Raw genomic sequence first — 44,315 nt, 5'->3', positions numbered from 1 at the left:
GTAAAGAACGAGGGTGGCGGTCGGTTCCGCCGTGAATGTCTTCTGCTCGTACGTCTCGGTGCTGAACCAGCCGTCGATAATGCCGCCCGCTCGTTCCGCTTTGTAGTCGACCTGCCAGGGCCCATCGTGCGCCTGACAGTTTGCATGAGTACTCCTCTGATCTGTGGGTCTGAGGAGACTACTACTGCACAGTAGAGTTCGTTCGCGCCCGGACGGCGGCGCGCGTTGACGAGTTCCTAGTCGTTGTCGAGCAGGGAAGCCACACAGCGTTGCAGCTCCTCGAGCTGCTTCGTCACCGCGACGTCCTGATCGACGAACGCGTCATCGGCGAACTCGTCCAGGTGCCACTCATCGAAGGTCGCCTTGACCGACTTAGGCGCCACGCCACGGGCATACGTGATTTCGTGGCTCTCGATAGCCGCTTGCTCCTCATCCAAGAAGGACGTGCAACAAAGGTACATCCGGGCAGCGATCGCGATGCCCCGAACTTGAGTACTCGGGATTCTCCACGGCCGAAGACTCGCCAGCCGTTGGATCTCCTCGCTGCGCGCTTCCCGCCAGGACGCCTGCATCTCGGCCTTGGTCGTCTTCGGGTTCAGCGCCCAACGCGACCACTCGGGATCAGCATCCTTCTCCAGCCCCCACTTCTCGACCTCCTCTTCTATCCACGCGGCACGGCGTGCCTTGTAGGCCGTCATAAAGTTGGACAGGACTCGATCCGAAATGGGCGTCTTCGTCCAGAAGTCGATGTACCCCGAGACCCCGTCGTACTCGACGGGCGGGAATAGGAAGCTTCCTGTAGCAGACTCGGCCAACTGGCCCTCCGGTCGTGTCTCCGCCTGGGGCGCGAACTGTCCACCGGCGCCTCCTGGGCTGCCGCTGGGGAGGTGCTGTGGCTGAGTGATTGTCACTGTCGTACTCCCTTGATCGTAGTTGGCGTCGACGTTGAGACCGGAGCGGGTGAGCGGGGCGGCTCACTGTTCGATGAGACTCCAGCGGCCGCTTCCGCCACACGGTTCATCGCCTTCTGGTCAGCCTTGTCCCGCGCCCTCTGCTGCACCTGCTCACGCTTGGCCACTGCCGCCTGCTCCTGCGCCTGGTGAGCGCGGTACCGCTGGATCATCTGGGCGCGTTCGGTCTTTCGGGTGCCGACCGCCTTGTCGATTCGGTGGGCGACGTAGCTGGCCGCGGCGACCTGGCCGAACGGCATCGTGGCTGCTGCGACGGCGACCGCGGTGTAGCGGACTGGCCGGGAGGTCACGGCCGCCTTGATGTCGCGTCGAAGCGCGGGAGCTGCTGCGGCGGCCGACGCGGCGGTGTTCTTGATGTCGCGGCCGAGGCCGCCCCCGACGGCGGTGGCGTGCGCGCCGAGGGTGGCGCTCGCGTTGCTGGCGAGCGCTCGCGTGCGGGATGCGGTGGCGACAATCGACCATTTGGCGACAGGTGTCTGGCCGTCCCGCGCCGGGACGTTGCTCGTCGCGAGCGCGACACGGTCGAGGTTGCGCTCCCGGGTCGCGTCGATGCGCTCGCGCTGCTGCGTCGTGAGCCCGTACCTCTCGCGCTGTTTCGCCCACGCGTCGGACCGTGCCGCCTTCGCCTGTGTGAGGAACGTGGTCGCGCCGGCGGCGGCGCGCGTTCTGGCCTCGCCCATCATTCGCGTGCGGGTCTCCTTGTCGGAGGATGCGTACGCCAGCGCCTGCTGGGCTCCCCCGTAGATGGTCTTAGCCCCGCTGAGCACGCGGCCGCCGGCGTTCCGCGCGAGCGTGCCGGCTCCGCGTACCGCTCCAACCGTGTTGCTGGCCGCGAGGGCGACCCGTTCGCCCGCGCCAAGCGCACTCGCGGTTCCCGGGTTGTTGGCTCGGTCGAGCCCGCGAGCGGCGGCGAGGTCTGTTTTCGCCTCGGCCTTCCGCTCACGGGTGGACATGTTCACCTTGGCGGCGGCGGCCTGAAGGTCCTTCTGCCCTTCCTTCGCCGACGCGTTGGCGGCGTTGCGCACGCCGCCGTCCATGCCGCCCCGGTTGCCGATGCGGTTACCGATCCTGCCTCCGGTGGCGCGACTGACCATGTCGGATCCGACGCTGCGAGCAGCATCAACCGCCCGCGACTTGGCCCGCTTCGCGATGGAACTCATCACCGCGGACCCGGTTGCGCCGCCGGCTGCACCCCAGGCGAACGCGCCCTTGGGTGTCATTGGTGACGGAAGCTTGAACAGCTTCACGAAGAGGTAATGGATCATCACGACCGCGATGACGGGGGCGAGACCGGACCAGAGAAGGCCCATCGGTGTGCCTGCGCCCCAGAGGGTCTGCCCGAATGTGACCATGATCTTCGTGAACATGGCGATGAGGCCGAAGAGGAGCACCGCCCCGGCGGAGAACACCGTGACGCCGAGAAGGTGCTGCGCCATCTGCACGATCTTCTCGGTCGCGCCGTTGCGGTTGAACAGGGCGAGCAGGGTCACCGCGAACAGCGCGAGCACGAAACCGATGAGGAAGATCTTCGCGCCGATGACGAGCAACCCGATCGCGCCGAACACCAGCATCATCAGAACGGCCGAGATCACGTAGGTGATGGACGCGACGTTACCGACGGACGTGTCGGTGCCGTGCAGCGCCTTCACGAAATTCAGCACCCGCGGGTCGGAGGATTTCTTCTCGAGGTCGCCGGACGCGGTGTCGCCGATGTCGAAAGCGTCCGGGAACTGACCAGCCCCGCCGGTCCACCAGCTCTTGTCCGGGAACTCACCCGACCCACCGGTCCACCAGTTCCGGCAGTCGTCCCCGGTGACGAGGGGCCTGCCGTTGTCGGGGCGTGCGGCGCCCCAACCCTCAGCGACGGTGAAGCTCGTGCCGTCGCTGCTCACACGGCACGCCGCCCAGGCGATGAGGAAACGATCCTCCTCATCCTTGTTCCTCGCGGTGAACACGGGCCCAGCTTTGCCGGATGTGCCGGCCAGGGCAGTCTCGTTGTCGATCACCTGGTGGTTTCCGCGCTTGGAGATGTTCTGGGTCTCCTCGGCCGTGATCGTCGGAGAGTTGACCTCGAGGCCGCGACACCACATGTACGCGCCGTACGGGTTGTCCGACCCGTATTGAGCGGTCTTCCACGCTTCGATGCCGGTGGCGCGCCAGAGGCTGTTGATGACCTTCGTGATCCCACTGCTGCTGGTCGCGGAGACGTTCGCCGCGTCGTACTCTTGCAACCTGTTGTCGAGGCCGCTCTCGAATGCGTCGCAGGAGAACGACTCCCCGGCGCCACCCGGCGTGTCCTGCGCGTTGACAACCTGGTCCTGCACGGAAATGAAGCCCTGAGCGGCCTCGTTGCCGCCGAAGGACACGGCGTCGTTGACCTTCGAGACGACCCAGCCCGGTGAGCCTGGACCGGGGACGTACTTGCCGTTTGACGTGGTGCTCTGGCTGGCTCCGGCGGCCATGATCGTCAGCACAGCGACGACTACAGCGAGGCTGAGGACCCGTTTGAGGACAGCCGCTCCCCCGCGGGCCCGGCTGCGGTAGTACATCGTACCCACGGTGATCACGAGCCCGGTGGCCAGGATTCCCACCAGGGTGAGATTCGGGGTCGTCGTCGCTGTCGGGAACAGCTGCGTCCCCATCTGCCCGACGGCTTTGTCGACGGATTCACCGGCGACGTCCATGATGTTGAACTCGATGGCCGTGCGGGAGATCTCACCGTTCACATACCAGATCGTGTTCCCGGCGGTCATCGACGTGATCTGGTTCGTGTTCCGCGACACCTTCTCCGCGAACTCGCTCATGATGCTCGGGGAGAACTTGTCGTGGAACGACATGCTGGAGAGGAACCAGCGGTTGATGGCGAGGTACGGGTTCCTGATGAAAGTCTCGCTGGAATTATTCCCGTTCTTGTCAGCGGCGACAAAGACGGTCGGCGCGGAGCCGGCCGCGTCCGCGGCCGGCCCCTCAGCAAGGACAGCGGCAGCTGCGGGTGCGGCGCTGCCGACCACGACGGCGACCGCTACGAGGAGCAGGAAGGCGATGCGCTTGAATCTCACTCGATGTACGTCACTTTCAGACTGTCGTCGGCGTGCGGGTTCGCGCGGCCGATGCCGGGCGCCACCGCTCGGTGACCGTGGTCGGCGCTGGCGAAGAGATCATCGGCGTCGTCGAGGTCGGTGGGGTCGTAGGCCTCGTTCCGGATCACGGAGGGCACGAGGATGTGAAGCTGGGTGGCGAGAACGGGTTCTGAGCAGACGAACACCGTGGAGTTGACGGCCTTGCCGCGGTGCCTGTCCCACATGGACGCGTATCGACGAAGCCCGAGGCCGCGCCGGCTGCGCTGGTCGACGAGGAACAGCCCGGCTGCCACACCGATGACCGGGACGATCAGCGATGCGGCCGAGAGGCTGAAGGCGCTGAGAAGGGCGGCGACGACGAGTGCGGCGGGGACGGAAGCGGCGAGGGAGAGCACGACGACAATGAAGGTGAACCGGTTGAGTTCGACCGTCACGACGATCACCTCACGGTCGAGGTTTCGCCGTTTGCCGGTTAGGTACGTCAACCCGTAGGCGTAGCCGTAGCTCACGGTCTCCGTCATTCTGTACGCCTACTTGATGACGCCGATGAGGAAACTGAAGACGCTGATGCTGACGTTGATGATGACGCTGACCAGATTCAGGATCAGCGGGATCACGACGACGGGGCCGGCGAAGACCGCGGCAATGATGACGCTCCACCAGGGGAAGCCCGACAGCGCGCCACCTCCGCCTCCGCCCTTGCGCTTCTGCCACGCCCACGGGATCACTCCGACGAGGAGCACGACGACACCGATCACTGTGAGCGCTTCGTTCAAGCCCGTGGTGTTGCTGGTGATCGTGCGCCAGAGCGCCTCCCAGCCTGCGGCGAGGTTGATCTTCTCCATGGTGCTTCCTTCGTTTCGTGTCGGCGTCTATCGCCATGCAGCGGCAACTCGGCCCGGCGGGGCGCCTCGTTCAGTACCCTGCGGCGGGCGATCCGGCGGGGGTCAGGCCGCTGTCTTGGCTCGGCTGGACGCGATGCTCAGCGCGGATCCGTAGAGGTCCTCGGCGTAGCTGGGCTGGCGGAGCAGCTGGCCGACCGCGCGCTCCCGGTCGCTCATGCTGAGGTCGCCGAACGGGGCGAACAGGGCGGCGTCCTGCGCCTCCGTGGTCTCTCCCCGCTCCCAGTCGCGGGCGAGCTGCTCGACGCCGCCCGGGTGGCTTACGACTGCCGCAGCCGCAGCCTTCGCCCGGACGGCGTCGAGGGTGCCGCGCTGCACCTTGGGCGCGTCGGAGACGTCAGCGAAGTGGTTCCAGGCCTCAGCCTTCACAGACGAGCGCGTGTGCTTGGGGAGGGCGGTCCCGTCGCCGAGGACGAGGTCCCCGTGCGTGTTCTTACGCTCGAGGCTGTCGACAATGTCGGCGAGCGGCGAGGTGTCGTTCGCAAACGGGGCGTCGGTCTCCTCCGCGACGAGAGTGTCCCCGAAGGTGAACTCCTCGCCGAGCGGCGTGCTCAGGGACGTCTCCCTGTTTTCGAGGTAGTAGTGCGCGCCGGGGCGACGGCCGGGCTTGAACTCGGTCAGACGGATGTGGTCGGCGAGCCGCTTGTACTCGGCGCTGGTCATCGACCGGCCGAGTTCCTTCTCCTGCTCGGCGCGGGTCTTCTTCAGCAGGGCCCGGCCGGTGAGGTCCTCGTGGCGTACATTCGGGTCGAGGTACCGGGACGCGACGGCCCGCGCGGCCGCGTTCAGCAGCGCCGGATTGTCACGGAGGGCGGAGAGACCGTTCGTCCGCTGCTGGGCGAGCAGGTCGACGATCGTGTCCTGTGCGATGTCATCGCGAGTGTCCGGGCTCATCTGGTATCGGAATGCGAACCGGCGGGCGGCCCGCTGAATGGCTGCAACTCCGACTGCGTCGTCGATGAGACGCGCGGCGCGCTCGCTGGTCTGCGTGAGGGTGCCTTCGAGTAGCGAGCCGGCGCCCTGCGGCGTCAGCGAGCCGGCCCCGTAGTTGAGGCTCGCCTCGGGATCGGTGTTCTGCTTAGTCGTGAAGCTGCCCGCGTTGTTCGGGTGGCCGCGCGGGTGCATGTCGGCGTTCCAGTCGGTCATGGTGGGCATGTACGCGGCGCGCGGCCGAAGTTGCACGCCGGTCTTCGGATCAGCCCGGAGACACGCTCGGCCTGCGGTAGTCGAGCCCGTTCGCACGCGCGAACGTCTGAATCGCCTCGATCGTCAGCTCGACGACGATGTCGGTCGGCCCGACGAGACTGTCCGTCTCGCTCATCACGTTCAGCTCGCCCGTGCTGTCGCCCATCGCCGCGGTGAGGATCTCGCCCTTGCGCTCGAGGACGCGCTGCACGTGCTCGTCGATCGTTCCGAGCGCGATGAGGAAGTCCGCCGTGATCGCATTCTGCTGACCGATGCGGTGCTGACGGTCGATGGCCTGGCCGATGAGGGCGGGAGTCCATGCGAGCTCGGCGAAGCAACTGTTGGCTCCTCTGGTGAGGGTGATGCCCACACCGGCCGCAGTAATCCCGCACACGAGCACGGGTAGCTGCCCCGCCTGGTACCGGTCCAACGCGAGGTTCTTGTCCTTGTCGCTCGTGGCTCCGACGATGACTCCGTGCGGCACTTTCGCCTCCGTCAGCGCCGTGGTGATCGCGTCCAGCACGTTCTTGTGGTGGATCCAGACGACCAGCGGTTCCAAGTAGACCGGGTTTCCGTTGGGGCCGGACACGGTTGCTACGGCGACGTGCTCGAGGATGCGCTCGACCGCGGTCGGGACCTTCAGGAGCCCAGCGGCTTGCAGGAGGAGGGAGACGAAGCGCAGGCTCTCCTGGGCGTACTCGACGATCTCGTCGACCGGCTCGTCCTGCCCCGGGCGAACAGCAACATGGGACGGCAGCCGCTTGTAGGTGCTATGGAACTCCTCGACCCATTTGGTGATGGTCTCGATGATCTCGGCGTGCGCGGCCCGGTAGGGCTTGAGGTCGACGTCAAGCAGGATCGCGCGGCGACTAACAGGGGGCAGGTCCGGTAGCACGCGCTCCTTCGTGCGTCGCACCCACACGTGCTTGCGGAGCAGGTCTAGCAGTTCGGGAAGGTGCTGCTTGCGCGCGTGCCACGTGCCGTATCGGTCCTGCCTGCAGTAACGGTTGAGGAACGCGGACGGCCCGCCGAAGACGCTGGTGAGGTGACCGGTGAACTCGAGGATGGGGACGAGGTCCTGGGGGCCGGCGAGCATGGGGGTGCCCGTGATCGCGACGCGGCGCAGGCCCGGGACGCTGGTGACGAGGTCGAGGACAGCCTCGGATCGTTTGCCGCCGATGGTCTTCGCGCGATGTGCCTCGTCGTAGCCGGCGATCGTCGGCGCCCACGCGCGGATACGGTCGACGACGGTGGGACGATTGGCCAGGAGCGAGTCGGCGACGACGACGACCTTCTTGCCGTCCAGGGTCGGCTCTTTCCGACCAGCGCGGAACGTCGCGATCTCCTCGCTCGTAGCCAACCCGGTCATCTCGATCTCGCGGCCCCAGTTGGTCAGCACGACGGGAGGACAGATGACCAGGGTCCGCTCCGACCTGAGGACAGCGGCAGCGGCGATGAAGCTATAGGTCTTGCCTACGCCGGGTGAGTCGCACAATGCAGTGTGGCCCGCCGCGACCGCGAGCGTTCCGGGCACCTGGTGACCCATCAGCGTCACTCCGAACCAGGCCGGCAGGTGGCCGACGATGGACGCCGCGTCGCGGATTTCCTGGGGCACGTCCGCCTGCGTAACAGCCGACCCGAGCGTGGCAGCGAGCCGCTCGGCGCCGGGCACCGCCGGCGAGTCGTTGTGCACCTCGATGGCTCGCTGGATGACATTTTCCGGGAAACTGACGCCGCGGCGGACGGTACCGCGGTCGAGGACGTCAGCGACGGGCATGTTCAGCCGGCCGGACTTCTTGTCATAGGTGGCGGCGACGCCGACACGCTCCCGGGTGAGGTCGAAGCCGAGGAACCGGTGACGCACCCAGACGGTCCGCCGGTTCGGCGCGAGCATCGCAACCGGTGTGACGAGCTGGTTGATGGAGGTGACTATCGCGAGCGGGTGGTCCCCGGTCGGATAGATGACCTGCACGCCGGCGTCGACGAGGATCTGCTCAGGGTTCTCGCCGAGCCCGGTGACCGTCCAGCTCTTCGTCTTCACGTCGAAGGCGCGACCGGGGAGACCGCGGACCCAGTCGAGCATGGTGACCCGGGTCTGGGTGTGGTGGCGCATGAAGCCGGTGAAGGTCATCCGCAGGCGCGGGTACGCGATCGTCCCATCGAGCTCGGCGTAGCCGGTGGGTTGATTCTCAACGGCCGCTGGCGTGAGTGCGAAAAGAGTCATGCGGTCGCATGTGGCGCGATTGGCGGAAGCCGGATGAGCGCGACATGGGCGGTGTGCAGGGGTTCGGCGCCGCTGCAAGGCTCCTCGCCGTCGGCGCTGGCAGCGGCGTCCGTGAGGGTCCGCTCCTCGCGGAGGCGCTGCACGATGGTCCGGTTCCTGGAGCCGTCGAGGATGCGCCAGCCGAAGACGATCAGCCAGACGGCCGCTCCGACGAATGCGGCCGCTCCCATGTGGTCGCCCGTGGCGGCCTCGACGATCAGGTTCAGCAGGTCGGCGCAGACAACCATCATCAGTGCCCCGCGTTGGACGGTCGCAGCCCGGTACCGTTGGGCGCTTCCGGGCACGGCCAGTACCCGGCAAATCGAGGCGGCGCAGTAGACGATGGTCAGCGCGATCGTCGGGATTGTCATGAGCGTGTCGAGCGCTTCGAGATTCAGGAGGGACGTCACCCCGGCCTCTATGCGCGGCGGCGTCAGCAGCCGGCAAGGACCTCCTGGATCTTCGCCTTGTCGGCTGTGGAGACCGTGAGCTGGTACTTGGTGAGCACCGTCACCGTCGATTCGACGTAGTGGCAGGCATCGGCGGCGTTGGAGGGCATCCACTCGGACGGGCCCTTGCCGCCCTTGGCGCCGTTGGCGGGGCCGTCTGCAGCGAGGAGGACCACCGGGTCGTTCGCGTAGGTGAGGCGCTGCTCGTTGGTCCAGTTCCAGGCTCCCGACTGCCACGCTTTGAGCAGAGGCACAATGTGGTCAATCTGCACTGCCGAGCTCGTCTTCACGCCGCGGACGAACTCGATCGTCTTCCCGGTGTAGGGGTCGGCGAGCGTGCCGGTGGCGACCTTGCAGTCATTGCCGGCGGTGAAGACGATGTTGGTGAGGTCACGGTGGAGGATGTCGTTTCGGCTATCGCAACCGTTCTTGTCCGTGTCCGCCCATGGGGTGCCGAACTTCGCCCGGTCGTAGATGGGGATCCGGATCTGTGGCGTGATCGTCAGCGTCTCGAGGGCGGCGAGGTACGCCGCAGCGTCTTGGCTGGCGGTGGTGACGTCACCTCCGCCCTCGCCTCTGCTACCTGAGGCGAGGCCGTCCGCGATGTCGTCACCGAAGTCGGTGACTGAGTCGGTGGCGTGTTGTGACGCGCGCCCGAATCCGTCGACGTTGTCCGCGGTGTCGTCGCCGAGCGCCACTCGGATTGGGGTGACGATCGCGGAATCCCAATTGCCCTGCTGGATGATGAAGCCACAGAAGAGTCCGAGCACGACGATGACGACGGCGAGACGTCTGAAGAAGGTACGCATGTCCGGGATGTAAGCGGCGGCACTCAGAAGGTGCGCTCGGGCGGGACGTGGTGGTGGGCCGTTAATCGATCCGGAATTACGTCCACGCGGTCGAGGTCAGGGAAGGACTCATCGACAGGCGGCGGCTGGATCGGGGTGACGTATGCAAGCTCGCCGCTCAGCGCGGGCGGTGGGGCGGTGACGGGCTCGGCGGACCGTTCGATCGGATCTGACGGCGCCGGTGCCCGCAGGACAGGCGGCAGGACCTTCTGCACAGTCGTCGCTCTCGGCCCGACGGCGGACGCCTTCACAACCGGCCCTCCGCAGCCCAGTGTGATCGTGCAGCGTGCGGGTGGTGGTGCCACGTCAGCAAAGGCGAACCGGCCGCAGACCCGGCAGGCGAAGATCGTCCTCATCGGCTTGATGCTGAGGTACGGGAGCACGTCCATGTGCTCGTCGAGGAGAGTCTGCTGCGCGTCGGTGAGGATGATGTGCTCATGGGCGTCTGGACGCCGGGCGAGGTCCCGCCAGGTGTTGGTGCCGGAATTCTTCAGGATTTGCAGCGCGAGGTTGACCGCCTGCACGGCTGAGGGGGCGTCCCGGATGTGAACGATGCGACGGTCAGCTTTCCGCTTCGGTGCTGCCATCAGAGGTGACGTCCCGCGCGCAGAAGAGCGGCGACACCGGCGACGGTCGATACGACAGCCATGCCGAGGAGGCTGTTGAGGCTGGTGTCGTTGAGCACAGTGCGCAATACCTCGAGGGCGGCACCGACAGCCACGAGGAGCCAGCCGAGGCGGGCGAGCCGAGTCTCACGGAGCGTAGGTTCGTCAGGGTTCATGGACCGTCTATGCGCGGCCTGCGCACGCGTTGCGGACGGTCAGGACAGGGGGTAGTCCGGCTCGCCGATGCGGATGACCTGACCGAGGGTCGGGGTGTTCGGATCACCTGACCATTCGATGGTGACGTTCCAAATGCCGCGTTGCTGCTGGCTGTAGCGTTCCGGTTCTCCGTAGCTGCCCCAGTAGTCGGCGATGACGTCGAAGGTGACCGTCGTCGGCTCCTGGGACACGAACGCTGCGTACGGTTCCCCGTGCGTGGCGCCCTTCGCGACCCAGTCGACTTCGCCGTCGTGCCGCTCGAGCGCGAGCCCGGTGAGCTCGTCGGCGACGTCTGCGCTCGCTCCGGCGGCGAGCAGTCGCGCTTCCCGGTCGGCGGCTGTCTCTGCCGAGTCGAACATCGCGTACGCCTGGACGACGGCGATCGCTTCGGCGCGAAACGCGGACAGGTCGACGGCAGGGTGGAGGAGATCATGTTCGCCGTGCGTGAGGTTCTCCTGCATGTCAACGTTCGCCTCAGCGTCCTCCGGTGGTTCCACGTCGTCGTTGACGGGGCTGCTCTGCGCCGTGAACGTCGGCGTCGGCGTCGGGGTGGGCGCTACGGGGCCCGGTCGCAAGGCCCCCACGACAGCGATGAGGGCGACGGCGACGAGTGTGACGGTGCCTGCGGCGAGCAGGATGAGTCTGGTGCGTGGTGACATCGGGTCCTCAGAACGTTGGGGTGGTGGACAGGTCGCTGCCGACAGGGATGACGCGAAGGTCTATTCCCTTGGCGAGGAGGAAGTAAATCGGGTCCTGACCGAAAGCGTCGCCGACGGCGCCAGCGAAGGTGCGGAAGTCGAGGTGCGGACCGTAGGCGAGACCGGTCATCCCGGAGTTCCCGATGTGCTGCCCGGCGGTGACGGTGTCGCCGACGTTGACGAGGACCCCGCCGACGTTCAGGTGGTTGTACTGCGAGTGGGAGCCGTCGCCGTGCTCGATGGTGATCGTGTTGCCGAGGCCACCCGAGCCGGAGTGCTGGGCTTCGACGACAGTCCCGCCCGCGACAGCGACGATCGGCGTGTTCATCGGGACGGCGAGGTCGATTCCGTAATGGAAAGGTCGAGCGCCGGGCACCCCGAAGCGGGGCCCGTAGAAGTCCACGTAGCTCAGGCCTGCAGTGCCGATGGCGATGGGGCTCGTCCATCCGCCGACGATGCCGGGACCGGAACCGCCGCCGCCGCAGCTACCGGTCGTGCCGGGGGCGGTGCTGGGGGTCGTGCCGGGTGTGCCTGGCACTCCGCCGTTGCCGACTCCGGTGATTAGGGTCGACTCGGCGGGGATGGGGACGACTTGGGCTGTGGCGAAGTTCGCGTTGACGAACGCGGTCGCGGCCTGCTCGTGCTTGTCGTAGTGCGGCCGCAGCCCGTCCTGGTAGATCTGCACGTTGATGGCCGCTTCGGAGAGGACCATTGTCTGCCAGCCGGCGACGCCGGCGAGTCGTCCGAGGAACGTTGCCGCGGCACCGTCCGCGCTCATCCGCAGGGCCAGCGAGCCCCAGCCCGCTTTGCGCTGCTGGAACAATCCGCGGCTGTCCGGACCGGCCGTGTCGCCGTAGTCGATGCGGCGCATCCCGGATTCCTGGTACGCGGTCGCGACGGCGATGATCGCCGCTCGTCTCTGGTCCGATTCGGACGCGAACGTGGACTTGGCGACGCCGACGATGGTGATGGTGTTGGTCATCTGCTCGGTGTCGAACGCCCACTCGCCGACATTGGTCCCACCAGGAGCTCCCGAGCCCCCCAGAGTCGACGTGCCACCGCCCGGGGTACAGGTGAGCGTCCCCTGGCCGAGGAACCACTTCAGCGCCTGGTCGAACACCTGCCCGGCTTCCGCTGAGCTGAGCCCGTACGCGGTCAGCGCCGCGACGTACATGTCTTTCACGCCTTTCGCCGCTGCCTTGTGTGCGTCGCTCGTTCCAACAGTGCGGTTGCTGTCACTGACGTTGAAGACAGTTCCGATTCCGAGGTCGCGGAATTCCCGGTTGGGGTCGGTTTTGCGAACCTCGGCGACGAGCTTGTCGGTGTCCAACGGCACGTTCTTCTTCTGGCTGACTGCGAGAGTTACCTGCCAGGGCACCTCACCGCGGCTCGTGCCGGTGATGAAGTCGTAGACGGTCTCCCGATCGACGCCGGACTCTTCCACGGCGGTGGCGGAGATCTCGTTGTTCGAGTCGACGAGCATCCCGATGCTGGAGATGACCGTCGTGGCGATGAACAGCGGGATAGCGACGAGTGTCACGACGAGGAAGACGACGGCGCCGATGATCCAGCGGCGGGCAGTCCTGTTCTTGACAAGCGCCGTGACCGCGCCTTTCACCGACCCTGCCACGAGCGCCGTGCCGCCGCTGGCGGCACCGGCAACGGCCGACTGGGCGGCGCCCTTCCCCGCACCTTTGACGATGTCGCCGACGACGCCTTTCACCGCGGCGACTTTCGTCTCGGGTTCCGGCGTCGACCGCTGCTGCGCGATACCGCGAGCGATGCCGGTGAGAGAGGGCTGCCCAGTCGGCTTCGGGCTGTCCACACGCAGTTTCGGACGCGCCTGGATCTTCGGGGAGCTCTCGGGGAGCTTCGGGGTCTCGGCCATCAGCGTCCGTACCATTCCCCGACGAGGCGGTTCATGCGCACGGTGAAGTACTTCCGCCGACGACGTTCGATGCGTTTGCGGTAGAAGGCGCTGAGCATCTTCGGACCTTTAGAGAGATTGCATGCGGCGCAGGCGGCGACGAGGTTCTGCATCGACGTGGCACCGCCCTTCGACCACGGGTAGAAGTGGTCCGCGTGGTGGGCGTTGCGGGAGCAACGGAGGAAGAACAGTGCGCCGTCGAACTCGCACCTGCCGTCAGCACGAGCGAACCCGGTCGTTCGCTGCGGACCGGTGAAGGCGCGTTGCGGGTCGGTGGACGCGCTGCCTCGCGAAGCTCGAGCGACGATCGCGAGCAGCACGACGACGCCTGGCAGAAGCAGAGCGGGTACCGGGTTCCGGCTGACCCAGGTCAGCAGGGTGTCGACAACGTCTAGCAGGGTGTGATCTCCGCGAACATCTCGGCAAAGTCCTCCGGGGTCATCTGACCGAACCAGGTGGGCGCGTACTCCTCGGCGAGTTCGTCCTCGGGAACGTTGACGGTGGCGAGAAGCCGCTGTGCGGTCGGGTCTACGGTGCCGGCTGCTACTGCGTGCATTGCCCACTCCAACTCGCGCTAATACTGACGGCGCTTCCGCTGGTCGCGGAGGCGTAGTAGGTTCCGGCCTTGCCGGACACGGTGACAGAGCCGCTGCCGGACCCGGAGCCAGCACCTGACACGGAGATCGCCCCGGACGAGGCGAACGTGACGGTCGCGGAACTGGAGCAGCTGACGGTAAGAGACGCGGTGAAATCCTGTGCCGCCGGCGCCTCCGGCTCGGGTGCCGGCACGGGTGCGGCGGGCGGCGACCCGCTGTTCGCTGCCTCTTGCTTGGCGGCAATGCGGGCGGCTTCCGCTGCTGCGGCCTGCTCGGCGGCGACGCGAGCGGCCTCCGCTGCTGCCACCTGCTCCGCGGCGACGCGAGCCGCGTCGTCGGCGGCGGCTTTCACCGCCTGGGCGTTCTGGGTGTTCGCGGTGACGGTGGCTGTCGCGGTCCCGAGCTTGGATGCGCACTCGGCCATGTCGGTGACGCTCTTCTCATCAGCGAGGACGCCAAAGCATTTGGATATCTGCTCGGCGAACACGGCTCGTTCTGGTTCGGGGATCCAGGTCACGGACGCGTCGTAGACGGTCTTCGACCCCTCAAGCTGGTCTTTCAGCTCCGCCTGCGTGCGCAGGATGTTTTTAACGTTGGGGCCAGGCGTCGGGGCGAGGGTCACGATCGGGGCTGGGCCGACAACGCCTTCGGCGAGCGTGGTGACGAGGGAGTTGATGACCGGCCATTGCCAGACGGCCCCGGCGCCGAGCGCGACGACTACGAGGACGGCACCGGTCGCGCGTGCCGCCCGGGTGGTCAGATACCAGCGAAGGGTCGCTCGGCGGGTACGCAGCAGGGAGATAGGGCGGTCACGGCCCATGAGGATCTCCCTTCGGGTTGAGGCAGAGGGATGGTGGGGTCGCACGGCGTGCGCGACCCCACCAGAGGTGTCCTAGAAGCTAGAACTGCACGTCGGCGCCGGGCGCGCCCGCGACGGGCACGAGCACCGGAGTCGTGACGGGGGCGACCGCGGGAGCCGCCACGGGAGCCACGGGAGCGGCCACGGGAGCCGCAGGCGCGGCGACCTGCGGGACGACCGGCGGCGCCGTGGTTACCCCGTAATCGGGTGCGCCTTGCGGGCGGGCTGACGCCTTCGTGTAGACGGCGGTGCCGTACTTCAGTGAGATCGCGACCTCATCGGCCTGGACCTCAACGGAGACGCGATTCTCCTGGGTCTTCGTATCGACGTAACCCCGCTGCTTCCAGGTGCCCTGGACCACGACCCTCTGGCCCTTGCGCGCGCTCGCAGCGAGGTGCTCCGCGTCGTAGCGCCAGATGGAGCAGCGAGCGAAGAACGCATCGCCGTCCTTCCACTCGTTGGTCGCTCGATCGAATACGCGCTCGGTCTGCGCGACCGAGAAGTTCACCACGGCGACGCCGCTTTCGGTGTACTTGAGCTCAGGGTCCTCGGTCAGGTTGCCGACGATGATCGCTGGGATGCTGTTTGCCATTTGGTTTCGTCCCTTACTGTCGCCCACCGCAGGCGTCACCTCGGTGGGGGTGCAGGCCTGTTGGGCGGAAGTGCCCGTCGGTGCCTGCTTGTTTCCTCTATGCGCGGTCCGTTGGCGAGCTGTCAGTGGCGCTGGCGAGAGAGTCGATGACGGTGCCGCGCAGACGCGCGATCACCGTAGATTCGCGATGGCCTGTTACGTCGGCGACCTGGCTGAGGAGCGTGGCCGCGACGTCGACGAGACCGAAGATGATGCTCTGGTGGCTCGTCGTCCGCAGGAGCGCGTGCATGTCCTCGGCCGTCTCGGGCGTGAACACCTGCGCTCGGCCTTGGATGAACACGTCGTGGGAGCTGAACGCCTCGAGGACGGCGAGGCCGGTCAAAGCGCGTTCCAGCGCGTTCTCGTCGGCAGGAACGGCCGTGGCGAGGTACACCTCCCGGAACGCGCGAGCGTGGCGGAGGTGGTCACGGATGTCGGGCATGGCCCGGTGCGGTTTCGCGGGAAGTGGCGGGAGGATGTCTAGCTTCGTCGCCCGCTTGTACGCACGGACCTGCACGCCGACGTCGTCGGACCAGTAGGTGAGGCGCGCGGCAAATCGCGGCATCTGAGCGGCGACGACCCGGCGGTCGAAGTGGCCGACGCCGCTTCCGGCGAGGGCGATGTCGTGGGCGCCTTCGAAACGCGCGATCATCTCGAGGATACGGTCCTCGGCGTCACGGACGGTGTGCTTGGGTAGGGACGGGTTTCGGACGTCGTCGAGCAGACCGGACGCTGTGTGCATGGCAAGTACCGTCGGGTTCGCTTCGACCACACGGATGCCGTCCAGGCTGGGGTCGAATAGCATCTCGAACGCGTCGAGCTCGGTGTACTCCTCATCGGTGGCGATGACGCCGACCTCCCAGAGCTCGGAGTCGGAGTCGAGGCTGACTCCTTCGAAGTCCAGGTGAATGAGCGCGAGCGGCTTCTGCAAGGTCACGATGTCTCTCGATAGGGGTGCTCGGTGATGCCGGAGCGTGGTGCCCCGACATCGCTTCTATGCGCGGTGACCTCAGGCGGTGCGCGTGAGTGCCAGCGCGGGCGAGGCCGTCCGCCCGATGACCTCCTTGCGGACGCGGACGTTGTGCAGCTTCACCGTCGTCGTCGGCTTCTTGTGCGCCGATGGGCACCGGTGGCCATTTGCCTCGTCGTAGTAGCGACCGCAGACGTCGTGCCGGCCGAGGGCGACCCGGTCACGTTTGTACTTGATGAGGCGGTTGTACACGGCGCCCGGCGACGTTGAGAAGCGCACCTGTTCGTACTCCTCCCGGCCGACGGTGTAGCCGTAGACCCGACCGTTCAGGCTGATCACTATCTGCTGGGCGGCGTCGTTGTAGCCGACACCGCGGATCCAGTCGGACTGAGGGGTCTCCACGAGCTTCACGCCACCGGCCGCGAACCGCTGACGCCGGCGCTCGAGCAGGTCCTCCACTTGGCCGAGCGCTCGGGACGGGCGACGGTCCTCGAGCGTGGCGGACACCGCCTCCGACACGTACGAGGCCGCCGCGGGCGGCATCTCGAGGCCGGACACTGACCACTCACCGCCGACGCCCTTCGTGACACGGACGTAACCGGAGACCGTTCCGCCGGGGTACTCGGCCTCGACAGGCACGTCGAACGTCTGCCCATTGATTTCCTCCGCGTACCGCTTGATGGACGTGACCGACGGCATGCGCACGGCGACGCCGGCGCCCCTGTACAGCATCCGGTGCGTGCGGCGATGCTCGGTGAGCGCGCGGCCGTTCGTCATCGCCGGGGTGTAGTCGTCCGGCATCTGGTGGTAGCTGGCCTTCGGCGCGAACTCCGCGCGGTTGAAGTGCGACTGCCACCACCGGTTGATTCCGTCTGTGCGGCGGGGCGTGCCGTCGGCGGGTCCGCTGCCGGCGCGGACGTAGCCCGCCTCTCGTAACGCCCGACGACGAGCGCGGAGCTGAACGGCGACGTCGCCGGGGTTGGAGACCGCGGTCAGGCTCACCTCGGGCTCGGAGCGCAGGTGAGTGAGGAACTGGCCGCCGCCACCGGCCGGGGACTCGGCGGGACGGCGGACGACGTCCTGCTCACGCCAGGAAGATTTGTTGACCATGCTCCGCATGTACGTGGCGCGCGAGCAAAGCTGCTCACCCAGTTTCCGCGGCCACCTCGATGACGGCCAACGTCGTGATGAGGTCCGTGTCGACGACGGCGAACGAGGTGCCGTGCTCCGACGGCCAGGTGTTCAAGGTCGGCTGAGTGCCGGTGAACGCGAGCACCCGCTGCGCGAGCTTCGACGTCGGCATCAGCCCGTTGCGCCGGACGATGTCGGTACTCCCGTCGTAAGGGCGGGCGACGAGCACGCGCAGGCTCGAGTCGACGACAGGCAATGGGGAGGGCTCCGGCGCAGGCTGCGCCTGCGCCGGAACGGGTGCGGGCGCCTTCGCCGCCGTCGTGCGCGATGCCTGCGGCCGGGGCACGGTGGCGAACGCAATCCTCGGGATGTCGGTCGGCGGGAGGTGACCCTGCACCGGGTCATGCACCGGGACGGGATACACCTGGTTCACCTGCAGCTGATGCTCGGTCGTTTCGACGACGTTGTCTTCGTCGTCCTCCGACTCGAATACCCGGATCTTCACTCGCGCGCTGACGGCGAGGACGCCGCCGATGTTAGGCATCGTGCCGGCCATCTTGGTCGCCTCGACCGTGTCGTTCCACATGACCGCTTCGACGCTCGCTCGCGGGCCCTCGATGGTGAGGCCGGCCATCTGACCGCCGCGGTACGGCTTTTCCGCGTACCGTCCGAGGAGCCCGAGCACGGTGACAGACGCGCCGTCCTCGTTCGGGACCTCTTCGACGGCGGACGCGCGCATGTGGAACGATCGACCGCCCGCCTCACGGTGGTGGCGCCACGCGGACACCTCGTCGTGCAGCTGGATGAGGGGGTGCGTGCCGAGGCTGACGAGCAGGCGCTGACGCTGTCTCGCGGAGCGTTCGAGGTAGCCCCATTCGATGGGCGGTGGCACGATGTCGTTGCCAGTCTTTGCGATGCGCGCGGTCGCGTGCTGACCCATGCGAGGTCCGAATTCGTCTAGCGCGCCCGCTTCGACGAGACCTTCGAGGTGGTTCGTCGGCAGGTACTTCAGGCTGTCGCTCCCGTCGGCGGCGCTCCCGCCCTGGCGGACACGGTTGGCGACGTCGGCGAGGGAGGTGAACGGCTTGCCGGACTCCTCGCGCACGCGCGCGATGCGCTCTCCGCTGTCGCCGACGCCCTTGATCTCTTTCAGCCCCAGCCGCACACTCGTCGGGCCTTCTGGGCGGGAATGCGCGCCGGAGCGGTTGACGTCCGGGGCGAGAACCTCGATGCCTTCCTCGGGCAGGGACCGAAGCGCCTGCTGACGCTTTTCCGGCTTCTCGGTCACGGCGAGGATCGCGGCTCCGTACGCGGCTGGCCAGTTCGCCTTCAGGTAGGCGGTGATGTACGCGAGTTGCGCGTACGCGGCCGAGTGGGAGGCGTTGAAGAGGTACTCGCCGGAACCCTTCATCGCCTCCCACATGACGAGGGCGGTGCGCTCACTCATCGCAGGTGACGTGATCTTTCCGGTGATCGGGTCGCGGAAGTCCTGCACACAGCCGGCGATGAACATCTGGCCGACCTTGGCCATTTTCACCTTGTCCTTCTTGCCGACGGCGCGGCGCAGGAGCCCGCGGGCATCGACGTCGAAACCGGCCATCACGCGCCCCAGAGACATGAGCTGCTCCTGAAAAACGAGAGAACCCAACGTTTCCCCGAGCACGGAGGCGATCACCGCCTGCTCGTTGGGGTCACTCGTGAAGATGCTGTAGTCGACGGCTTCACGGCCGTTCTTCCGGCGTGCGTAGTGCTGATCCATGCCTGCGGACAGGGGCCCGGGGCGAAAGAGCGCGACGAGAGCGGAGAGGTCACGGAGGTTGGTCGGGCCGACGTCCTGAGCGAGCTCGGTCATCTTCGGGCTCTCCAGCTGGAACAGGCCTGAGGTTCGTCCTTCCCGGATCGTCCTGAACGCCGCGTCGACACGAGGGTCGCCCTGCGTGTTCGGGTGCGGCATCCGGTCGAAGTCGAGCTGCTCCCCGGTCTGCTCGTAGATGAAGGTGATCGCCTGGTGGGCGATGTCGAGGTTCCGCAGCGACAGGATGTCGAGCTTCAGGAGCCCAAACGCTTCCGCGTCTTTCGAGTCCCACTGGGAGACCCACCGGCCGGTCTTGCTGTCGATGCGCAGCGGGATGAGGTCGGTGAGGTCGAGGTCGGAGACGATGACGCCGCACGCGTGGATGCTGACCCCGGACACGGTGCCGGCGAATTGGCGGGCGAGAGCAACGACCTCCTCACCTTTCTCCCCCAGCTTGGCCAGTTGGTCCCGGAACGGGTCGGCCTCGCCGAGGGTGAGGTCCTCGAGCTGGGCGAAGGTGAACGGGTTGCCGCCAGCGATAGGTACCACCTTCGCGAGCTTGTCGCCGACACTGCCTGCTTCGAGTACTCGAGCGGCCGACTTCAACGCCTGCTTCGTCTTCGCCGATCCGAAAGCTCCGATGAGAGCCACGCAGTGCGATCCCCACTTGCGCTGCAGGTAGTCCAGGATGTCCGCGCGGCGGAGCGCCTCGAAGTCGACGTCGAAGTCCGGGAAGTCCGGCCGCCCGGGCTCGAGGAACCGCTCGAAAAGAAGGCTGTTCTCCAGCGGGCACAGTCCCGTGATGCCGAGGCAGTACGCGGTGATGGAGCCGGCGCCGGAACCGCGGCCGGGACCTACGAGGATGCTGTTCGCGCGAGCCCACGCGACGATGTCATGGACGATGAGGAAGTAGTCGATGAACCCGGCGTCGCGGATGATCGCGAGCTCCTCGTTCAAGCGCGCGCGCACGTCCGGCCGGAGAGTCAAGTCGCCGTACCGGGAGATCGCGCCCTGCGTGACGAGGTGATGGTAGTAGTGGAGGTTGTCCGAGAAGCCGTCCGGTGTCGGGAACGCTGGCAGCTTCGGCGCGGGGCGCGGGAGGACCCGGTCGTCGACTCGGTCGGCGACCAGCATGGTGTTCGTGACAGCCTCAGCCCACCATGCCTCGGGACGGAGATCGAGCATCTCCTCCTCGCTGCGGTGGTGGTAGCCGGTGCCGGAGAAGCGGTAGCGCTTCTGGTCGGAGACGAGCGCCTTCGTCGACACGGCCAGCCAGGCGTCGTGGGCGTCGGCATCGTGGGCGTGCGTGTGGTGGGAGTCGTTCGTGGCGACGAGTGGGATGTCGTGCTCCTGCGCGAGCTGCACGGCAAGGTGGAGAAGGGCCGACTCCGACTCGATGCCGTGCTCCATCACCTCGACGTACACGTTCTCGCGACCAACGGTGGCAATCATCTTGAGCAGATTCGCCTCCGCCTGCGAGTAGTCACCGCGGGACAGCGGTCCGAGGATCGGCCCCCCGAGACAGCCGGAAAGGATGACGACACCTTCGGCGTGCTGCTTCACGAGGGCGTAGTCGATGCGGGCGTATTTGCCCCATTTCGTCTTCTGTGCCGCGTTGTTGATGCGGACGAGGTTCCGCCAGCCGGTCTCGGAGACGGCGAGGAGCGTCAGGTGCTCGTACTTCTTGGTCTTGGTCCTGGACTTGGCCGGTTTCGGCTCCCCGTTCTCGTCGAGGCCCCCCGCCTCGTCATCAGCGTCGGCGCTGTCATCGCTGTCGTCCGCGAGTTCGCCGTCGGCGAGTTCGACCTGGTTGTGCTGGAAACGGTCGCCGATAGCGAGGTACGCCTCGATGCCGGGAATGAGCTTCACGCCGTGCAGGTCCGCCGCGTTCTGCGCTTTCCACAGACCGCCGAGCGTGCCGTGGTCGGTGATCGCGAGCGCCGGCTGGCCGAGCGCGGCCGTCCGCGCGAACAGGTCCGAGATCTTCGCGAGGGAGTCGAGTTCGCTGTGCTCCGAGTGGGTGTGCAACGACACGTAGCGTGACGGGGAGGCAGCGTCGGTCATGAACGGTCTATGCGCCCACTGCCCGGCAGATGCGCGAACGCCCCAACCAGAAGGGTTGGGGCGTTCACGTCGAGCACCTACGTGACGGTGCCGGCCTCCGCCGCGGTCGGCTGCTCGTCGAGCAGGGCGGACAGGAGGACAGGAACGCCGCGTAGGTACTGCGCCCGCCCGCTCTTCGGGTTCGTCAACCCCACGCGAACGGTCGAGATCTGCTCCGTCCGTGCGTACTCCGCGCACAGTCCCTCCGACCACACCGACGACCATGCGGCCGTCGGGTTCGCGCCGTGCAGGATGCGTCCCGGGTAGAACTTCTGCGCCTCGTTGAACGCGGTGGTGTGCTCGAAAACGACGACGGGCGTCCTACCGCTCGCGGTCATGCCGAAGTGGCCGATCTTCAAGCCTTTCGGCACCCACGCGTCCTGGGAGTCCTTCGTCCACCCCAACGCACTATTCACCGACGCAGCTATCGCGGCAGCGTCATCGCCGTCAACCGGGTTCACCGGGTACGGAGGTTGGCCGACCGCATGAGTGTTGCCGATGTGGGCGCGACCGGAGGCCATCAGCTTCGTCAGCGTCTGAACGAGCATGGCACCCGGGGTCGATTCGCGCTGACGCTCGATGGTCTTCGCCGCCTGAGCGAACAGCTCCTGCATGTACGAGCCGGGCCCGCGTCCGAGCTTGTCGATGAGCGGGTCCTCGGGGTCGAATCCTGCCCAGAGCGCCAGCTCGCGCAAGACCTCAAACGTGATCGCGAGGTCGGCGGCGATCGCCGCATGACGGGCGGCCTCCCCGGCCGACATCCCGTGCTCTTCCAAGAGGACCGTCTGCCCGAACGCGGCGAGGGAGCGGACACTGTCCTTGAGTGCCCGGAGTCTCTCCGGCCAGGCGGTGCCGTAAATGTTGTCCTCGTCGTTCAACCAGAATCGGATAAGCGCGGCGGTGAGGCGGGCGGGGGCGCCGTCGGTCGCGTTCAAGGCGTCGACTTTCGCGACCGCGTCTCCGTTGGAGAACATGTCCTTGGGTGTGCTGATCGCGACGATGCGCTCACGGATGGACGCGACCTGCGGTTCGTTCTCCGCCGTCATCACGAGCAGCGCGGTCGGCATGCTCTGCTCGCGTTGGGTGTTCGTGCGACCGTCCATCTTGCGTCGACCGGAGCCGTTGTGGACGGCGCGGATGATGTTGCCGACGGCGGCCTCCTGCTGCTCCGCCTGGCGTTTGTCGACGGTGGGGGCGAGGTCGTCAGCGACCCAGATGGGGCTACGCGCGATGGAGTATTCCATCGCGGCGGCGGTGTCACCGGCGGCGCCCGGGAGATTTCCGATGGTCCACGTGCCCACGGAGGACTGCCAGGCGCCCATCATGTGCACGGCGGTGAACGTCTTGCCGGCGCGCGGCGGTCCGTAGATGTAGATGGTCACGGACGGGCGGACCGGGAGCGTCGGTCGGTACATGCCTGCCACGGCGGTGACCGCGGCCGAGCGTTCCTTCCACGCGCCGGATTCGATGTACGTCTCCAGCACCGTCCGCATGTCTTTGCAGATCTCCGATTTCCACGCTTCGACGTCGTCGAGCTCGTGATAGCGGTCAATGACCCCGAAAGAGCTGGCGCCGCCGAGGACCCTGTCGGTGACACCGGGGATGGTGTTCGCCTCCTCATCCCGAGTTCGAGCAAGCACCTGGTTGCCGACGATGAAAGCGGCGTTGCCGTGCTCGCCGGGAACCCACCCCATCACCGCCCAGGAGTTCAGCTGAGCGACGTCCTCAGCGTGGTTCGCCTTGATCGCGCTGAGCCACTCGATGCCCTTCTTCGGCGGCCATTCCGGCAGCGCAAGCAGCGGGTTTGGCATGATTGCCCCGTGTCGGGGCCAGTCGGCCACGTTGTGCGCAAGGAGGTTCGCGGGCCCGGACACGACACCGGTCTGCGTGGCACCGTTCGCGTCTTTCCAGCTGAGGTCGATGGTGCAGGTGGAGTCGCCGAGCTCGGCGTCGAAGGTGTGGTCGATAACGCCGGAGTCGATCTCCGAGGGGTGCGGGCGACGACGTGATTCCATGCTGCGCAGGCGTCCACCGATACCGACTCGACGCACCCAGCTCGGAGGCATCTTTGTCCCGTCGCCGGCCGTCTCCTGGGTGAACTCCTCGACGATGGTTGGTTCCGTCGGCCTCACGCGCATGTCACCGATCGCGTAGAGAACCTCGTCAGGACGCTCCGGCTGCTGCGGCAGGTCCGGCTGGGCGTAGGACAGCACCTCGGCCCAGTCGCCGACGCGGGCGAGGTAGTCGTCGATGCCAAGCTTCGCGTCGGCCATGCCGGGCACGTGGATCTTCGCCAGTTCCGCTTCCGGGCTGCCGAGGTTGAGCAGGTACGGGGTGCCGTGCTTGTACTCGATGAACTCGAACAGCGCTCGCGCCTGACGCCACACCTGCCAGTTCGTAGTCGTATCGCCGTCGAATGCGACGAGCGCGCGGCGATCCTGCAGTTTGATGGACCGCCAGTCCGGCTGGTCGCGCCAGTTGGCGACCCCGGCGAACGACAGGATCGTCACCCGCTGGTCCTGCGGCACCGCGGTCATCAGTGTTGAGAGGATCGCGCGCGCCTGCGCGGCGGACGGCGGCACCTGGGACAGCTGCTCGTCGGTGATGCCTGCGGCGCGAAGCTGCCCGGTCAGCGCGGAGTCACCCTTGATCGCCCCCTCCGTCATCAGGATCGTGAAGGAACCGTTGATCCACTCCCCTGGCGTGGCGGGGTTGAGGTCCAGGGTGGTGCCCTCACCGCTGAGGAACTCATACTTCGCGGTCTTCCCGCTCTTGTTCCGGAGAGGACGAGACGGTCGCATCTGCAGGGTGCGGGACTTCGCGTCCGGGCCGCGCTCGGTGACGTCGGTCGCGCGGAACCAGGGGATGACGAGGGCGTCCTCGTCCTCGACGACCATCTGGTTGAGGCGGCGGATGATGCTCGTGCCCGTCGTGTCGGAGCTGCGCTGCGCGATGGTCCGGGCGCCGTCCTTGTCGTCCATTGAGGAATAGCCGCGCGCGATCGCGACCAGGGGCGCGACCCCGGAATCGGCGAGTTTGATGGCGCCTGAACCGGTGACCACGGGCGAGTAGTCCGCCGAGTTCCAGGGCGTGCGAGTGGGGCGTGAAGTCATGTCCCCCGCTATGCGCAGAAGCCGGACGAGATGTCGCAGTCCGCCGTTCTGCACACCTCCTCTGTGCTGGGCGCATAGACGCGCCGTGGCAGATATAACTCACCCAACCATCGGCGTCATCAATGCCCCCGAGGTCGCCGACGCGTTCCGGCAGCTGGGCTTCCGGGTCCTCACCGGGGACACCTTCCGTGACGCGGCAACCGCGGTCAGCAACGCCCTCAACGACGGGGTGTTCCCCGTCGTGCTCGCGGAGTCGTCCGGGCCGGGCGTGAGTCCGTGGGCGTCCAGCACGGCGGCGAAGACACTGCTCGTCGTGATCGGCACACGGCCTGACCTACAGCTGCTCATCACAGGTGGCAAACGTCTCGAACTCCCCGCGACCGTGGACGACCTGCTGCCGCTCGTTGGCTACATGGCCTCGGGTTCCGTGCACGGCGCCGTTCAGATCATCGACCAGACCTCGGCACCTCTTCCTACCGCCGCGCAGCCGCTTCCGCGGCCCCTCCCCCTGCCTCGAGTGGAGCCCGCGCCCGTACCGACCCCGACCCCGGCGCCCGCGACCGTTCCTGCCGCGGCAGCCCCAGCGACGCTCGCCGAGGGCAAATACCTCGCTCAGCTGTTCACCACCGCGCAGCCCACACCGCCCACACCGGTCCCGCAGGCGGCGCCGACACCCGAGCCCGTACCGAGCCCGCAAGTAGTACCGACACCCCAGCCTGCGCCCACCCCGGAACCGGTCGCCCCGGCCTGGCAGCCGGAACTCGCACGCCAGTACGAGCCGACACCTCCGTACGAGCCCGCGCCGCAGACGGCGCCCGCCACAATCGCCACCGCGGACGACGAGGACGAGAACGAGGACGATATTTTCGCCGCGCCCGTCACCCCGAGCGGCAACCTGCGCGTGCAGCGCACCTCGGACGGGACAGCCGGCGGCGAGGTCATCTTCGTCTTCGCGGGCAAAGGCGGGGTCGGCAAATCGACCACGACGCTCATGCTCGCCACGACAGCCGCGGAGGCCGGCAAGCGGGTCATCGTCATCGACGCCAACCCGGGCCAGGCGGACGTGCAGATCAACATGCGCCTGAAGGTCGGCGCGGTCCCGACCATCTGGGACGCCGTGCGCTCCCGCGATCCGGCAACCGCAATCGTCACGCCCGGCATCTACAACGCCCACCGGCCCCGACTCGCCCCTCTCAGTTTCGCCGTCGTGCTGGGCCCACCGGCCGAGCACGCTTCCCCCGAACATGTGTCGGCCGAGGCGTATGCCGCCGTCCTCGACTACGCGCGGACACAGGCCGACCTCGTCATCGTGGATACACAGACGGACGAGGCGCACAAGACCGCACTCTTCGAACGGTTCGTGATCCCCACGATGGTGTCCGGCGCGTGGACGGTCGCGATCGTCAACGATTCCCGCGCCGGCGTCGACAACCTGCTGAGCCGGCTGGGTGAGCTCGCTCGACGGGGAGTGACGAACGCCCGAACCCTCGTGCTCGCGTCAATGTACGAGACCTTCGACGAGCGCACCCAGCAGGGCATCACCCGCAAGTACGGCCAGTTCGGCACCTTCGTAGGCTCGGCCGGGCTCGACTCCGCCGTCCGGGCGCAGATGAACGTCGGCGTCCTGCTGCACGACTCGCCGTCGATCGCTCCCGCCATCAATGCGATCCTCAGCCGCGTCACCGGCGACCCCGTGTTCGACGTCCGTCCGGTCGAGATCGCGAAGCGGCCGTGGAACCCGTTCAGGCGGGTGCACCGATGAGGGCCAGCGCCGCTCGGAAGCTACCGAGCTACCCGCAGATGCGCGCATTCGCGGCGACGATCGCCTGGGCCACCGGCGAACACGTGCTCGCCGACCTCGACGGCGCTGGCGGCCACATCGTCATCCTCCTGCCGACCCAGGGGAAGCTGCACACCGAGACCCGCAAGGGCCCGCGGCAACTGCCGGTGTTCATCAACTGGTCCACCGGGCCGGTACTGACGATCCCTCGCGGACATGATCCCGTCGAGGCGACCTGGCGCGTCGTCGAACGGGGCATCACCCGCTCGGGCACCGTCATCTTCGGCGTCGACCAGGGCCACGACGTCGTGCGCAGCGGGCCGTACCCAGCGGATGCCGCAGAACCGGAAGTTCACCGGGTCACGTCCGGCTCGGCGCTCGCTCGCCTGCGCCGGAACCTCCAGCGCGCCGGTGAGAACGCCGAGTGGACGTTCGTGCAGACGCTGGAGGCGTTCGTCGCGCACATGCTCGACCTCGCCAACCGGCGAGTCGCCCGAGAGATTGAGGGCCTCGACGAGGACGACGACTGGACAGGCGGGGAACGCCTCGGCGTCCTCGACGACATCACCCTCGAGAAGCTCACCGGCGAGCTGCTCTGGGGCGGGCCGTCGAACCGGTCAGGGGTGTCGGCGGTGCGCACGATGGTCCGCCGCATCGCGACAACGCCCATCAACCAGCAGCCGATCGTCAGCTACCTCGACCGGAACATCTCCGCGCGCGCTGAGTCAGCCATCCGCGCCGAAATACGTGACCCGCACATCGGCCCGAAGATCCGCCGCTTCGCAGCCACGCACCGAGCAACCGACCTGGCGTCATTCATCGCCGCGTACCGCAGCCGCCACCCGGAGGACGAACTCGGCCCCCGCCGCGCGACACGTGCACTCACCGCGGGCCGCACCGTCAACGCAGTCACGCACCCGCTGTTCGAGGAGGACCACTCGTTCGCTCGAGCGACACGACACGACCACGACGAGGAAGAACCGCTCGAGCTGAACGAGGTCGGCCCCGACAAGGAGGCCGCCGCGTGAGCGCCGACGTCATGCGGCTCCCGAACGCCGCAAAGAAAGCCGCGAATCAGATGCGCGCGGAATGGCTGTACTCGATCGCGGCCGGCTACGTCACCACCACGGACGTGCTCACCGTCGCGAGCACACCCGAGGGCGCTCCCCTCCGTCGGCTAACGCTGCATCAGATCCTCAGCCACCAGCCCAGCTGGGGCGACGCCCGCAGCGGCCGAGTGATCACGCACCTGCGCCGCGTGCTCGGTGAATTGACCATCGCCCCGAAGCGGATGACGGTCGCCTGGCTCCTCGACGCGCGCGCCGGCGGACGGCGTCTGCAGGTGTTTGAGGACGCCCTCGCCCCGCGCGTCATCCCCTTCGACGGTTTCCCGTTCACCCCCGCACCAGAAGGGGGCGCTGATGACTAGCAACCTCGACAACAACCGCTTCAACGACCTCGTCGCCGCGGTCGCAGGCCGCGGCGTCGGCGCCGACCGGCTCCCCTCGATCACCGCTGCGTTTGAGGAGCTCAGCCGCACGCAGACGCTACACAAGTGGGCGATGGAGCTCGCGAGCCACCGAGGCATCCGGGACCCGCACACCCGGGAGGACATCGAGTCGATTGTCACGGAGAAGGTTTTCAGGGCGCTGCTGCACATCACCTCCACAGACGTGGACCGGGTGCGGGACTGGTCCAGGCACCTGCACGGCCAGTCGAAGAACGCCGTCCGTGACTACGTCGCCTCTCGAGCTCTGACTGCAGCGTCCGGGATGAGCGGCGTTCAGCGACGGGCGACGACGGTGAACATCGCCCATCGGGATCTGCTGGCCAGCTTGCAGCGTGAGCCCAGCCAGGCGGAGATCATCGCGCACGCGAACACCTACCTGTACGAGAGCCGGAAGAACCCGCAGCGGCAGGGAGCGCTCATCACCGAGGCCGATTTCGGCGCCGCGTCCACCGGCGCGCTGTCGTTGGACATGTACTCCGAGTGGGGCTTGGACCTCGCCGACGAGACGAACCAGATGGAGGTGCAGGTGGAGGCAGCCTTCGCCGCGCAGAACCTGATCCGTGAGTGCCGGCGGCTGTTCCCGCGCGACGCGCGCCTGCCGGAGGTCGCCCGGTTCTGGATGCATCTGCACCTGACCGGGGAGCGCGTCAGCGCCATCCGGGTGGCGAACGCGACCGGCGCGTCCCGGAAGGCCGCGCGCGATCTGTTGCAGCGGTTGGAGAGTGTCCTGGACGTGATGCGCAGCCAGGACGCCGCCTAGATCGGTTCCGTCCGATCGAGCGCATGCGCGTCGACCGGGGCGCTCGTCTCGAACCAGTACAGTCCGTCGACCACGGTGATCGTGCCCCGGTCGACGGATTCGGCGAGCTGAGCGGCCGCGGCCGGCCAGTTGATGTGGTTGAACGGCCAGCTGTCCCAGTCGATGCACGCGAATGCCTCCGCGTGGCTGGACTCCGGTGGCGGGTATGCGTCGGCTGCGTACCCCTTCGCCGCGGCGACCGGATCCTCGAACGCGCCGATGAAAGCCTGGCAGGCGTGCTCAATGATGGCGACGTCCACGGTCGGGTAACGGCCGACGATGAACTCGACGAGGTGCTCCGCCGGGAGCGGCAGCGGCGCGTGGGTGCGCTCGCCGCGGTCCATGATGGCGCGGACGACGTCCGCTCGGGTGGGCTTCATCGTGTTCCTGTTCTGAGAGATCATGAGTAGGAGTGCAGGCCGTAGAACACGTCAGCGTCCTCCTGCGTGGGTCGAAGGGACGAGGGTTGCACGTCCGTGGGCGTCTCTGTCACCGGGGCGTCGAGCCCCTCGGCCGAGACCATCTGCTCGCGGACGGTGCCTGCGTCGGGGGCGACCTGGTCGATCAGGCTAGGCGGCCAACCATCGTCACCGTCGATCCCGGCGCATGTGGCGGTGGCGTTTGGTACGACGACAGGCTCGAGGGTCGGCTCGAGCGCTGAGACGGCGGAGCTGTCCTGCACGGACGGGCGGGCGTCGGTCTCGGGCGCTGACTCCGACGCCAGGATGACGGCCGGGCCCGCCTTCGAAAGCGGCCGCTGGAAGGCGAGGCGGACGACCTCCTCGCTGGCCAGGAGTGCTGCGACAGGCGCGGCGACCGCGATGAGCACGCCGAACTGAGCCTGCGGCTCTGCGAAGTCCCAGTCCCAGAACGACGCCGAGTGAGCGGCGTTCACAGCTACGGAGACCGCGGTGAACAGGTAGAGGAAGAACAGTGATCGTCGAGCGTGCTCGCCGCGGGAACGGAACACGGCGTAGGTGATCGTGTAGGTGACGATCGCGCCGTCGATGAAGACCGCGGCGAGCCAGTGGGTCGGCGCGGGGTTGCCGGTCCACACAGCCGCTTCGGTGATGGCGGTGAAGCTGAAGACGTAGGACGCTGCCATGATCAATCCGACGAGGACAATCGCGGAGACGCCGACGTACCACCGGTCCGGGCTGATCGTTGCGGTGCGGCGAGACTCAGCCATCGACTGCGTCGCTCGCCTCGAGGGTGATCGCGGCAACGGCGGCGAGCACCGCGGGGAGCGCACGGTCCCGGGCGGCTCGCCCCCGAAGCTGCTCCGGCCAGCGGACGAACGTCGCCCCGGTGCCGGTGGCTCGCGCGTAGGCTACGGTCCTGCCGGTGCCGTCCAACGCCTGCCCGTCCGTCACTGTCACCGTTGCCGGGTCGGTCAACTGGGCGGCGTACCAGTCGGGAACCCGCTCGACCGTCTCGACGAACTCAGGGGCGTTCTCACGGACCCAATCGAGCAGCGCCGCGTCGTCGATGCTCAGCGGCGGCGGGCCGGTGACGACCGCAGCCGCGCCGGCCGGGGTGTCCACTGTCGTCGCCCCGCTGGCGGTGACGGTGCGGACGAGCTGTCGCTGCGCGACCTTCAGCTCCGCCGCGACGGCGTCACGCAGCGCGAGCAAGGCGAGAACTCGCTCGGTGGCGTCCAAGGATGTGGGGCTGGATTCCATCGGGTCTCCGATCGTCTGTGGCGCGCGGGCGCGCGTCGGCCTCGTCTCTATGCGCGGCGGTCGCTGCTGCCGTGGCTGTCCCGGCTCCGGCAGGCACCGCGCATAGACGCTGCATGGGCCGACCGAGCGTCCGACAGATTCGAGGAGACACCGTGGTATTCACCGCGACCGACGAGCAGATGGCTGCTCTGCACGCCTATAAGACTGGTGAGAACATCATCATCAAGGCCGGCGCCGGAACTGGGAAGACGAGCACGCTACAGCTGCTCGCTCACGACCAGCCGCAGCGGAGGGGCCTCTACCTCGCCTTCAACAAGGCAATCGCCACCGAGGCGGCTAAGAAGTTCCAGGGCACGGGTGTCGTATCGCGCACCGTGCACAGCCTCGCGTACCGCGACTTCGGGCGCCCCTTTCAGGAGCGCCTGGACGGCCGGTACCAGTTCTGGACGGTCAAGTCCGAGATCCTCGGCATCCGCGAGCGCTTCGACCTCGGCGAGGGCGTCAAGCCCCGCTTTATGTCCAGGCAGACCATCGTGCGCCTCGTGATGGAGACCGTCGACGCGTTCTGCAAGTCGGCCGCCCTCGAGATCACCGCCACCCTCGTCCCCGTCCCCGAGGGCCTGGCGTTCACCGACGGCCCGGCCGGAGCCGCGCTGCACATGCAGGAGTTCATCGCCGGCTACGCCCGGAAGGCGTGGGAGGACCTGTCCACCCCGGCCGGTCAGATCTCGTACAAGCACGACTACTACCTGAAGCGGTGGCAGATGTCCGGGCCCGACCTGCAAACCGACTTCGTCCTGTTCGACGAGGCTCAGGACGCCGACGAGATCATGACGGACGTCGTACGGAAGCAGACCAACACTCAGGTCGTGGCGGTTGGCGACGAAAATCAAGGGATCTACGGCTGGCGCGGAGCCGTCGACTCCATGAATGCCTTCGGCGGGGTGAGGACGCACCTGACCCAGTCCTTCCGCTTCGGTCAGGCGATCGCCGACGAGGCCAACTTCTGGCTCGACATGCTCGGCTCCGACATGCGCCTGCGCGGGATGGCGGGCGCCGCGTCCAGCGTCTGGAAGTCGGAACGGCAGCCGGAAGCGATCCTCACGCGCACGAATATGGGCGCCATCCGGGCGGTCATCGACTCGCAGGAGCGTGACGTCAAAGTCGGCATCGCAGGGACCACGAAGGCCAAGGAACTTCTCTTCCTCGGCAAGGCCGCGATGGAGCTCCGAGAAAAGGGCCACACGAACCACCGCGACCTTGACTTCTTCAACTCCTGGCAGGAGGTCGTCGACTTCGCCAACGAGGACGACGTCGGCGACATCGCCGCGCTCGTCAAGGTCATCGACGACTACGGCCCCGAGCGCATCGTCGAAGCGGTCGAAGCGACCGTCCCGGTCGAGCAGGCGCGCACCGTCGTCTCGACGATGCACGTCGCGAAGGGTCTCGAGTTCTTCCACGTGAAAATCGGCCCGGACTTCTACGAGCCCGGCAAGGACGACGACGGGCAGCAGAAGCCGCTCACCCGCGCGGAAGCCCGCCTGCTCTACGTCGGCGTCACCCGTGCGCAGCGCCACCTCGACCCCCACCACATCGACTGGGCGAAGACGTTCGAGGGCGGCATCACCGACTGACAAACTCACGCCCGCACCCCACCTCCCCCAATCCCACGACACCACAGGGCCCCAGGACCACCCTCAACCCGGGCCGGACAGACATGAAGTACTTCCTGGTCTCCTCTCTCATCTTCGTCGCGTCCGTACTGGGCCCTCTCAGCTGACCGGCGCGCAGAGTTCAAAGGATGTCTCTCAACTTTGTATCCCTGGACTTCGAGACCGCGAACGCGAAACGCGGCTCGGTGATTCAGATCGGGGTCGTCCGCGTCATCGACGGTCGAGTGCTCACCCCGTTCGCTTCGTTCGTGACCCCGCCGCCCGGTATGGGCCAGTTCGCGCCCCGGAACTCCGCCGTGCACGGGATGCTCCCCGAGCAGCTCATCGGCGCGCCGGACTGGCCGAGCATCCTGGAACGGCTCGTCCGGTTCGCCGATGGCCTGCCGATCGTCGCCCACAACGCGCAGATGGAACGCTCAGTCGTCGAGCAAGCGTCCGAGGCGCACGGGCTCGTTCCGCCAGCGTTCGACTACTTCTGCTCCCTGAAACTCGCTCGCGGCGCCTACCGGGAGGAGAAGAGCCACAGCCTCGCCATCCTCAGCGCCCGAATCGGGCTGCCGTCATTCGCGCACCACAACGCGGCCGCGGACGCCGTCGCCTGCGCGAACCTCGTGCTGAACATCGCCCGCGGGTGGGGAGTCGACGACGTGCGCGCGATGCCTGTCAACTGGCTGATGCCGCGCACGTAGACCGAGACCGCGAGGTTCTCAGAGCAGTTTCGAGACAGATCCGGTATCCTGCTCGCATGGCTCCCATTCCCACCCTCCAGCGCCCGTCCGTGACGCGTGCCGCTGAGGTGGGCAATGACGGCCTCACCAACTCGGAACGAAGCGCCCTGGCGCGCAAGTACCGATTCGAAGCAGGTTCGCGCCGCATCTCACCGTCTGAGCGCGCCGCCATCGAATCAGCGCGCGCTCAGCGCGCCAGCAGCGCATAGCGTACGAGTGGGTTTCAGCGGGCGTCGAGCATGTGACTCACCTCCAACGATTCATCTGCACTGACCCACCGAGGAGAGTCTACGAACCGGGCTTCGGCAGGCGTCACCCCCGACCATGGGAGTTGGACGTTCAAGCGCACCTGCGCGATCTTCGCCTCCCGCTGAGCCAGTCCGAGAATCTGCTGCTGTGCATTGCCGACAACGACGACGTCGTTGCGGCATGCCACTACGGCTTCGACGACGAGGGGAAGGATTTCATCATCTTCGCTCTCGCCGTCGCACCCGACCACACACATCGAGGCCTGGGGCAGCGCATCCTCAGCCTGGCGCTTGAAACGATCCGGCAGACCGCGGAGCAACAACCGGAACGCGCCTGGTCCACGATCGCACGAATTGATCATCGAAATGGACCGAGCCGCGCGCTCTTCCAGCGGATGAGGTTCGAGAGGATTCGCGATGCAGTGGATGACCTCGAGCTCTGGGAATTCGTCATCGAGCGGCCGGGCGCGATGTGAACAGCTTCGGCCCCTCAGGCTCCGCCACGACGTGGTCGTCGGGGACCTTCGATGTTTGTGGGTCCGAGAGGCAAGGCGAACGCCCCGGCCTCGGCTCAAGGCGCTAGGCAGGGTTCCGGGCTGCTAGCGATCGAGCAGCAGCTTGGGTTGGCCCACGCAGACAGGAATCCCGCGATGCGCCAGGGCCGCTGCGGCAGGCTCACTCACGCCTGCGGACCCGCGACGGGACACCGGTCATCACCGATTCACCGTCGCGAGGCTCGTGCCGCTCGCGAGGCTCACGTCCACGGTCGACGCGAATCGTGCCTGAACCCCTTCGATGTGGGAGACGGTGATGACCTTCGTGGTCCTGCTCAGCGTGTCGAGAACGCTCGCGGTCGAGGCGATGCCCTTCGCGTCGAGCGACCCCCAGCCCTCGTCGAAAACGAACGTCTCCACCGGGGTGCCGGTTCCGCGGGCAATGATGTCGGCAAGGCCGATGCGGATGGCGACGTCCACGCGAAAAGCTTGACCTCCGGAGAGGGTCTCGTAAGAGCGGAGATCGTCACGGGTCTGAACGTACACGTGGATCTTGTTGTCGCCGGCGGACCCGGTGTCGCGAGAGGTGCGCAACTGCACGGTGAGTTCGCCGCGGGACAGGCGGCTGAGCGCATGATTGATCGCGTCGTTGAGGTCAGCGAGCACACCGCCGAGGATCATGGCTGGGATGCCCGTTGGTGAGTACGCCTTGAACAGCGTCGAGAACTCGACGTGCTGCTGCTTCGCTGTCGCGAGCTCGGCCTTCGCGGTAACGAGTCGGACCTCCTGGCGCGCGCGAGCGGCCGCGCGGGCGGCCCGGGCGAACAGCTCCTGGGTAACAGTCGCGGAGACCTGCCGCTGCGTCTCCCGTTGGGCGGTCAGCTCAGCGCGTCGCGCGACTGTCGCAGCGGCGTCGGCGCTGGCCCGCGCCTGGACGGCCGCGAGCTCCGTGGTGAGGCGAACCTCCTCGGCGTCGGGGTTTTGGTGCCGCAGGATCGCCTGCTCCGCGTCGGCGCTATCTGCGAGGGCTTGCGCGGTGGCGGCGGTTTCTTCCGCGGTGATGCGCCCGTGCGCCGTGGTGCGATCCGCCTGCGCCTCAGCAACCCCGGCGGCGCGCGCGGCCCAGGCGGCTTGCTCCGTGCTCGCCGCGTCGAGGATCGCCCGCTCGTGGGTGGGCTTCGCGTTCACGTGCGCATCGGCGCGTGCGCGCTCAGCGATGTGGTCGGCGATGGCGCGGCGGTATTCCTGCTCCTCGACGGTCGCGTCGGCCTGCTCGGCTCGGGCGAGGTCAGCGAAAGCGTTCCCCGCCTTCCCCTCGGCGTTGATCGCGTTCTGACGCTGCCGGTGCGTGGCAGTCTGCGCGGTGAGCGTATGCATGAGCAGCCGCGCGTCCTCGGGGTTCAGGTGCTGACCGCAGGCATAGCAGCTCGGGTCGACGGTTGCCGACTCGATGGACGCGGTCAGGGCTTGCACCCGGGCGGTGTTGTCGGTGATCAGGACGGCGAGGTTCTGGAACTCACCCAGGAGTTGGCCGCGCTTGCCTGCGAGGTCAGCGAGGACGCCGCGCTGCTCTTCCGCGCGGTTCGCTGCAGCGGTGGCGGACGTCTCGCGCTCTTCGATCAGCTCGGTCAGTTCAACGATGCGCGCCTGCGCGGCGGTGATGGTGTCCAGCGCGGTGCGGGCGGCGGCAGCGGACCCCTGAGCGGCGACGATGTCAGCGTTCGCGCGAGCGGTGAGGGCAGCGGACGCGCGCTCCCAGCGCCCGTCCGTGTCCGCTCGCGCCGAGGCCGCCCGAGCGGTCGCCGAGGAGAGGGCGGCGTTCGCTCGGGCCACCGTCGCGGTAGCGGCGGCGAGAGCGGTCGTGCGGGCGGTGCTTGCGTGGCTGAGAGCAGCCTGCAGGGTGGTGACCTGCTGCTGCGGATCGGCGGCGTTCAGCTCGGCGAGTTGCTCGGTGAGCGCGTCGATGGTCGTCTGCGCGATTGTCTGCTGCGCGGTGAGGTCCGCGTCGGTCACGGTTCCGGTGCCGTCGCTGTCGTCAGTGAGGTGCGCATCGGTGAGCTCGGTGACGCGCCCGTCGATGGTGGCCACACGGTTTGCAGCGGCCTCCGCCTTCGCCTTCGCCTTCTTGGCGAGGGAGGCGTATATGTCAAGGCCGAAGACGCCGGAGAGGAGCTCGAACCGCTGGGACGGCTGCGACGCGGAGAACTTGCCGTACTGGCCTTGCTCGGCGATCCAGGTCATCGCCGCGGTGCTGTAGTCCATGCCGATGAGAGTCGTCATGGTCTCGGTGACCTGACGGGCGCCCTTCTCGGTGATCGCGCGCCACCCGAGCGGCTGGGAGGAGTCCTGCACATGCACGGCGGCGGTGGAGGAGCCGGCTCGCATGTAGGTGCGCTGCACCCGGTAGCGGTCGCCGTGGAGGGTGAACTCGACGCTGACGCTGCCGAATTTCGCCCCGGTGGTGATGGACTCGGCGATGGTGGCGCTCTGGAACTTGCCGTAGAAGGCTATGAGCACCGCCTGCACGAGGAGCGTGGACTTGCCGGCGCCGTTCTCACCGACGCCGATGACGAGGTCGAGCCCGTCGAGGTCGACCCGCTGGTGGTCCCGGAACGAGCCGAAACCTTGGATGTCGATGGACATGATCTTCATGGGTTCAGCCCTCCAGCTTCTCGGCAGCGCTGATGAGCGCGGCAGTAGTGATATGCGCGGTCGGGTGGGCCTCGGCCCACGCGCGCAGTGCGGTCACGGGGTCGACCTTCTCGGGGAGTGTGGGGCGGTCGGGGGCGGGACGTTCCACGGCGCGGGCGATGACGTTCGCGAGTGTCGCACCCGCCTTCGTGATCGCCTGGCGCAGCTCGCGCGGCAGTTCCGGCTCCCCGGTGACGAGCCGCACCTGCACGAGGGTTCCGGGTGCCAGCGCGGCGACACGGTCGGCGGTGTCCGGCCGCTCGAGGTCGAGTTCGGTCATGATGCGCGCGGGAGTGAGGATGCGTTCGACGGTGAATGTGCCGCCGGCGGCGAGGGTGACGAGGTTGCCGCCCTTCGCGTCGCGCCTGTCAGTGAAGGTGAGACGGTTTGGGGATCCGGCGTAGTAATACCTATCCCCCATTTTCTGCGGGGTGTGGATGTGGCCGAGCGCTCCGTATCGGAACGGCAGCTGCTCGAGCTCGCGGATGGGCAGGACCGGCTCGGAGAAGAACGAGGACAGGTCAAGCTCAGAACCGCGGCTGAAACCGTCGGCGACAGCGTCGATGCGCAGCCGGTCGACGGTCACGTGCGATGCCATGATCAGCGGCACGGTCGGATCGGCAGCGCTGGCGAGGGCGGTGAGCTGGTCGATGCCGAAGCGGGTGACAAGCTGGTCTCCGGCAGTCGGGGTCAGGTCGGTCTCCCCGAGCTGGTGGAGGACCCGGTTCTTCGACAGCCATGGGAGCGCCGCGACCTGTAAGCCGGTGTCGAGGCGGATAAGTTTTGGGCCGGAGGCGACGTGGACGGTGCCGCCCATGCCGCGCAGGAGCCCGGCAACGACGTGGATGACGGTCGCGTGGTCCGTGGGGACGCCGGTGAGGTGGTGGTTGCCGTCGAGGAGGACGATCGGGATGCCCGCTTCGGCGACGGGACGGAGGGCGTCGGCGAAGAGCCTGTACGCCTCCGCGGATGGCCTGCCGTCGCGGAAGTTGTCTCCGGCGCTGACGAACGCGTCGACGCCGCGTTCCACGGCCGTGTCAGCGAGGAATCGCAGGACACGAAAGTTCGACTCCCAGAGCAGATGCCGGCCGGTCGCAGCGTTCAAGGAGCTGTGCGTGACCTCGTCGAGGTGCTCGTCGCTGACATGCATGAAAGTGGTGGGCATGTACCCTCTATGCGCGGTGGGTCACGCGGATCGGTGCCGTACCGAACGCGCCTTCGAGGGTTGAGTCCAGCGCCGTCGGCCCGCTCCGGACTGTCCGACAGTCTCGTATCGTCACTGCACGTCCGCCATGTCCAGCGTGGGCGGTGACACGTACCGAATGGAGATGAGGCGGGCATCGAACCCGTTTGCGTGCCTCCGCTTCCGGTCGACGGCCGCTTCCAATTCCGCTTCGGTGATGTCTAGCAGCCGAACTCGTTCGCGGAGGACGCCGAGGAGATCCGCGAGCTCGCCGAGGGCTTCCTCTCGACCGGCAGTCGCGCCAACTTCGAGCGCCTCCTTAACCAGCTTCGCGTCGAGCGCCCGCATGACCTCGTCGTCGTCGAGGGCTCCGCGCACGTCTAGGACGCCACCGGACGCGCCCACTATCGCTGGTACGAAGTCGCGCACGAGCTTGCTCACGTCAGCCTCCTGTCCAGGCGCACGTCGATGAGCGGGAGGTACGGCAGGTGGCCTTCGACGCCGATCACGGTGAATCCTGCGGCTCGCGCGGCCTCGGCTGTGGACCCGCTGCCGAGGAATGGGTCGAGGACGGTGCCGTCGGCAGGGGTGACGAGGGTAATGAGCCAGTCCATGACAGAAAGTGGCTTCGGAGTCGGATGGGTCGTGCCGTCTGGGGCGACGGGGCGTTCCTTCGTGCTCGCGCGGCCAGCGTAGAACACCTTCGGGTAGAACCGGCTCGGGCCACCCTCATCGTCGTATTCCGCGCCCGAGTGGGTTGTCCTCCAGTCTGCGCCGGCCGCGCCCTGACGAGCGGCGGATCTTCGGGAGGTCGAACGCGGGTTGTGGGCGTCGAGCTCGACGGCGGCGTCCGGGTCCAGGAGCAGGTTCGTCGGCCAGCGACCCGGTGCGTCGTAGTTGGTTTTGACGGTGCCGTTCGTGAACCGCCCGTACACAGTATTGCCGCCCTGGGGCGTGCCGAAGTCGGCGTGCTGGTTCTTCGTCTTCGACTCGCGCTCGTCAGCGTCAGAGGCGAACGGGACGCGGCAGGCCTCGATGTTCAGCCCGCCCGTGCCCCATCGTGCGAGGTTCGCGGCGATCGTCCCCTCCGTCGGCTTCTGCGCGAGGATGATCGGCTCGTACCCGGGTTTTGTGGAGTGGCGGGTCTTGGCGAAACTGTCGGCGCGGATCCAATGCAGCTGGTCGACGAGGCGGAACCCGGAGAGGCGGACGGACAGGCCCATCAGGTCCTGGGTGCGTGTTCCGGCGAAGGTGGCGAGGTACGCGCCGGGTTTCAGCACACGCAGCGCCTCCGCCCACAGTGCGGGCGGCGGCACGAACCGGTCCCACGCCATCCCTTGGAAGCCGCGGCCAGTGGCGGGGACGTAGTTGGTGTCGCTGGTCAGCCACGCTGTCAGGGTGGTGATGATCTTCGACTGGGGCAGCGATGCGAGCCCGTAGGGCGGGTCGGTGACGACCGCGTCGACGCTGTTCGATGCGAGGGTGCGGAGCACGTCGAGTGAGTCCCCGGCGTAGACGGTCGCTCCGTCGCTCATCCGGTACGGGGTCAGCACGGTCACCGGCGCGGGTCGCTGAGTTTGAAGGTGCCGCGGAGGTCGGCGATGGCGTAGTCCGCGCGATGGTGGAGCGCGGCGACCGTCCCGTCATTGCGGATGACGCGCGAGAAGCGCGTGGCCGTGACCGATGTCTCGCTCCGGTGACGCGAGTCGACGGCGGTCGCGCCCTCGTCGACGGCCCCGCGAGCGATCCAGTAGCTGTGCCCGCCGAGACGTTCGAGTAGCTCGACCTCGTTCGGGCACCGCAGGGCGGTGATGACGACGTTCTTCCCGTTCGCATGGTGCTCGCGGATGGTCCGCTCGGCGATGTTCACCCACACGCTCTCGTCGAGGAGCGTACGGCCGACGTCGTCACCCAGCCGCTGCAGGAGGCCGCGCACCTCCGGGTTCCGTTTCGCGTCGGTGTAGCCGACATTCGTGTGCAGCTCCGAGTACCGGATGTGATCTCTCCTGGTGCGGGTCCGGCGCCGCAGCAGTGTCTCGACGATCATGCGCGGGGCCGACGTCTCGACAGGGATGAGCGGGTCGAGGGTGAGCAGAGCGAGCCTCAGCGGGTCGCTGATGCCGATTTTCACGAAATTGTGCTCGGCGACGAGGTGGTCGGCGAACGTGTCCTTGCCAGAGCGGAGCGCGCCGCCGAGGCCGACGAGCAGAGGTGGTGAGATGACGGTCATGGCCGGTCTATGCGCCTCATCCCGGCGAGGTGGCGCCGGGATGATCCCGGCTGATCACGTCAATAGGTTCGTGGTGATGGCCTCTCTCACGAGCGCGCGCCCGATCTCTACGGGAGCGTCAAAGAGCGGCGAAACAATGTTCTGGAATTGAGTCCCGGCCACGTCCCAGGCGATTCTCTGGCCCTCCCTGTCGATGGTGGGGATGATGAACCGCCCGTCTTCGTGGCGGGCGCACCTATCGTCGCCCGGGACCGTCTTCGCGTCGATCGTGGGGACGACAACGATGTAGGCGTGTGGGATGCCTACGCCTGCAGCGTACTTCGGGTTCGACCAGAAGAAGACGTGCAGCACCTGTCTCCGCCCGTCTTCGTGGGTGCGGTGCCACCCGACGAAGCCGGGTTCCTGATGCTGCATGAATCCATGCGGTTCGAGGATCTTGGAGATGCGCTTGGCAGTGGTCATGGCCGGTCTATGCGCCCGGCACCGGTGAGGTGGCACTGGCCGGGAGGCGGCTGAGGGCGTGGTCGATGGCCGCGACGACTGCTGCGCTGGCCCCGAGCGCGACGACCTGCCGGCCCCGGGTGGCCGCGTCGATGACGCTCTGCCCGTCGCCGGTCCAAGGGATTAGCACCTCCCCGTCACCGGTTTCGTCCAGGGCGATGCTCGGATGGACCGCGGTCGTCGGCTCGCCGGCGGGCCCGGGCGTCCGTGCGATGAAGGTAAGGGTGCCAGACCGGTCGTGGAAGCGGGCGTCCCGGAGGCCGGCGAGACGGGCGGCGACGTCAAGGAGGGTGGAGGCGATACCCGGCTCCACGGGGATCAGCACAGGGTGGCCCGGGCGGAGGAGTCGGCGCACCTCGTCGAACACGGCCGGTGTCGGCGGCAGCTCGGTCGTCGAGCGGTTCGGCGGCAGGTAGTTGCAATCGCCTGTCGCCCAACGGTGCAGGGTGTCGGCCGCCTCGGCGTCAGTGAGGGCGCAGGTCACGGCCTCGCTGCCCACCGCTACTGTGAACCTCGCGTCGGCGAGCTCGGCGAGAGCGGGCATCATGGCGCCGCTGCGCACGGTGACGCCGACGCGTTCGAGGGTGGTGACTGGCGGGTTGTCGTGGTCGGCGACGAGGCGGCGAGTCTGGTCGAGGTAGTCGCCGAAGTCGATGAGAGGTCGCTCCGTCATCGTGGTGGGGACGTCCACGCGGTAGAGGGCGATCTTGGCGCCGGTGGTGCGCATCTCGTGGGCGAGCCGGATGCTCTCCTGCTCGGTCGCGTACCTCTCGCGGAGAGTGTGGTCGACGATGCGGGCGTCGTCGACATAGGTGCCGGCCGTAGTCAGCGCGTCCTCGGTGGCGCGGATGAGCTTGGACAGGTCCGGCGTCGTCGACGGGACCGTGCGGCGCGTCCTCGGGTGGCCTTTCGGCCGGGGCATGTAGAACTCGACCACGAGGTGCAGCGCACCGTCCACGGGAGTCCACCCGTCGCCCTGCGCTTCACGGGCGGCCGCCTCCACCGCGGCGCGCCACGGTTTCACCTTTGTGGACGACTCAATGAGACGCCCGCCGCCGACGTGCCGTTTGGACCCCTGCGGGCCCGGGAGCCCGTGAACGGTGAACCAGATCACCGGCAAGCCGGGCGCCGCGGGCATCAGGCGAACCCGAGCAGGATCGTCAAGGCCAAAGGAAGAGCCGACGCCCACTCGACGGGGCCGCCTCGCATCGGTCCTTCGATGGCGGCGGTGCTCAAGAGCGAATCGCCGCCTGGACGAAAGCCATGCAACGGACGACGAAGCCGACGAGCAGGACGCACCGGAGGGTGCCGCAGACGGCGTTGGTGCTTTCCTCCCGCTCGCGCGCGTTGAGGTTAACGGGGGTGAACGCGGTGTCGAGTTCCATGCCCGGTCTATGCGCGCAGGGATGCACCGGTGTCAGTGCCGCCCGCGCAGATCCCGGCGGGTCAGCGATCGGCCCGTGTCCGGCTCAATCGCGGGCGTCTCACCGGTCCGCTGCGGCCCGGCCGCAGCGGTGTCGCGGGTGGGCATCGCCTCCGCCTCCCGGGCGAGCGCGCGGGCGGCGCGGCGGCTGTGCTTGTTTGCGCGGGCGGCAGAGCGGCGAGCGACGAGTTTGCTGGCACTGCTGGCCTTCGTGTTCGGGGTTTTGCCGCACGGCTCGGCGCACGGCCCGGGAACGGTGGATGGCCAGGAGCACGAACTCACCCGGGTCCCGCAGGGCAGTGCCGGACGCGATCGCGAAAGCTGTCTCCTCACCCCCGATCCGGCTGAGCGCGAGCAGCTGCGACTGGCTGATGTTCGGCGCGGCGGCGGCGCGGGCGCGCATCTGGTCGTCGCCAAAGCTGACGATGATGTCGAGCTACGCCGGGGTGACGTTCTCGCCCCAGACGAATTCCTCGTCCCAACCTCGGGCGCTCCTCCCAACAGTGGGCGCGGGTACGGACGTCCGCTCGACGGCACGTCGGGGACGTCCCGTCCGGAGGGTCATGACGACCGCTTCGTCGGGGTCGGGCGGAGAGCGTCACGGTGGGTCTTCATCGCGACGATCAGTGTCTCGAGCAGGTCGAGGTCATCGACGTCGATGTGAAGGTGGTGGTCGCCGTAGGCGATGAGCGGTCGCGGCGTCGTCGAAGGAGCAGGAGCCGGACGGCATCGCCTAATCAGTGTCGAGGGCGCCTGCGAGCTCGAACTCGGTCACCGTGATGAGGCTGGATCGGGTCTGAATCAAGTCGGTCATACCCTCACCAATGCGCTCGGGTCACCACTAGTGCATCCGCGCGGGCGTGGATGCATAGAAGGGTTATGACCACCGCTGCTCCGGCCATGGCCGTTGACCTCATCTCACTGCGCCGCCGATGGCGCCAGGCGGAGAAGCTCGCCGAGAACGTACCGGAGTGGAGCGTGAATCATCGATGGAGGGCTGCGGCGGCGGCCGCGCGGACCGCCCTGTTGGAGCACCTGAACGGCCACCCGTCCGATCGGACCGACGATGACCCGCGCGGTTGACGTCGCCCTGCGCGCGCCGCAGAACCTCGAGGACATCGCCGCCGAGATCTGCCGCGCGTGCGGCATCCACGTGAACGTGATGCTGCGCTGGCGTGATGACGACGTGCTCGTCGAGCACATCTACGTCCCATCGGACTACCGACGTCGAGGCCTCGCGAGAGCTGCGCTCGAGGTGGTCTGCTCTCTTCTTGATCTCGCCGGTTGGGCGGCTGCGTTGCAGGTCTCCGACGCATGGGGTTCGGACAAGGCGGAGCTGGTGCGCTGGTACATCCGGAACGGGTTCGTGTTGACCGGTGCGCCGCGCACCCTCAGCGACGTCAACTGGATGCGGCGGTCGCCTCGTCCGCTGCCCTGAACCGCAGCCATGCGGCGGCGGCGGCGTCCTCGACAGTATCGAGCACCTGGCCGGCGCGGTTCACCGTGACCCAGGTTCCGGGCCGCGGCGCCGACCACAGGGACAGGTTCACCTGCTCGTCCTCCCCCGGCTCCAACGGCTCCGCGAGAACGGTGAAGCGTCCGCCAGCGCCGCCCGGGTCGACGGCGGCGACGAAGTACATCGCCGCGCCCGGGATCTGAGCAGCGTTGATCGCCGCGCCCGCCCACGCGCGCGCTCCGCGGAGGGCCTTCCGGTGACGACGCCACGCGATCACCGATCTGGCGAGGATGACAACGCCGACGCTGGCCACCGCGTCGGCGACAAGGAACCACCCGGGGAACCGATCCGCAATCGGCCAGCCCAGCACGAGCGTGGCCGCCCAGAGCGCCGGGCCTCCGGTCGGCAGTGCCAGCAGCCACCACCGGCGGCTGCCGATCAGGTGCGCGAGCGCTCCGGCCAGGAACGCGGCAGCTGCCGGAGCCCACCCGCTCTCGGGTGTGGAGGTGCTGCGGAGAGCAGTGACCGCCATCACGGTCCCGCCGACGACGACGCTGGCGGCGCTGACGCTTGCAGAGATGACGTGAGCGCGCGCGTGCGGGAGAGGCCTGTCCGCGGGCTCTGACCATTCCGCGGCCCGCGGCGGTGCAGGTGAGGTGGGCGCCGAGGTGGTGCGCTGCGGCGGCGCGGCGGGTCGTCGGGCCCTGCCGGACGGCGGCTCCGCGGCCGAGGTCGAGGTCGCGGGAGCCAGGGTGCGGTCGTAGTCCCGGCGGCGGACGGGGTCGCGGAGGACGTCGAACGCCTCGTTGACGGCACCGGCGACGGCCGCTCCGTCGCGGTGGAGATCAGGGTGGGTCTTGCGCATCAGCGTGCGGTACGCGTACGTGATGTCCGCTTCGCTCGCGTCCTCGGTGACGCCGAGGGTGTTGTAGTGCGTGGTCATTGCACCACCGGGGCAGGAACGATGGGCCACGCGCCTTCGACGACCACGCTCGGCTCCTTAAGGCGGAGGTAAGCCTCAAGGCTCACCGCCTGCGCGAGCGCCCAAATCTTCTGGTCGGTGTAGAGCTTCGCGGCCGTCGACTGCTTTTGCAGCTGGGTGAGCAGCTTCCAGAGAACCCCGCCGGTCGCCGTCGCGTCCGCTTCCGCGTCGTGTGCTCCGTTAAGGGTGACGCCCAGATGCTCGGCGGTCGCGGTCAGCGTGCGCTTGCCCCTGCGGTACGGGCTGAGCTGCTTGTCGATGACGTATGGGTCGAACACGATGATGTCGTCAGCCTCGAGCGGCGAGATGCGGTGCCGGAGGCACTCCCGGTGCAGGAGCGTGAAGTCGAACCGGCCGTTGTAGGCCACGAGGGGCACACCCGCGCCTGCGAGATCGCGCAGAACCCGGGCGATGTCGGCGACGGCGACGGCGGGGTCCTGGCCATGCTCGTCCGTGTGGGTGGTGGTGACGCCGTGCACTGCGGTGGCCTGCTCTGGGATGGGGATGCCCGGGCGGATAAGCCAGGACTTCTTCTTCAGGACCTGGCCGTCGCGGTGCATGAGGCCGACGAACGCGGTCACGATGCGGTCCTC

General features: G+C 67.7%; 44 protein-coding genes. 11 read left to right on the top strand and 33 right to left on the bottom strand.

Going from position 1 to position 44,315, the window contains the following annotated elements; translation table 11 throughout:
- Positions 1 to 236 precede the first annotated feature (236 nt).
- From B0H03_RS14815 to B0H03_RS16760, 20 genes are all read right to left on the bottom strand, one after another.
- Positions 237 to 911, bottom strand: coding sequence for a hypothetical protein (locus B0H03_RS14815; RefSeq protein WP_104354184.1), 675 nt, complete (start codon positions 909 to 911; stop codon positions 237 to 239).
- A complete protein-coding gene (locus B0H03_RS14810; RefSeq protein WP_104354183.1) occupies positions 908 to 4,030 on the bottom strand; it encodes an MATE family efflux transporter in 3,123 nt (1,040 codons plus the stop codon). Before B0H03_RS14810 ends, B0H03_RS14815 begins: the two co-directional genes overlap by 4 nt.
- On the bottom strand, positions 4,027 to 4,572 hold the full coding sequence (locus tag B0H03_RS14805) for a hypothetical protein (protein ID WP_109714918.1): 546 nt from the start codon (positions 4,570 to 4,572) through the stop codon (positions 4,027 to 4,029). Before B0H03_RS14805 ends, B0H03_RS14810 begins: the two co-directional genes overlap by 4 nt.
- Positions 4,573 to 4,581: 9 nt before the next feature.
- Positions 4,582 to 4,896: a hypothetical protein gene (locus B0H03_RS14800; RefSeq protein ID WP_104354181.1), complete on the bottom strand. Its 315-nt coding sequence runs from the start codon at positions 4,894 to 4,896 to the stop codon at positions 4,582 to 4,584.
- Between the two features lie 102 nt (positions 4,897 to 4,998).
- Positions 4,999 to 6,099, bottom strand: coding sequence for a hypothetical protein (locus B0H03_RS14795; protein WP_127843886.1), 1,101 nt, complete (start codon positions 6,097 to 6,099; stop codon positions 4,999 to 5,001).
- A gap of 49 nt (positions 6,100 to 6,148) precedes the next feature.
- Positions 6,149 to 8,362, bottom strand: coding sequence for a DEAD/DEAH box helicase (locus B0H03_RS14790; RefSeq protein WP_104354179.1), 2,214 nt, complete (start codon positions 8,360 to 8,362; stop codon positions 6,149 to 6,151).
- Positions 8,359 to 8,811 carry a hypothetical protein gene (locus B0H03_RS14785; protein ID WP_104354178.1) on the bottom strand — a complete coding sequence of 151 codons (453 nt, stop codon included), beginning with the start codon at positions 8,809 to 8,811 and terminating at the stop codon, positions 8,359 to 8,361. Before B0H03_RS14785 ends, B0H03_RS14790 begins: the two co-directional genes overlap by 4 nt.
- A gap of 23 nt (positions 8,812 to 8,834) precedes the next feature.
- Positions 8,835 to 9,659 (bottom strand): HNH endonuclease family protein, encoded by an 825-nt coding sequence (locus B0H03_RS14780; RefSeq protein WP_104354177.1) that lies wholly within the window; start codon positions 9,657 to 9,659, stop codon positions 8,835 to 8,837.
- 23 nt (positions 9,660 to 9,682) lie between these two features.
- Positions 9,683 to 10,285: a hypothetical protein gene (locus tag B0H03_RS14775; protein ID WP_104354176.1), complete on the bottom strand. Its 603-nt coding sequence runs from the start codon at positions 10,283 to 10,285 to the stop codon at positions 9,683 to 9,685.
- Positions 10,285 to 10,479, bottom strand: coding sequence for a hypothetical protein (locus tag B0H03_RS14770; RefSeq protein ID WP_104354175.1), 195 nt, complete (start codon positions 10,477 to 10,479; stop codon positions 10,285 to 10,287). Before B0H03_RS14770 ends, B0H03_RS14775 begins: the two co-directional genes overlap by 1 nt.
- A 39-nt stretch (positions 10,480 to 10,518) precedes the next feature.
- Positions 10,519 to 11,178, bottom strand: coding sequence for a hypothetical protein (locus B0H03_RS14765; RefSeq protein WP_104354174.1), 660 nt, complete (start codon positions 11,176 to 11,178; stop codon positions 10,519 to 10,521).
- 7 nt (positions 11,179 to 11,185) lie between these two features.
- On the bottom strand, positions 11,186 to 13,105 hold the full coding sequence (locus B0H03_RS14760) for a M23 family metallopeptidase (protein WP_160487381.1): 1,920 nt from the start codon (positions 13,103 to 13,105) through the stop codon (positions 11,186 to 11,188).
- The gene (locus tag B0H03_RS16775; RefSeq protein WP_160487382.1) at positions 13,105 to 13,464 is read right to left on the bottom strand and encodes an HNH endonuclease; all 360 of its coding nucleotides are present in this window, start codon (positions 13,462 to 13,464) and stop codon (positions 13,105 to 13,107) included. Before B0H03_RS16775 ends, B0H03_RS14760 begins: the two co-directional genes overlap by 1 nt.
- 71 nt (positions 13,465 to 13,535) lie before the next feature.
- Complete coding sequence (locus B0H03_RS16770; protein ID WP_160487383.1) at positions 13,536 to 13,700, bottom strand: hypothetical protein; 165 nt, start codon at positions 13,698 to 13,700, stop codon at positions 13,536 to 13,538.
- Positions 13,688 to 14,560: a hypothetical protein gene (locus tag B0H03_RS16765; protein ID WP_160487384.1), complete on the bottom strand. Its 873-nt coding sequence runs from the start codon at positions 14,558 to 14,560 to the stop codon at positions 13,688 to 13,690. Before B0H03_RS16765 ends, B0H03_RS16770 begins: the two co-directional genes overlap by 13 nt.
- Positions 14,561 to 14,639: 79 nt before the next feature.
- Entirely contained in the window at positions 14,640 to 15,191 is a 552-nt protein-coding gene (ssb, locus tag B0H03_RS14750; protein WP_104354172.1) for a single-stranded DNA-binding protein, read from the bottom strand.
- A 97-nt stretch (positions 15,192 to 15,288) separates the two neighbouring features.
- Complete coding sequence (locus B0H03_RS14745) at positions 15,289 to 16,167, bottom strand: 3'-5' exonuclease family protein (protein ID WP_104354171.1); 879 nt, start codon at positions 16,165 to 16,167, stop codon at positions 15,289 to 15,291.
- A 72-nt stretch (positions 16,168 to 16,239) separates the two neighbouring features.
- Positions 16,240 to 17,310, bottom strand: coding sequence for a hypothetical protein (locus B0H03_RS14740; RefSeq protein ID WP_104354170.1), 1,071 nt, complete (start codon positions 17,308 to 17,310; stop codon positions 16,240 to 16,242).
- 34 nt (positions 17,311 to 17,344) lie between these two features.
- Complete coding sequence (locus B0H03_RS14735; RefSeq protein ID WP_160487385.1) at positions 17,345 to 21,190, bottom strand: DNA polymerase III subunit alpha; 3,846 nt, start codon at positions 21,188 to 21,190, stop codon at positions 17,345 to 17,347.
- 77 nt (positions 21,191 to 21,267) lie between these two features.
- Positions 21,268 to 24,342: a hypothetical protein gene (locus B0H03_RS16760; RefSeq protein WP_160487386.1), complete on the bottom strand. Its 3,075-nt coding sequence runs from the start codon at positions 24,340 to 24,342 to the stop codon at positions 21,268 to 21,270.
- An 85-nt stretch (positions 24,343 to 24,427) separates the two neighbouring features.
- Here B0H03_RS16760 and B0H03_RS14730 point away from each other — a divergent pair, with 85 nt between their 5' ends.
- Genes B0H03_RS14730 through B0H03_RS14715 form a run of 4 tightly spaced genes read left to right on the top strand, consistent with a single transcriptional unit; the run spans position 24,428 to position 28,392 of the window.
- A complete protein-coding gene (locus B0H03_RS14730; RefSeq protein ID WP_104354168.1) occupies positions 24,428 to 26,104 on the top strand; it encodes a nucleotide-binding protein in 1,677 nt (558 codons plus the stop codon).
- Positions 26,101 to 27,150, top strand: a complete 1,050-nt coding sequence (locus tag B0H03_RS14725) for a hypothetical protein (protein ID WP_133248951.1) — start codon at positions 26,101 to 26,103, stop codon at positions 27,148 to 27,150. The genes B0H03_RS14730 and B0H03_RS14725 overlap by 4 nt, the downstream gene beginning before the upstream one ends.
- The gene (locus B0H03_RS14720) at positions 27,147 to 27,551 is read left to right on the top strand and encodes a hypothetical protein (RefSeq protein WP_104354166.1); all 405 of its coding nucleotides are present in this window, start codon (positions 27,147 to 27,149) and stop codon (positions 27,549 to 27,551) included. Before B0H03_RS14725 ends, B0H03_RS14720 begins: the two co-directional genes overlap by 4 nt.
- Positions 27,544 to 28,392 (top strand): hypothetical protein, encoded by an 849-nt coding sequence (locus B0H03_RS14715; protein ID WP_104354165.1) that lies wholly within the window; start codon positions 27,544 to 27,546, stop codon positions 28,390 to 28,392. Before B0H03_RS14720 ends, B0H03_RS14715 begins: the two co-directional genes overlap by 8 nt.
- On the opposite strand, the gene B0H03_RS14710 is transcribed toward B0H03_RS14715, so the two are convergent.
- Genes B0H03_RS14710 through B0H03_RS14700 form a run of 3 tightly spaced genes read right to left on the bottom strand, consistent with a single transcriptional unit; the run spans position 28,389 to position 30,113 of the window.
- Complete coding sequence (locus B0H03_RS14710) at positions 28,389 to 28,811, bottom strand: hypothetical protein (protein ID WP_127843883.1); 423 nt, start codon at positions 28,809 to 28,811, stop codon at positions 28,389 to 28,391. The genes B0H03_RS14715 and B0H03_RS14710 overlap by 4 nt on opposite strands.
- 20 nt (positions 28,812 to 28,831) lie before the next feature.
- Complete coding sequence (locus tag B0H03_RS14705) at positions 28,832 to 29,620, bottom strand: DUF2637 domain-containing protein (RefSeq protein WP_104354163.1); 789 nt, start codon at positions 29,618 to 29,620, stop codon at positions 28,832 to 28,834.
- Positions 29,613 to 30,113, bottom strand: coding sequence for a hypothetical protein (locus B0H03_RS14700; RefSeq protein ID WP_127843882.1), 501 nt, complete (start codon positions 30,111 to 30,113; stop codon positions 29,613 to 29,615). The genes B0H03_RS14705 and B0H03_RS14700 overlap by 8 nt, the downstream gene beginning before the upstream one ends.
- A 152-nt stretch (positions 30,114 to 30,265) precedes the next feature.
- Between B0H03_RS14700 and B0H03_RS14695 the strand changes: the two genes are divergently transcribed.
- The 4 genes from B0H03_RS14695 (at position 30,266) to B0H03_RS14680 (ending at position 33,238) form a co-directional block, all read left to right on the top strand.
- Positions 30,266 to 31,747: a UvrD-helicase domain-containing protein gene (locus B0H03_RS14695; protein WP_160487387.1), complete on the top strand. Its 1,482-nt coding sequence runs from the start codon at positions 30,266 to 30,268 to the stop codon at positions 31,745 to 31,747.
- A 167-nt stretch (positions 31,748 to 31,914) separates the two neighbouring features.
- Positions 31,915 to 32,475 (top strand): exonuclease domain-containing protein, encoded by a 561-nt coding sequence (locus B0H03_RS14690; protein WP_104354160.1) that lies wholly within the window; start codon positions 31,915 to 31,917, stop codon positions 32,473 to 32,475.
- Positions 32,476 to 32,531: 56 nt separating this feature from the next.
- Positions 32,532 to 32,723, top strand: coding sequence for a hypothetical protein (locus B0H03_RS14685; RefSeq protein WP_104354159.1), 192 nt, complete (start codon positions 32,532 to 32,534; stop codon positions 32,721 to 32,723).
- A gap of 122 nt (positions 32,724 to 32,845) precedes the next feature.
- Entirely contained in the window at positions 32,846 to 33,238 is a 393-nt protein-coding gene (locus tag B0H03_RS14680; RefSeq protein WP_160487388.1) for a GNAT family N-acetyltransferase, read from the top strand.
- Between the two features lie 237 nt (positions 33,239 to 33,475).
- Here the strand turns inward: B0H03_RS14680 and B0H03_RS14675 are convergent, their stop codons facing one another.
- The 8 genes from B0H03_RS14675 to B0H03_RS16755 all read right to left on the bottom strand — a co-directional run bounded on the left by B0H03_RS14675 (position 33,476) and on the right by B0H03_RS16755 (position 41,246).
- On the bottom strand, positions 33,476 to 35,908 hold the full coding sequence (locus B0H03_RS14675) for an AAA family ATPase (protein ID WP_104354157.1): 2,433 nt from the start codon (positions 35,906 to 35,908) through the stop codon (positions 33,476 to 33,478).
- A 4-nt stretch (positions 35,909 to 35,912) separates the two neighbouring features.
- Positions 35,913 to 37,112 (bottom strand): metallophosphoesterase family protein, encoded by a 1,200-nt coding sequence (locus B0H03_RS14670; protein WP_104354156.1) that lies wholly within the window; start codon positions 37,110 to 37,112, stop codon positions 35,913 to 35,915.
- Positions 37,113 to 37,223: 111 nt separating this feature from the next.
- Positions 37,224 to 37,571 (bottom strand): nucleoside triphosphate pyrophosphohydrolase, encoded by a 348-nt coding sequence (locus B0H03_RS14665; protein ID WP_104354155.1) that lies wholly within the window; start codon positions 37,569 to 37,571, stop codon positions 37,224 to 37,226.
- Positions 37,568 to 38,689 (bottom strand): DNA methyltransferase, encoded by a 1,122-nt coding sequence (locus tag B0H03_RS14660; protein ID WP_104354154.1) that lies wholly within the window; start codon positions 38,687 to 38,689, stop codon positions 37,568 to 37,570. Before B0H03_RS14660 ends, B0H03_RS14665 begins: the two co-directional genes overlap by 4 nt.
- Positions 38,686 to 39,360 (bottom strand): deoxynucleotide monophosphate kinase family protein, encoded by a 675-nt coding sequence (locus B0H03_RS14655; protein WP_104354153.1) that lies wholly within the window; start codon positions 39,358 to 39,360, stop codon positions 38,686 to 38,688. Before B0H03_RS14655 ends, B0H03_RS14660 begins: the two co-directional genes overlap by 4 nt.
- Positions 39,361 to 39,414: 54 nt before the next feature.
- Positions 39,415 to 39,822: a hypothetical protein gene (locus tag B0H03_RS14650; RefSeq protein WP_104354152.1), complete on the bottom strand. Its 408-nt coding sequence runs from the start codon at positions 39,820 to 39,822 to the stop codon at positions 39,415 to 39,417.
- Positions 39,823 to 39,829: 7 nt separating this feature from the next.
- Positions 39,830 to 40,999 (bottom strand): RusA family crossover junction endodeoxyribonuclease, encoded by a 1,170-nt coding sequence (locus B0H03_RS16930; protein WP_202130193.1) that lies wholly within the window; start codon positions 40,997 to 40,999, stop codon positions 39,830 to 39,832.
- A gap of 94 nt (positions 41,000 to 41,093) precedes the next feature.
- On the bottom strand, positions 41,094 to 41,246 hold the full coding sequence (locus B0H03_RS16755) for a hypothetical protein (protein WP_160487389.1): 153 nt from the start codon (positions 41,244 to 41,246) through the stop codon (positions 41,094 to 41,096).
- Positions 41,247 to 41,321: 75 nt separating this feature from the next.
- Between B0H03_RS16755 and B0H03_RS14640 the strand changes: the two genes are divergently transcribed.
- The 3 genes from B0H03_RS14640 to B0H03_RS14630 all read left to right on the top strand — a co-directional run bounded on the left by B0H03_RS14640 (position 41,322) and on the right by B0H03_RS14630 (position 42,722).
- Entirely contained in the window at positions 41,322 to 41,948 is a 627-nt protein-coding gene (locus B0H03_RS14640) for a hypothetical protein (RefSeq protein WP_104354151.1), read from the top strand.
- A gap of 215 nt (positions 41,949 to 42,163) precedes the next feature.
- On the top strand, positions 42,164 to 42,367 hold the full coding sequence (locus tag B0H03_RS14635; RefSeq protein ID WP_104354150.1) for a hypothetical protein: 204 nt from the start codon (positions 42,164 to 42,166) through the stop codon (positions 42,365 to 42,367).
- Positions 42,351 to 42,722, top strand: coding sequence for a GNAT family protein (locus tag B0H03_RS14630; RefSeq protein ID WP_104354149.1), 372 nt, complete (start codon positions 42,351 to 42,353; stop codon positions 42,720 to 42,722). Before B0H03_RS14635 ends, B0H03_RS14630 begins: the two co-directional genes overlap by 17 nt.
- Here B0H03_RS14630 and B0H03_RS14625 read toward each other — a convergent pair.
- Positions 42,685 to 43,683: a J domain-containing protein gene (locus B0H03_RS14625; protein ID WP_104354148.1), complete on the bottom strand. Its 999-nt coding sequence runs from the start codon at positions 43,681 to 43,683 to the stop codon at positions 42,685 to 42,687. The genes B0H03_RS14630 and B0H03_RS14625 overlap by 38 nt on opposite strands.
- A partial coding sequence (locus B0H03_RS14620; protein WP_109714914.1) for an exonuclease domain-containing protein occupies positions 43,680 to 44,315 on the bottom strand: 636 nt, incomplete at its 5' end. The genes B0H03_RS14620 and B0H03_RS14625, both read right to left, overlap by 4 nt.

The sequence above is a fragment of the Rathayibacter iranicus NCPPB 2253 = VKM Ac-1602 genome (genome assembly GCF_003149025.1).
Classification (GTDB): Bacteria; Actinomycetota; Actinomycetes; order Actinomycetales; family Microbacteriaceae; genus Rathayibacter; species Rathayibacter iranicus.
Note: the sequence above shows the minus strand (reverse complement) of the source record. Positions and strands in the feature narration are given on the sequence as shown.

Excerpts from the sequence above, each read along its gene's own strand:
- B0H03_RS14805 (WP_109714918.1), bottom strand. The coding sequence starts at position 4,572 with ATGACGGAGACCGTGAGCTACGGCTACGCCTACGGGTTGACGTACCTA.
- B0H03_RS14800 (WP_104354181.1), bottom strand. The coding sequence starts at position 4,896 with ATGGAGAAGATCAACCTCGCCGCAGGCTGGGAGGCGCTCTGGCGCACG.
- B0H03_RS14795 (WP_127843886.1), bottom strand. The coding sequence starts at position 6,099 with ATGACCGACTGGAACGCCGACATGCACCCGCGCGGCCACCCGAACAAC.
- B0H03_RS14790 (WP_104354179.1), bottom strand. The coding sequence starts at position 8,362 with ATGACTCTTTTCGCACTCACGCCAGCGGCCGTTGAGAATCAACCCACC.
- B0H03_RS14780 (WP_104354177.1), bottom strand. The coding sequence starts at position 9,659 with ATGCGTACCTTCTTCAGACGTCTCGCCGTCGTCATCGTCGTGCTCGGA.
- B0H03_RS14775 (WP_104354176.1), bottom strand. The coding sequence starts at position 10,285 with ATGGCAGCACCGAAGCGGAAAGCTGACCGTCGCATCGTTCACATCCGG.
- B0H03_RS14770 (WP_104354175.1), bottom strand. The coding sequence starts at position 10,479 with ATGAACCCTGACGAACCTACGCTCCGTGAGACTCGGCTCGCCCGCCTC.
- B0H03_RS14765 (WP_104354174.1), bottom strand. The coding sequence starts at position 11,178 with ATGTCACCACGCACCAGACTCATCCTGCTCGCCGCAGGCACCGTCACA.
- B0H03_RS14760 (WP_160487381.1), bottom strand. The coding sequence starts at position 13,105 with ATGGCCGAGACCCCGAAGCTCCCCGAGAGCTCCCCGAAGATCCAGGCG.
- B0H03_RS16770 (WP_160487383.1), bottom strand. The coding sequence starts at position 13,700 with ATGCACGCAGTAGCAGCCGGCACCGTAGACCCGACCGCACAGCGGCTT.
- B0H03_RS16765 (WP_160487384.1), bottom strand. The coding sequence starts at position 14,560 with ATGGGCCGTGACCGCCCTATCTCCCTGCTGCGTACCCGCCGAGCGACC.
- ssb (WP_104354172.1), bottom strand. The coding sequence starts at position 15,191 with ATGGCAAACAGCATCCCAGCGATCATCGTCGGCAACCTGACCGAGGAC.
- B0H03_RS14740 (WP_104354170.1), bottom strand. The coding sequence starts at position 17,310 with ATGGTCAACAAATCTTCCTGGCGTGAGCAGGACGTCGTCCGCCGTCCC.
- B0H03_RS14735 (WP_160487385.1), bottom strand. The coding sequence starts at position 21,190 with ATGACCGACGCTGCCTCCCCGTCACGCTACGTGTCGTTGCACACCCAC.
- B0H03_RS16760 (WP_160487386.1), bottom strand. The coding sequence starts at position 24,342 with ATGACTTCACGCCCCACTCGCACGCCCTGGAACTCGGCGGACTACTCG.
- B0H03_RS14725 (WP_133248951.1), top strand. The coding sequence starts at position 26,101 with ATGAGGGCCAGCGCCGCTCGGAAGCTACCGAGCTACCCGCAGATGCGC.
- B0H03_RS14715 (WP_104354165.1), top strand. The coding sequence starts at position 27,544 with ATGACTAGCAACCTCGACAACAACCGCTTCAACGACCTCGTCGCCGCG.
- B0H03_RS14710 (WP_127843883.1), bottom strand. The coding sequence starts at position 28,811 with ATGAAGCCCACCCGAGCGGACGTCGTCCGCGCCATCATGGACCGCGGC.
- B0H03_RS14705 (WP_104354163.1), bottom strand. The coding sequence starts at position 29,620 with ATGGCTGAGTCTCGCCGCACCGCAACGATCAGCCCGGACCGGTGGTAC.
- B0H03_RS14700 (WP_127843882.1), bottom strand. The coding sequence starts at position 30,113 with ATGGAATCCAGCCCCACATCCTTGGACGCCACCGAGCGAGTTCTCGCC.
- B0H03_RS14690 (WP_104354160.1), top strand. The coding sequence starts at position 31,915 with ATGTCTCTCAACTTTGTATCCCTGGACTTCGAGACCGCGAACGCGAAA.
- B0H03_RS14685 (WP_104354159.1), top strand. The coding sequence starts at position 32,532 with ATGGCTCCCATTCCCACCCTCCAGCGCCCGTCCGTGACGCGTGCCGCT.
- B0H03_RS14675 (WP_104354157.1), bottom strand. The coding sequence starts at position 35,908 with ATGAAGATCATGTCCATCGACATCCAAGGTTTCGGCTCGTTCCGGGAC.
- B0H03_RS14670 (WP_104354156.1), bottom strand. The coding sequence starts at position 37,112 with ATGCCCACCACTTTCATGCATGTCAGCGACGAGCACCTCGACGAGGTC.
- B0H03_RS14655 (WP_104354153.1), bottom strand. The coding sequence starts at position 39,360 with ATGACCGTCATCTCACCACCTCTGCTCGTCGGCCTCGGCGGCGCGCTC.
- B0H03_RS14650 (WP_104354152.1), bottom strand. The coding sequence starts at position 39,822 with ATGACCACTGCCAAGCGCATCTCCAAGATCCTCGAACCGCATGGATTC.
- B0H03_RS16930 (WP_202130193.1), bottom strand. The coding sequence starts at position 40,999 with ATGCCCGCGGCGCCCGGCTTGCCGGTGATCTGGTTCACCGTTCACGGG.
- B0H03_RS16755 (WP_160487389.1), bottom strand. The coding sequence starts at position 41,246 with ATGGAACTCGACACCGCGTTCACCCCCGTTAACCTCAACGCGCGCGAG.
- B0H03_RS14635 (WP_104354150.1), top strand. The coding sequence starts at position 42,164 with ATGACCACCGCTGCTCCGGCCATGGCCGTTGACCTCATCTCACTGCGC.
- B0H03_RS14630 (WP_104354149.1), top strand. The coding sequence starts at position 42,351 with ATGACCCGCGCGGTTGACGTCGCCCTGCGCGCGCCGCAGAACCTCGAG.
- B0H03_RS14625 (WP_104354148.1), bottom strand. The coding sequence starts at position 43,683 with ATGACCACGCACTACAACACCCTCGGCGTCACCGAGGACGCGAGCGAA.